At 67.3% G+C, this 57,671-nt stretch carries 49 protein-coding genes, 1 tRNA gene and 2 rRNA genes (2 of these 52 only partly in view); 31 read left to right on the plus strand and 21 right to left on the minus strand.

The features are described 5' to 3' along the window. The 6 genes from H6717_39670 to H6717_39695 form a co-directional block, all read left to right on the plus strand. Positions 1-983: ribosomal RNA gene (locus tag H6717_39670) — 23S ribosomal RNA — on the plus strand (it extends 2,030 nt beyond the left edge of the window). Between the two features lie 192 nt (positions 984-1,175). Then, positions 1,176-1,293 (plus strand): 5S ribosomal RNA (gene rrf, locus H6717_39675). Positions 1,294-1,394: 101 nt separating this feature from the next. Continuing rightward, the gene (locus H6717_39680; protein ID MCB9583222.1) at positions 1,395-2,783 is read left to right on the plus strand and encodes an acetyl-CoA carboxylase biotin carboxylase subunit; all 1,389 of its coding nucleotides are present in this window, start codon (positions 1,395-1,397) and stop codon (positions 2,781-2,783) included. 3 nt (positions 2,784-2,786) lie between these two features. Continuing rightward, positions 2,787-4,517 carry a propionyl-CoA carboxylase gene (locus H6717_39685; GenBank protein ID MCB9583223.1) on the plus strand — a complete coding sequence of 577 codons (1,731 nt, stop codon included), beginning with the start codon at positions 2,787-2,789 and terminating at the stop codon, positions 4,515-4,517. Further along, positions 4,517-5,143: a hypothetical protein gene (locus H6717_39690; protein ID MCB9583224.1), complete on the plus strand. Its 627-nt coding sequence runs from the start codon at positions 4,517-4,519 to the stop codon at positions 5,141-5,143. The genes H6717_39685 and H6717_39690 overlap by 1 nt, the downstream gene beginning before the upstream one ends. A gap of 86 nt (positions 5,144-5,229) precedes the next feature. After that, positions 5,230-7,605 (plus strand): transglycosylase domain-containing protein, encoded by a 2,376-nt coding sequence (locus H6717_39695; protein MCB9583225.1) that lies wholly within the window; start codon positions 5,230-5,232, stop codon positions 7,603-7,605. Positions 7,606-7,641: 36 nt separating this feature from the next. On the opposite strand, the gene H6717_39700 is transcribed toward H6717_39695, so the two are convergent. Together H6717_39700 and H6717_39705 are read right to left on the minus strand one after the other, a co-directional pair. Further along, a complete protein-coding gene (locus tag H6717_39700; protein ID MCB9583226.1) occupies positions 7,642-8,106 on the minus strand; it encodes a nucleoside deaminase in 465 nt (154 codons plus the stop codon). Between the two features lie 43 nt (positions 8,107-8,149). Then, a tRNA-Arg gene (locus tag H6717_39705) sits at positions 8,150-8,223 on the minus strand. 107 nt (positions 8,224-8,330) lie between these two features. Between H6717_39705 and H6717_39710 the strand changes: the two genes are divergently transcribed. Further along, entirely contained in the window at positions 8,331-9,134 is an 804-nt protein-coding gene (locus H6717_39710; GenBank protein MCB9583227.1) for a shikimate dehydrogenase, read from the plus strand. A gap of 447 nt (positions 9,135-9,581) precedes the next feature. On the opposite strand, the gene H6717_39715 is transcribed toward H6717_39710, so the two are convergent. Then, positions 9,582-10,112: a hypothetical protein gene (locus H6717_39715; GenBank protein MCB9583228.1), complete on the minus strand. Its 531-nt coding sequence runs from the start codon at positions 10,110-10,112 to the stop codon at positions 9,582-9,584. 26 nt (positions 10,113-10,138) lie between these two features. Between H6717_39715 and H6717_39720 the strand changes: the two genes are divergently transcribed. From H6717_39720 to H6717_39730, 3 genes are read left to right on the plus strand one after another with little or no spacing between them, the layout of a single operon-like run. Then, positions 10,139-11,026, plus strand: coding sequence for a redoxin domain-containing protein (locus H6717_39720; protein MCB9583229.1), 888 nt, complete (start codon positions 10,139-10,141; stop codon positions 11,024-11,026). Positions 11,027-11,041: 15 nt separating this feature from the next. Beyond that, entirely contained in the window at positions 11,042-13,414 is a 2,373-nt protein-coding gene (locus H6717_39725) for a S8 family serine peptidase (GenBank protein MCB9583230.1), read from the plus strand. Then, entirely contained in the window at positions 13,411-13,929 is a 519-nt protein-coding gene (locus tag H6717_39730; protein ID MCB9583231.1) for a hypothetical protein, read from the plus strand. The genes H6717_39725 and H6717_39730 overlap by 4 nt, the downstream gene beginning before the upstream one ends. On the opposite strand, the gene H6717_39735 is transcribed toward H6717_39730, so the two are convergent. Further along, positions 13,926-15,221: a hypothetical protein gene (locus tag H6717_39735; protein ID MCB9583232.1), complete on the minus strand. Its 1,296-nt coding sequence runs from the start codon at positions 15,219-15,221 to the stop codon at positions 13,926-13,928. The two genes, H6717_39730 and H6717_39735, sit on opposite strands and share 4 nt — an antisense overlap. Before the next feature lie 23 nt (positions 15,222-15,244). Here H6717_39735 and H6717_39740 point away from each other — a divergent pair, with 23 nt between their 5' ends. From H6717_39740 to H6717_39765, 6 genes are all read left to right on the plus strand, one after another. Further along, positions 15,245-15,775, plus strand: a complete 531-nt coding sequence (locus H6717_39740) for a hypothetical protein (GenBank protein ID MCB9583233.1) — start codon at positions 15,245-15,247, stop codon at positions 15,773-15,775. After that, on the plus strand, positions 15,772-16,533 hold the full coding sequence (locus H6717_39745) for a hypothetical protein (protein MCB9583234.1): 762 nt from the start codon (positions 15,772-15,774) through the stop codon (positions 16,531-16,533). The genes H6717_39740 and H6717_39745 overlap by 4 nt, the downstream gene beginning before the upstream one ends. A gap of 271 nt (positions 16,534-16,804) precedes the next feature. Then, positions 16,805-18,190 carry a maleylacetoacetate isomerase gene (gene maiA, locus H6717_39750; GenBank protein MCB9583235.1) on the plus strand — a complete coding sequence of 462 codons (1,386 nt, stop codon included), beginning with the start codon at positions 16,805-16,807 and terminating at the stop codon, positions 18,188-18,190. A gap of 10 nt (positions 18,191-18,200) precedes the next feature. Next, positions 18,201-19,355: a VOC family protein gene (locus tag H6717_39755; protein ID MCB9583236.1), complete on the plus strand. Its 1,155-nt coding sequence runs from the start codon at positions 18,201-18,203 to the stop codon at positions 19,353-19,355. After that, positions 19,355-20,512: a homogentisate 1,2-dioxygenase gene (locus H6717_39760; GenBank protein MCB9583237.1), complete on the plus strand. Its 1,158-nt coding sequence runs from the start codon at positions 19,355-19,357 to the stop codon at positions 20,510-20,512. Before H6717_39755 ends, H6717_39760 begins: the two co-directional genes overlap by 1 nt. A 30-nt stretch (positions 20,513-20,542) precedes the next feature. After that, complete coding sequence (locus H6717_39765; protein ID MCB9583238.1) at positions 20,543-21,322, plus strand: 1-acyl-sn-glycerol-3-phosphate acyltransferase; 780 nt, start codon at positions 20,543-20,545, stop codon at positions 21,320-21,322. Between the two features lie 73 nt (positions 21,323-21,395). On the opposite strand, the gene H6717_39770 is transcribed toward H6717_39765, so the two are convergent. Continuing rightward, the gene (locus H6717_39770; protein ID MCB9583239.1) at positions 21,396-22,682 is read right to left on the minus strand and encodes a hypothetical protein; all 1,287 of its coding nucleotides are present in this window, start codon (positions 22,680-22,682) and stop codon (positions 21,396-21,398) included. A 141-nt stretch (positions 22,683-22,823) separates the two neighbouring features. Between H6717_39770 and H6717_39775 the strand changes: the two genes are divergently transcribed. From H6717_39775 to H6717_39785, 3 genes are all read left to right on the plus strand, one after another. Continuing rightward, entirely contained in the window at positions 22,824-22,982 is a 159-nt protein-coding gene (locus H6717_39775; GenBank protein ID MCB9583240.1) for a hypothetical protein, read from the plus strand. A gap of 398 nt (positions 22,983-23,380) precedes the next feature. Beyond that, on the plus strand, positions 23,381-26,122 hold the full coding sequence (locus tag H6717_39780; GenBank protein MCB9583241.1) for an AAA family ATPase: 2,742 nt from the start codon (positions 23,381-23,383) through the stop codon (positions 26,120-26,122). Between the two features lie 100 nt (positions 26,123-26,222). Continuing rightward, positions 26,223-27,281, plus strand: coding sequence for an alkene reductase (locus H6717_39785; GenBank protein MCB9583242.1), 1,059 nt, complete (start codon positions 26,223-26,225; stop codon positions 27,279-27,281). 3 nt (positions 27,282-27,284) lie between these two features. Here H6717_39785 and miaA read toward each other — a convergent pair whose 3' ends face one another. The 3 genes from miaA to H6717_39800 form a co-directional block, all read right to left on the minus strand. After that, entirely contained in the window at positions 27,285-28,169 is an 885-nt protein-coding gene (gene miaA / locus H6717_39790; GenBank protein MCB9583243.1) for a tRNA (adenosine(37)-N6)-dimethylallyltransferase MiaA, read from the minus strand. 189 nt (positions 28,170-28,358) lie between these two features. Then, on the minus strand, positions 28,359-30,137 hold the full coding sequence (gene mutL / locus H6717_39795; GenBank protein MCB9583244.1) for a DNA mismatch repair endonuclease MutL: 1,779 nt from the start codon (positions 30,135-30,137) through the stop codon (positions 28,359-28,361). A 7-nt stretch (positions 30,138-30,144) separates the two neighbouring features. Beyond that, positions 30,145-30,747 carry a hypothetical protein gene (locus tag H6717_39800; GenBank protein MCB9583245.1) on the minus strand — a complete coding sequence of 201 codons (603 nt, stop codon included), beginning with the start codon at positions 30,745-30,747 and terminating at the stop codon, positions 30,145-30,147. Between the two features lie 116 nt (positions 30,748-30,863). Between H6717_39800 and H6717_39805 the strand changes: the two genes are divergently transcribed. After that, a complete protein-coding gene (locus H6717_39805; GenBank protein ID MCB9583246.1) occupies positions 30,864-32,453 on the plus strand; it encodes a polysaccharide-degrading enzyme in 1,590 nt (529 codons plus the stop codon). Here H6717_39805 and H6717_39810 read toward each other — a convergent pair. From H6717_39810 to rplU, 3 genes are read right to left on the minus strand one after another with little or no spacing between them, the layout of a single operon-like run. Beyond that, the gene (locus tag H6717_39810) at positions 32,445-33,329 is read right to left on the minus strand and encodes an HAD family hydrolase (GenBank protein MCB9583247.1); all 885 of its coding nucleotides are present in this window, start codon (positions 33,327-33,329) and stop codon (positions 32,445-32,447) included. The two genes, H6717_39805 and H6717_39810, sit on opposite strands and share 9 nt — an antisense overlap. Next, entirely contained in the window at positions 33,272-33,538 is a 267-nt protein-coding gene (gene rpmA / locus H6717_39815; GenBank protein ID MCB9583248.1) for a 50S ribosomal protein L27, read from the minus strand. The genes H6717_39810 and rpmA overlap by 58 nt, the downstream gene beginning before the upstream one ends. A gap of 4 nt (positions 33,539-33,542) precedes the next feature. Next, positions 33,543-33,854 (minus strand): 50S ribosomal protein L21, encoded by a 312-nt coding sequence (gene rplU, locus H6717_39820; GenBank protein MCB9583249.1) that lies wholly within the window; start codon positions 33,852-33,854, stop codon positions 33,543-33,545. Between the two features lie 168 nt (positions 33,855-34,022). Here rplU and H6717_39825 point away from each other — a divergent pair, with 168 nt between their 5' ends. Both H6717_39825 and H6717_39830 read left to right on the plus strand, forming a co-directional pair. After that, positions 34,023-35,228, plus strand: a complete 1,206-nt coding sequence (locus tag H6717_39825; GenBank protein MCB9583250.1) for an acyl-CoA dehydrogenase family protein — start codon at positions 34,023-34,025, stop codon at positions 35,226-35,228. 17 nt (positions 35,229-35,245) lie between these two features. Next, positions 35,246-36,466: an acyl-CoA dehydrogenase family protein gene (locus H6717_39830; protein ID MCB9583251.1), complete on the plus strand. Its 1,221-nt coding sequence runs from the start codon at positions 35,246-35,248 to the stop codon at positions 36,464-36,466. 226 nt (positions 36,467-36,692) lie between these two features. On the opposite strand, the gene H6717_39835 is transcribed toward H6717_39830, so the two are convergent. Further along, positions 36,693-38,033 carry a sulfatase gene (locus H6717_39835; GenBank protein MCB9583252.1) on the minus strand — a complete coding sequence of 447 codons (1,341 nt, stop codon included), beginning with the start codon at positions 38,031-38,033 and terminating at the stop codon, positions 36,693-36,695. A 46-nt stretch (positions 38,034-38,079) separates the two neighbouring features. Then, complete coding sequence (locus H6717_39840) at positions 38,080-39,894, minus strand: PAS domain-containing protein (GenBank protein MCB9583253.1); 1,815 nt, start codon at positions 39,892-39,894, stop codon at positions 38,080-38,082. Between the two features lie 111 nt (positions 39,895-40,005). Here H6717_39840 and H6717_39845 point away from each other — a divergent pair, with 111 nt between their 5' ends. From H6717_39845 to H6717_39860, 4 genes are all read left to right on the plus strand, one after another. Continuing rightward, on the plus strand, positions 40,006-40,437 hold the full coding sequence (locus H6717_39845; GenBank protein ID MCB9583254.1) for a hypothetical protein: 432 nt from the start codon (positions 40,006-40,008) through the stop codon (positions 40,435-40,437). A gap of 45 nt (positions 40,438-40,482) precedes the next feature. After that, positions 40,483-41,889: an AgmX/PglI C-terminal domain-containing protein gene (locus tag H6717_39850; GenBank protein ID MCB9583255.1), complete on the plus strand. Its 1,407-nt coding sequence runs from the start codon at positions 40,483-40,485 to the stop codon at positions 41,887-41,889. 62 nt (positions 41,890-41,951) lie between these two features. Then, a complete protein-coding gene (locus H6717_39855) occupies positions 41,952-42,875 on the plus strand; it encodes a hypothetical protein (protein MCB9583256.1) in 924 nt (307 codons plus the stop codon). A gap of 52 nt (positions 42,876-42,927) precedes the next feature. After that, the gene (locus H6717_39860) at positions 42,928-44,835 is read left to right on the plus strand and encodes a PAS domain S-box protein (protein ID MCB9583257.1); all 1,908 of its coding nucleotides are present in this window, start codon (positions 42,928-42,930) and stop codon (positions 44,833-44,835) included. On the opposite strand, the gene H6717_39865 is transcribed toward H6717_39860, so the two are convergent. Genes H6717_39865 through gshB form a run of 3 tightly spaced genes read right to left on the minus strand, consistent with a single transcriptional unit; the run spans position 44,832 to position 47,090 of the window. Next, the gene (locus H6717_39865) at positions 44,832-45,806 is read right to left on the minus strand and encodes a hypothetical protein (GenBank protein MCB9583258.1); all 975 of its coding nucleotides are present in this window, start codon (positions 45,804-45,806) and stop codon (positions 44,832-44,834) included. The genes H6717_39860 and H6717_39865 overlap by 4 nt on opposite strands. A gap of 18 nt (positions 45,807-45,824) precedes the next feature. After that, entirely contained in the window at positions 45,825-46,106 is a 282-nt protein-coding gene (locus H6717_39870) for a hypothetical protein (GenBank protein ID MCB9583259.1), read from the minus strand. Between the two features lie 45 nt (positions 46,107-46,151). Beyond that, on the minus strand, positions 46,152-47,090 hold the full coding sequence (gshB, locus tag H6717_39875; protein ID MCB9583260.1) for a glutathione synthase: 939 nt from the start codon (positions 47,088-47,090) through the stop codon (positions 46,152-46,154). A gap of 51 nt (positions 47,091-47,141) precedes the next feature. On the opposite strand from gshB, the gene ggt reads away from it, so the two are divergent. Continuing rightward, positions 47,142-48,794 (plus strand): gamma-glutamyltransferase, encoded by a 1,653-nt coding sequence (gene ggt, locus H6717_39880; protein ID MCB9583261.1) that lies wholly within the window; start codon positions 47,142-47,144, stop codon positions 48,792-48,794. On the opposite strand, the gene H6717_39885 is transcribed toward ggt, so the two are convergent. From H6717_39885 to H6717_39905, 5 genes are all read right to left on the minus strand, one after another. Further along, positions 48,783-49,646, minus strand: a complete 864-nt coding sequence (locus H6717_39885) for a zf-HC2 domain-containing protein (protein ID MCB9583262.1) — start codon at positions 49,644-49,646, stop codon at positions 48,783-48,785. The genes ggt and H6717_39885 overlap by 12 nt on opposite strands. Then, the gene (locus H6717_39890) at positions 49,643-50,293 is read right to left on the minus strand and encodes a sigma-70 family RNA polymerase sigma factor (GenBank protein ID MCB9583263.1); all 651 of its coding nucleotides are present in this window, start codon (positions 50,291-50,293) and stop codon (positions 49,643-49,645) included. Before H6717_39890 ends, H6717_39885 begins: the two co-directional genes overlap by 4 nt. 35 nt (positions 50,294-50,328) lie before the next feature. Next, on the minus strand, positions 50,329-50,919 hold the full coding sequence (locus H6717_39895) for a polyhydroxyalkanoate synthesis regulator DNA-binding domain-containing protein (protein MCB9583264.1): 591 nt from the start codon (positions 50,917-50,919) through the stop codon (positions 50,329-50,331). A 297-nt stretch (positions 50,920-51,216) separates the two neighbouring features. Further along, positions 51,217-51,768 (minus strand): SMI1/KNR4 family protein, encoded by a 552-nt coding sequence (locus H6717_39900; protein ID MCB9583265.1) that lies wholly within the window; start codon positions 51,766-51,768, stop codon positions 51,217-51,219. 52 nt (positions 51,769-51,820) lie between these two features. Beyond that, positions 51,821-52,321, minus strand: a complete 501-nt coding sequence (locus tag H6717_39905) for a hypothetical protein (GenBank protein ID MCB9583266.1) — start codon at positions 52,319-52,321, stop codon at positions 51,821-51,823. A 99-nt stretch (positions 52,322-52,420) separates the two neighbouring features. Between H6717_39905 and H6717_39910 the strand changes: the two genes are divergently transcribed. The 4 genes from H6717_39910 to H6717_39925 all read left to right on the plus strand — a co-directional run. Continuing rightward, the gene (locus H6717_39910) at positions 52,421-53,218 is read left to right on the plus strand and encodes an ABC transporter ATP-binding protein (GenBank protein ID MCB9583267.1); all 798 of its coding nucleotides are present in this window, start codon (positions 52,421-52,423) and stop codon (positions 53,216-53,218) included. Between the two features lie 61 nt (positions 53,219-53,279). Next, on the plus strand, positions 53,280-55,133 hold the full coding sequence (locus H6717_39915; protein MCB9583268.1) for an NADH-quinone oxidoreductase subunit H: 1,854 nt from the start codon (positions 53,280-53,282) through the stop codon (positions 55,131-55,133). A 57-nt stretch (positions 55,134-55,190) separates the two neighbouring features. Further along, positions 55,191-57,434, plus strand: coding sequence for a hypothetical protein (locus H6717_39920; GenBank protein MCB9583269.1), 2,244 nt, complete (start codon positions 55,191-55,193; stop codon positions 57,432-57,434). Further along, a protein-coding gene (locus H6717_39925) for a hypothetical protein (GenBank protein MCB9583270.1) crosses the window boundary here: on the plus strand, positions 57,434-57,671 show its 5' portion. It continues 1,718 nt past the right edge of the window; the window shows 238 of its 1,956 coding nt (coding positions 1-238); it begins with the start codon at positions 57,434-57,436; the stop codon falls past the right edge of the window. The genes H6717_39920 and H6717_39925 overlap by 1 nt, the downstream gene beginning before the upstream one ends.

The raw sequence follows: 57,671 nt of genomic DNA on the forward strand, positions 1-57,671 counted from the left end.
TAACGGTCCTAAGGTAGCGAAATTCCTTGTCGGGTAAGTTCCGACCTGCACGAATGGCATAACAACATCCGCACTGTCTCGACCAGGGACTCAGCGAAATTGCATAGGGGGTGAAGATGCCCTCTACCCGCGGAAAGACGGAAAGACCCCATGAACCTTTACTGCAATTTGGCAGTGATTTTCGGGTTGTTCTGCGTAGGATAGGTGGGAGGCTTTGAAGCCGGGCTTCTGGGTTCGGTGGAGCCAACGTTGAAATACCACCCTGGATAATCTGGGAATCTAACCTGCACCCGTGATCCGGGTGAGGGACACTGCCTGATGGGCAGTTTGACTGGGGCGGTCGCCTCCTAAAATGTAACGGAGGCGTGCGAAGGTTCCCTCAGGCTGATTGGAAACCAGCCGTAGAGTGCAAACGCATAAGGGAGCTTTACTGCGAGACCGACAGGTCGACCAGTTGCGAAAGCAGGTGTTAGTGATCCGGTGGTACCACATGGAAGGGCCATCGCTCATCGGATAAAAGGTACTCTGGGGATAACAGGCTGATCGCGCCTGAGAGTTCACATCGGCGGCGCGGTTTGGCACCTCGATGTCGGCTCATCGCATCCTGGGGCTGGAGCAGGTCCCAAGGGTTTGGCTGTTCGCCAATTAAAGCGGTACGCGAGCTGGGTTTAAAACGTCGTGAGACAGTTTGGTCCCTATCTTCCGTGGGCGCAGGATACTTGAGAGGAGCTACCCATAGTACGAGAGGACCTGGGTGGACGCGCCTCTGGTGTTCCGGTTGTCAGGCCACTGGCATAGCCGGGTAGCCATGCGCGGAACGGATAACCGCTGAAAGCATATAAGCGGGAAGCCGGCCTCAAGATTAGGTATCCCTGCCGCAAGGCACTAAAGGCCCCTTGTAGACGACGAGGTAATAGGCTGGGTGTGGAAGCGCTGCGAGGCGTGGAGCTAACCAGTACTAATAGGCCGTGCGGCTTGACCATCTCTCTAAGGCAAACATTTGAGCTAGCGCCCGGAGTCCGGGCCGACGAGCTCGAGCAACTGCTCGAGGGACCCTTTACGGGTCATGCAACAGCACTCGTCGTAAAACGACCGAAGTGCTCGCTGCGAGCGAGCATCACGCGCGCTGTGCGCGTGATTGTGCAGCACCAAAACGCTGTGGACGCCCGACAATTTCCGGTGGCGATATCGAAGAGGCCATACCCGATCCCATCTCGAACTCGGAAGTCAAGCTCTTCGGAGCCGATGGTACTGCACGGGCAATCCGTGTGGGAGAGTAGGACGCTGCCGGGTTAATACCCAAAGGCCCTGAGCCAGTAGGCTCAGGGCCTTTTTCTATTTTGTCCGCGAGCACGGCCGAATCCGCGGCGCGTTCTGCTAGCCTCGCGACCCCAATGGCCAGCGGAGACAAGGGCCACAGCGCGCCACCACACACCTTCCACCGGCTCTTCATCGCCAATCGCGGCGAGGTTGCCGTGCGCGTGATGCGAGCGTGCGATCTCCTTGGCATCGTGCCGGTGTTGGCCGTGAGCGAGGCGGACCGCGGCGCGGCCTACACTCAAGGACGCGAGGCCGTGTGCGTCGGTCCAGGGCGCTCGAGCGAGAGCTACTTGGCCATGGAGCGCTTGGTCCAGGCGGCGAAGCAAAGCGGCTGTACGGCGCTGCATCCGGGTTGGGGCTTCCTGGCGGAGAACCCAGTATTCGCCAGCTTGTGCGAGAGCCACGGCGTCACGTTCATTGGGCCCCCGGCTCACGTCATGCACTTGATGGGGAAGAAGACGCCCGCCAAGCGAGCGATGGCGCGCGCGGGCTTGGACGTCATTCCTGGCAGCGACGGCGTGCTCGCGGGGCTTTCAGAGGCGCGTGAGGTCGCTGCTGCAACGGGTTTCCCGGTTTTGATCAAGGCGGAGAGCGGCGGTGGTGGCCGCGGCATGCGAGTGGCGCGCAGCGCTGACGACCTCGACGACGCATTCACCAGTGCCCAGCGCGAGGCGCAGGGGGCTTTCGGCGATCCCCGCGTCTACATGGAGCGCCTCGTGGAAGGAGGACGCCACGTCGAGATCCAGGTCATCGCGGACCGTCACGGCAACGTGTGTCACATGGGCGAGCGCGACTGTACCGTGCAGCGCAAACATCAGAAGCTGATCGAGGAATCCCCGTCGCCTGCTCTCGGGGACGAGCTACGGGCCCGCACGCTGGAGCTGGCGGCAAGTGCCACGCGAAGCATCGGTTACGTGGGTGCAGGCACCATGGAGTTCCTGCTGGACGGTGACACGCTGCGCTTCATGGAGATGAACACGCGCCTCCAGGTGGAGCATCCGGTGAGCGAGATGCGGACGGGAATGGACTTGGTCCAAGAGCAGATCCGTGTCGCCGCAGGTCACCACTTGAGCTTTGCCCAAGCGGACGTGACCTTTTCGGGGCACGCCATCGAATGCCGCATCAACGCCGAAGATCCAGCCCAGGACTTTCGGCCAAGCCCTGGCACCATCACCGACTGGCAGCTGCCCCCCGACGCGCCGGATCTCCGAATCGAGACCCATGTTGCGCCCGGCTACGTGGTGCCGCCCTTCTACGACAGCCTGATCTGTAAAGTGATCGCCCACGGCAAGGACCGGGAGGCCGCCCGTAAGCGCATGATTTCGGCGCTGAAGGAGCTTCGCTGCATCGGGATTCACACAACCATCCCCATGCACCTCCAGATCTTGGAGTCCGAGGCCTTCCGCACCGGAGACTACGACACGCGTCACATTCCCGGCCTCGACGACGGAGGTAAGGCCTGAACCATGGCCCACGTGCCCCTCACACCCATTGGTCGGCCGCGCGATCAGGTGGTCGACGACTCGACGTTCCGCGAGCATCGCGAGGCCTTGCTGGCGTTGGAGCAGAAGCTCCAGGAACGCCGGGCGGACGTACATCAGGGGTGGGGACCGAAGTACCAGGACCGCGTTCACGCGAAAGGCAAGCTCACCGTAAGGGAGCGGATCCAGCTCTTGGCAGATCCCGGCAGCAGGATCTTCGAGGTCGGCACCTTCGTGAACTACGGCCTCGAGTTCCAGGGTGGGCTCAAGTCCCCCGGCGCCGGGGTGCTGACGGCGTTTGCCCGAGTCGAGGGGCGCTGGTGCATGGTGATCGGGAACGACAACACCGTGGCCAGCGGCTCCTGGTGGCCCAAGACACCGGAGAAGATCCAGCGCGCCCAGATGATGGCGCTGCGGCTTCGGATCCCCACCATCTACCTGGTGGACTGCAGCGGGCTGTTCCTCCCGGAGCAATCGAAGAGCTTTCCGGGAGGCATTGGTGCGGGCCACATCTTCAAGATGAACAGCCTGCTCTCCGCCAGCGGCGTGCCGCAAATTGCCGGGGTTTTTGGCGATTCCATCGCAGGCGGTGGCTACATGCCGATCATCAGCGATCGCGTGTACATGACCGAGCAGGCGTACATGGTGATCGCCGGCGCCGCCCTCATCAAGGGCGCCAAGAGCCAGAAGATCACGAGCCTCTCCATAGGTGGACCGGAGGTGCACGTGCACCAGAGTGGCTGCGCCGACGCACGGGTGCCCAACGACGAGATCCTGATCGAGTCGCTGCGGCGCGAAGTGCGCAAGCTGCCGACCTCGGGCGCCGATTTCTATCGTGGCGACACCGGGCCGCTCGATCCGGCGTACCCCAGCCATGAGCTCGCCGGGCTCCTGCCGGCGGACCACCGCGAAGCCTACGAGGTGAACGAGGTGCTGGCGCGGCTGTGCGACCAGAGCCTGTTCTGGGAAGTGATGCCGTCGGTGGGCGAGGAGATGGTCTGCGGCGTGGGGCGAGTGGGCGGCCTGTACACTGGCTTCATCGCCAACCGTCAGGGACTCGTGGGCGATCCGGATCAGCCCGGCCGTCAGCGCCCGAGCGCCATCTTGTACCGCCAGGGTATCACCAAGGTGAGCGCGTTCTCTCGCGCCTGCAACGCAGATGGCATCCCCATCGTGTGGCTGCAGGATATCTCCGGCTTCGACATCGGCGCGGAGGCGGAGCGGCAGGGCCTGCTCGCGTACGGCTCGAACCTCATCTACACGAACTCCACCAACGACGTGCCCATGTTCACGGTGCTGCTGCGCAAGGCATCCGGCGCTGGGTACTACGCCATGAGCGGGCTGCCCTACGATCCAGTGGTGCAGCTTTCGACAATGGTTTCGAGGCTTTCCGTGATGGAAGGGCGGACCTTGGCGATCGCGACCTACAACACGAAGCTGGACGACGACTTCGAGATCCTGACGCAGGATCCACAAGAGCGCCGCGCCGTGGAAGAGGGCATGAAGGCCGTCGAGAAGCGCATCGAAGCGGACATGGATCCCTTCGTGTCCGCTCGTCAGATGGACACCGACGAGATCGTCGAGCTTCGAGAGCTCCGTGACTACCTCGCGATGTTGGTCGAAGCGGCCTACCAGGCTCCGGGCACCCGTCGCATCAAGAACTCGCGCATCTGGAGCCTGCACGACCTCACGGATCTGGTGGAGGGGGTGCGCTGATGGCGACCGCGAAGCGCCGCTGGATCCGTCACGGTCGCAGCCACGCGCCCAGTGTGGTGGCCAAGACGACCTCGCGCGACGACGGCATCCTCGAGGTGCGAGCCCCCTTCCCGGGCTTCTTCCGGGGCGGGCCTGGGCCCGGCTCGTTGGTGGCGCCCAACACGTTGGTGGGGGAGCTCGAGCTCCTGGGCACCTTGTATGAGGTGTGTAGCGACGAACAAGCCCACGGCCTCGTGGTCGGCGAGATCCCCGCGGTGCGCTCGGCGCGACGCGCGGTGGAGCACGGGGAGGCCTTACTGCTGCTCGATCCCAGCGAGGCGGCCGTGCACGCTGCAGAGCTGGAGGCGGAACGCGAGCGCGATCAGCACACCGGATTGGTCTTCAGTGCCCCGTCCAGCGGACGGTTCTATTCGCGCTCCAGCCCCGACAAGCCGGCCTTCGTCACGGTGGGGGACGTGATCGAGGAGGGGGCGCCGGTGGCGCTCTTGGAAGTGATGAAGACCTTCCACCGAATCGCCTACGGCGGTGCAGGCCTGCCTCACCGCGCCCGGGTACTGGCCATTTTGGCCAATGATGGCGCGGACCTGGAGGTCGGCGACGCCATCCTCGAGGTCGAGCAGGCCTGACCCCAGCGGATTCCTTAACGGACGCAGGGCGTTGTTTCCGGGAGGTGGGCCAGCTCGGTCCGCTGGCGCTACCCTTTCCGCCCTCGATGCGCCGTTCGGTCAAGATCGCCCTGTTCGCGACTCCCGTCGCCCTCGCCACCCTGGCGGGGGGCTTCGCTCCAATGGTGCGCGCTAAAGCCGAGGCGAAAGCGGAGGCGCGAGGTGCGACCCTCACCGTGGGATCCGTTCGTCCCGGTGCTGGGCGGGTCTGGCTCCGGGACGTCGTGGTGCACTTCGCGGACATCCCCGCGCTCGAGACCCATCTCGACGCCATCGAGGTGAACGTCACCCCGAGCCTCGGGGTGCGGAGCGTGGCCGTTCATGGCGGCACTGTCGTGATTCGAGGCAGCGCCGCCGAGCTCCGGGAGCAGATCAGCGCTTGGCGCCAGAAGCGGGGCGCGAGCAGCAAGGGCGGAACGAGCAGCACCACCTACACTGCCGATGGCCTCCGATTGGTTTGGCACGACGCGGAAGCGGGCGGCCCGCCGCAGCGCGTCTGGGGCCTCGCTTACCGACGGTCCGACGCGGGCGAGCGGATCACGGCGGATCTCGCCCGGGTCGACGTCCGTGGCGTACGCGTGGAAGCGCTGAAGCCCGCGGTCGAGCTCGCACGCAAGGACGGACGCCGCGTCCTCGAGCGCCTCAGCGCGGAGTCCGTGCTCGCGACCCTCGATCTCGATGGCGCCGCCCACGACCTGATGCCCGCCGACGGGCCCACGGAGACGAGCCCCACGAAGCCCGCCCAGCAGCTCGAGCCCGCCAAGGGGGCGAAGGACAAGACGGCGCTCGGAGCCAAGAGCCGCCTGCGACGGCTGATCGCCTTGGCGCCGGAGCGCGGCCCCAAGATCCGTCGTGCCTTCGATCGCGTGGCGCAGCTCGCGGCGGTCGGGCTGCCAGCGTCGGGAGAGCTGGACCTGTCCGGCCTGCGGCTCAAGCTTCGGCGCAACGGAGAGACGCTCAACCTCGGCCCCGCGCGGCTACGGGTGAAACGTGACGAGCAGTCCGTTCACGCCAGCTTGGTGCCCGGAGAGCAAGCGAAGCAGCCGGTACGCGTCGACCTATCGCTTCCGCTGGGCGAGGGCGAGGTGGAGATCAAGGCCTCGGGGGGACCCATCGGCCTGTCGTTGCTGGGGATCCAGGAGGGGGATCTCGGCCTCACCAACGTCGAGGGTGCACAGCTCGAGATCCGCAGCACCGCGGTGCTTTCGGCGGACGGAAAGAAGCTCCGCGGTTTCGGCTCCGGCAAGCTCACGGGGCTCGGGATCGACAAGCGTTGGCTCGCTTCCAAGCCGGTGAGCGGCATCGACTTCGGTTGGCGGGGCCGCGGGGAGGTCCAGCTGGACGGCTCTCGCATGGACATCCAGGAGGGTGAGCTCGACGTCGGCAAGGTTCGAATGGACCTCAAGGGCTACGTGGAGCGCTTCCTGGAGAAGGACGAGGAGCAGGCCAAGATCGTTCTCGAAGGGGGCGTCCCCCTCGCATCGTGCCAATCGATGCTCGATTCCACTCCGGAAGGGCTCGCGCCGCTGCTGAACGGCATGCGAGCGAGCGGGACCTTCGCTTTCGATGGTCGGCTGGAGCTCGACACCCGCCGGCCCCAGGACGTGGTCACCCGCTTCAACGTGACCAACGAGTGTCGCATCACCGCCACCTCCGCGGATGTCGCCCCCCGCCGCTTCCGTTCCACCTGGACTCGCGACGTGAAGGACGCGAGCGGTAGGATGGTGCAGATCCAGAGCGGTCCGGGCTCTCTGGGCTGGACGCCTCGCGGGGCGATCTCCCGGCACATGGAGACGGCCGTGCTCATCTGCGAAGACGGAGCCTTCTTCCGCCATCACGGCTTCGATCACGAGGCCATCACCAACTCCATTCGCGAGAACCTCAAGGCCGGCCGCTTCGTGCGGGGGGCGAGCACCATCAGCATGCAGCTCGCCAAGAACCTGTACTTACCCAAGGAGAAGACAGTCTCGCGCAAGCTGCAGGAGGCCGTCCTGACTCAGCTCTTGGAGCAGGAGCTGACGAAGGACGAGATCATGGAGCTTTACCTGAACGTCATCGAGTTCGGTCCCGGGATCTACGGCATCGGTCCCGCGGCGGCGTATTACTTCAACGCCACGCCGAGCCAGCTCTCGCTAGGGCAAGCACTGTACTTGGCGAGCATATTGCCGAACCCGAAGCGGCAGTACTTTGGCGCGGATGGGCGAGTGACGCCTGGTTGGTCCGGCTACCTCCGCAAGCTGATGCACATTGCCGCGAAGATACATCGTGTCAGTGAGGACGAGCTGGCCGACGCCCTCAGCGAGCAGGTGACGTTCAAAGTGCCGTACTCGCCGCGACTACCGCGAGAAGACGAAGAAGGCGAGGTCGCGGGAGCGAGCGGCAGTGCCGAACCGGCGCAACCCGCTGATTCCGCGACGTACTGACCAAAAAGAAAAACGGAAGCTGCGACGGAGAGAGCGCTACTTCTCTCCTGCGGCGCGCAGCTTGGCGAAGAACGCCTGCAAGCGCGCGCGGGACTCTTCGAGCAAAACACCGGGAGTGACGTCGAAGCGGTGGTTGAGGCGAGCGTCGCGTCCGATGGAGAACAGTGTGTCTATGGCGCCCGCTTTGGGATCACTCGCGCCGTAGACCAACCGCTTGATGCGGGCGTTGACCAGCGCTCCCGCGCACATCGGGCAGGGTTCCAGCGTCACGTACAGGGTGGCGCCCTCGAGGCGCCAGTGCCCGATGCGGCGCGCGGCGGCTCGCAGCGCTACCAGCTCGGCGTGACCGGTGGGATCCCCATCCAGCTCTCGACGGTTCTCGCCCCGGGCCAGCTCCTGGCCTTCCGCGTTCACGATGACGCAGCCGATGGGCACGTCCCCGTGGCTCGCCGCGAGGTCCGCCTGCTCCAGGGCAAGCTGCATCCAGCTCGAGTCGGTCATGACCAAAGAAAAAGCCCGTGGCGGGTTTTGCCACGGGCCTTCGCGCGCCCGGAAGGATTCGAACCTCCGACCCTCGGTTCCGTAGACCGATGCTCTATCCAGCTGAGCTACGGGCGCTCAGGGCTCGCCGGTATAGCACGACCGGCCTCCGCCACAACCGAAGAAAATACCCGCAAAAACCGCGCACAACCGCCGGGTTTTCAGGCGCGGTAGGCTGGTTGGCCGTGACCCCTTCCGCTCCCATCACCCTGTGCGGCTCCCTGAGCCGCTACCCCGTGTCCCTGGGCGCCGCCATGCACTTGGCGGGATACCGCGCGTTGGGGCTTTCGTTCACCTATGTCCCCTTCGCGGTGGAGGACCTGGAAGGCGCGCTGGCTGGCATGCGGGCTCTGAGGATCCGGGGCTTCGGTGTCAGCATGCCGTACAAGCTGAACGTCATCCCGCTATTGGACCGCCTCGATCCTCTGGCCGCCCGCATCGGCGCCGTGAACACCATCGTGAACGACGACGGCACTCTGGTGGGACACAACACCGACGCTTGGGGCGCTGCGCGCGCGCTTTCGGAGGTGATGGAGCTCCAGGGGCGGCACGCCACGATCATCGGCGCGGGGGGCGCAGCGCGGGCAGTGGCGTACTCGCTGAAGCAGGAAGGGATGCGGCTGCACATCGTCAATCGCACGCCTGAAAAGGCCGAGCGCCTGGCGGACGGCTTGGGAGTGAGCGCGGGGGCCCTCGACTCGGTGAACCCGGAGGACGCAGTGATCAACTGCTCGAGCGCGGGGATGTCGGAGTATGGAGCGTCCAGCCCGCTCGCCAGCACGTGTCTGCGGCCAGGGCTGGTCGTGATGGACATCGTCTACAAGCCAGTCCGCACCCGGCTCTTGGCCGAGGCGGAGGCCGCGGGGGCGACCACGGTTTCCGGTGCCCGTATGCTGCTGCATCAGGCCTGTCGTCAGTTCGAGCTCTACACGGGCCAAGCGGCGCCCCTTACGGCCATGGATGACGCGCTGCGGCAGCAGCTCGAGTAGTCGCCTGTCCGATATGTGCCTACACCTCGCAAAGGTTGCACAGGCGTCCAAGGGGCATGACACGAACGCCAGGGCTTGCGCCCGGCGGGTTTCGTGTACAGCAGGCGTTCTGGGGAGATTCTGAGGAGATTCCCGGCAGTTACGTGCGGGCCACGGAATCGTGGCACGGAGACTGCTTAAGCACGGACAACTTGTGACGGCTTGGGCTACGGCCTGGGCTGGCTTTTCGAGAGGTCAGGTATCAGCTGCCGCTCGAACTAAGGCTTAGGGCCCCGGGGATGGGGTGCCAGTGATTGGGCTTCGCTTAGCGCTTACTCTCTTTCTTCGGCTCTTCTTGAATTAGCTTTAGCTCTTAAACAGCTTTTTTTCAGCGATGACCCGACGGGCTTTCCGCCGGGTCTTCGTGATTTTGTCTACGGGCTTCGAGGGTCTGACGTTTCAACCCAGCTATGGATTTGAACCGTCACCTGCCTTCGGGGATTCCCCGCGGGGCAAGCCAAACAGGTGGTCCGCCACCGCTTCGGCGTGACAGCGCGCACACAGGGCGACGGAGCCCTCTTGCACGCGCCCATCGGCACGCACTCTGCTGAAGCGCCAGTCGCCGCCCTTCTTCTCCATGACGTAGATGGGGCCCGGCTTTCCTCGCGTGGCGTCCTGGTGGAAGGCGGCGATGACGGCTCCCTCGGGCATCACTGCGCCGGGGCGAAGTGCCGCATAGGCCTCCCGCGCGTTCGGGCTCACGCGCACGGAGAGCGTCCAGCGACCGCCCGCATGGCCGCGGCTGGTGAAGGGCTCGTCATTGACGCTGGGCCAGGACTCGGCGTCGTCGAGGGCCGACCAGCGGACCACTGGCCGGGGTTTGGCCGCGCGGCGAGTCGGGGCGCCCTCGGCGACCACGGAAGCGCCGGGGTAGCCGTGCGTGGTGCTCGAAGCACAACCTGCCAGAGCGACGCCAACAATGAGGGATCGAGCGCGCACGGCGGCCGCATGGTACCACGTGCATCATGGCGCTCCGCGGTTTGCTGGCTCTCGCGCTGTTCGTCAGCGGTTGCACCGAGCCCTCGCCGCCGCCCGCGAAGTCGCCTTCGTTTGCCGCCCTCGAACAACGGATGGCGGTAAGTGTCGGAGCGCCGGAAGCCGTCGAACCGGAGCCGACGACACGCAGCGAGCGGGGGTGGCTTGGCGTGGAGCTCTCGGCGACCCCGTCGGACCGTCCCGGCGTGGCGGTGCGCTCGGTGATCCGCAATTCGCCGGCGGAGCACGCTGGGCTTCGCGATGGCGACGTGATCCTGCGCGTGGACGGCCAGGACGTGCACACGCCAGACGACGTGGTCCGCCTCGTGGGAGACAACCCTGCCGGCGCCCGCGTGGGAGTCTCCTTCGCCCGCGGCAGCGACCAGCGCATGCTCCAGGTGCGGCTGGGGCCCGCCCCCGACGACGACGGCGTGATGCGCATGCGGTACGTGGGCGCGCCGGCGCCCGCCCTGGTCCAGCTGCAGACGGTGCAAGGTAGCGTGACGCCGACCAAGAACGCGCTGCAAGGCAAGGTCGTGGTGCTGGAGTTCTGGGCGTCGTGGTGCGCCGTGTGTCGCTTTCTGGTGCCGAAGATGAACGAGTGGCACGACCGCTTCGGGATGCAGGGTGTGGAGGTATTGGGGGTCACCACCGAGCCCGTGGTTCCCGCGGCCCAGGCGGCGAGTCAGCTGGGGATGGGCTATCCCATCGCATCGGACAACAGCGGCAAGACCACCGAGGCCTATCGCGCCAACGCGCTACCCACGCTGTTCGTCCTCGATCGCAAAGGCATCGTCCGAGACGTCGTGGTCGGCTACTCGTCGGACCGTATTGCCCACATGGAGACGGTGATCGACAAGTTGGTCGCGGAACCCTGAGGTATGCTGCCCGCCGTGCGACGAGCAATCGCGACGCTGCTCGCGGGTCTGTGTTGGGCGTCGGGGGCCTCCGCGCAGGTGAACGCCGTCGAGCTGGCGCGGGCGTTGAAGCAGGCGCCAGGTCGGCTCCGGACCATCGTTCGTGGCACTGCTCCCGGCTTGGTGCAGGTGGCCCCCGGCATGGCGGCGTTCGAGGGAACGCCGGCGGAGCTCCTCGCCTTCAGCAGTGCGCATCCGAAGCTGTCCTTCGAGTGGGCCCCGCCCCGGCGGCCGCTGATCGACGCGGCCCGGGTGTGGGTCGGTGCGCCGAGCTTCCAGAACATGACGGGGCTGCGGGGCAAGGGCGTGGTGGTCGGCATCGTCGATACCGGATTCGACCCGAAGCACCCGGATCTGCAAAACCCTGACGGCAGCACGCGGGTCGCCTGGGCGCTGGACCTGTCGCGCGGGGCCACCGGCCGCCACCCGAGCCTGGAGACGGAGTTCGGCTGCGTCGATTCGGGCCAATGCGCCATCCTCGACGCGTCGGACATCGACGAGCTGATCGCCAATGGCGGAACCACGGCTCCGCGCGACGCGTTCGGCCATGGGACGCACGTCGCTTCCCTGGCCGCCGGCAATGGTCGCTCCACGGACCCTCCACGCTACGCAGGCATCGCCCCGGAAGCCACCTACGTCATGGTGCGGGTCACACGCGGGGACGACGGCGCCATCTACGACCCGGACGTCCTGCTCGCGACCAAATTCGTCTTCGATCGCGCGGAGGCTCTCGGCATGCCCGCCGTGGTGAACCTGAGTCTGGGCAGCGACTTCGGCGGCCATGACGGCAGCGCGGCGCTGGAGCAGGGCCTGGCGAGCTTCGTCGGGGCGGATCATCCCGGCCGGGCCATCGTGGTCGCGGCGGGCAACAGCGCGGGCGTCTACGGCAACATCACGACGGCGTACCCCGAGCCTTTCGGCATTCACACGGAGGTGCACGTCCCGCGTGCGTCCGTCGCCCGCGTTCCGATCCTGTCGCCCACCTTCGGCCCCGCTACGACGCACGCCACCATCTACATCTGGATTGCCTCGCGTCCTGGGGACGCCCTCGAGGTGGGTCTCGACGACGCCGACGGCAAGTGGATCGATCCACTGTCACCCGGCCAGGGCGGCAGCTACGAGCAGGGCAACCTCACCGCGACGATCATCAACCAGCAGCATCGCGACGGCAGCCCGATCCCCACTGGCAACACGGGCGCGGTGGTGGTGCTCGACGGCTCTTGGAAGAGCGGCTCCACCTTCGCCCTTCGCCTCCAAGGTCACGGTACGGCGTCTGTGTGGCTCCAGAGCGAAGGGGACCTCAGCCCCGGTGCCGGCAGCACGGGCGCGCTGTTTCCCAAGGCCACCAAGGAAGGCACCATCGGGATCCCGGCCTCCAGCTCCGAGCTCATCTCCGTCGGCGCCACCATCAACCGCGTGGGCTGGCCGACCCGTGACGGCAAGAACGTGAAGATCGAGAGCTTCGGCGCCATGAGCCCGCCCGTCGCGGAATCGACGGCGTACTTCAGCGGTGCCGGTCCCAATGCCCTCGGCCAGATCAAGCCGGACATCTCGGCGCCGGGAGCTTTCGTGGTGGGCGCCATGTCGAGCCTGGTGGATCCCGCCAAGAACGGCGGCAAGGGTCTGTTCACCGGGGCCAGCACCTGTGCGGAGCAGCCAGGGTGTCTGGTGGTGGACGATTTCCATGCCGTTACCAGCGGCACCAGCATGGCCGCGCCCATCGTCTCCGGAGCCATTGCGCTGCTGCTGTCCCGAAAGCCCACGCTCACCCAACCCGAGCTCCGGGCGGTGTTGCAGGCGGGGGCGCATTGGCCCGTGGGCAAGGTGCTCCTCGACCAACAGCTGGGCCCTGGCGTGTTGGATCTGGTCGGCGCGCTGCAAGTGCTGGACGCCGACGTCTCACCCCTCACGGAGATCCCGGACGCCGACCACAGCTGGCTCTCCCTGGCGAGCTCCTACGCGCACCCCGATCCCGAGTGGCCGTTGATCGGCTTCGTCGAGCTGCGCGGACCGAACGGCATCGCCGACGGCTTCGACGCGGAGCGGCTGTCGCTGTCCGCCACCCACGGGAGCATCAGTGAAGCCCTTACCCGCGTGGCGCCCGGGCTGTGGCGTTTTGCCGTGGCGGCCCCCGCGAACAGCGGCGGACAGCAGCTTTCCCTGGCGTTGAGCTTCGACGGCAAGCCGCTCTTGCAACGAAATGTCGCCATCGCCGTCGATCGTTGGGTGGCTGAGGAAGGCGTGAGCACGCAGGGGGGCTGCAGCGTGGGGCGAGGCCGCGGCAGGCTCTTCGCGTTCGCCCTCCTCGCGTTGGGGCTCGCCGCCCTGACCCGTCGGAGGTGGTCGTGAAGCTCCTCGGTCTCGCGCTGCTGTGCGTCGCGTGTCAGCCGCCAGCGATGACTCCCACGCTGGAGCCTGAACAACCCGCCCCGACGCGGCGGCCCGCCGCCCCGGCTCCGCCACCCCCCGCCCCCACCAAGCCGCCGCCTCCAAAGCAGGACACCGCGCCGCCACCGCTGTCGTCACCGAACCCCTTGGTGGATGGCGGCGCGCCCGTGGAAGACGCCGCTCCGCCACCCCCCGCCGGGCCGCCCAAGACAACCGAAGTCGCTCTGGCGCAAGCCGGTCGCGCGGTGCTCGGTTGCTTCGACGACCAGACCGAGAACACCGGCAAGCTCTTGGTCCGCGTCACCGTGGACACCTCGGGCAAGGTCACCCACATAGATATCGTCAAGGACAAGAGCACCGCCGCGCTGCTCGGCGGCGCTTTCGAGAGCTGCGTCCGCGGCGTGTTCGAACGCCAGCCGTTCCCGTCCCGTAGCACCGAGGCGGTGATCGACGTGCCGCTCGATTTCAAACCCTAAAGCTTCGTCAGATACACCGTGCACTCGTGCGGCTCGGCCGGTGTCACGTCGGGATCGAAAGGGTGCGCGAGATCTACGCCGCCGAGGTTCATGCCGACCACGATCACGCCCACGGCGCCCTCGAGATTGACGAGCTGCTGTTCCACGTGGGTCGCTCGTTCCTTGAACGGCGCCGCGATTCGGCGCAGCTCGTTGCCCGCGGCGTCCACCACCACCAACGTCCAATAGAAGGTGACCGGCGCTTCCCATTCCGCCTGGAACGCCAGTGTTTCTCCCTGCATCGGTTGATCCAGCCCCAGCCATACGTACATCGATCCGGTGGGGTAGATGGCCCGCTGCGATGCCACGCGTCGAGGCAAGCTGGACAGCGGCAGGCTCCAATCGAAACGCACCCGACTGTCCATGAAGGCGCGGGTCACGGCCAGGTCCCCCATCACCTCCGCCATCTTTCGAGGGGTGTCCCCCAGGGTGTGGCGCAGCACGTCGAAGACGTCGGGCTCGTTGTCCCACTGCCACGCGTTGGGCGCCGTCTTGCTCGCGGCCGCGCCGAGCAAGGCGGTGCCCAACGCCGCGAGGTGTCCTTGGCCCCGCCGCTCGTCGAGCAGATCGAAGAGCAGCGCTCCTCGAAGCAACCCGAGCTCGGGGTGCAGCTGTGCGTCGTCCAGCTCTTCGTCGTCCAGGGCCGTGGGCGAGCCCACGATGTGCCACAGGTGGGCGGCGTATCCGCGCCGCACCGCGGGAGTGGTGCCGGCATCCAGCCGCCAGGCGATGGCCTCTCCCACGCACACCGTGGCTTGCCGCTCGAGCAGCGCCGGTCCGTCCAGCACGCAGAAGGCGGAGGCGCTGTCGAAGCGAGTGACCTCCGGAGCGTCGTGCTCGGAACGCAGCGCTCCCGAGCCCTCCGCGTTCAGGTACAGGTCCAGGGCGTTGCTCCCGCCGAGGCCTCCATCCGTCAGCGGCGCCGGCAGCTGGAGCACGTCCACCAGCTTGCGATAGGCGTTCTCCAAGGCGGCGAGGGCCTTGCGCGCCACTGCCGGCGAGACCCCCGGAGCGGGGTGAACGCACACTCGACCATCGAAGCTACAAGCTGGATTTGCCGGCGGCCGAGGGATCTCAGCCGCCATCGGGGCCCCCGTGGGCAGCCAGGGGTCGGTTTCCACCGGCGCCTTCGGCTCTGCCGCGCCACCTCCCATCAGCATGCCCCGGTCCTGGACGTGCTGCCCTCGCGCTGGCGACCCCCAAGCGAGGCCCGCCAGAAGCAGAAGCACCGGAGATTTGACACCCTGTCGCACGGCCGCCCTATACTGGCATACCCATGGGTTCCCCGCGTTTCGACCCCTCGCGAGCCGTGAAGTTCGATCTCGCTTCCGGGCAGATCGACGCCGATGGCTCGCGTGTCGTGATCCCCGCCGATGCTGTGATGCAGCTTTGGCGTGCCGCGGGTGAGGACGCCCAGCGGGATTTCGGCCGACGTATCGGCACCGAGATTGGCCGGCAAATCGCCGAGCAGCTCGAAACTCCCGCCGAAGCCAGCATCGAGTCGGTGCTGGAGCACCTCGGTGGACACCTCGCCCTGCTCGGTTTCGGCTCCTTGAGCCTCGAGCGCTGGGGGCAGGCGTTGGTGCTGGTGGTCGAAGGGTCGCCTCTGGACGACGCGCTGATTGCCGCCGTGCTGGAAGGAGCCATCCAGCGTGGCCTGGGCCGCGACGTGCATGCGGTGCCGTTGGTGCCCTCGCGGTTCTTGATGACCGGCGCAACCGGCGCGGGTCGCGCACGCGGTTGGTTGGAAGAGGGCGTGCGTTGGTCCGAGGTGATCGCGCGGCTCCACGAGCGAGGTGACGCGTGAGCACGGAGCAGATCGGCCGACTGGAAGCATTGCTCGCGCGCATTCAGCAGAACGCGGCGAAGCCACGGCCGCCCCGAGCGGTGGTGGCCCCCCCGGCGGTCGAGGTCGAAGAAGAAGAAGTCGCCATGTCCGCCCCGGAGATCGAGGCGCACGAAGAGGACTTCGGCATCCCTCCCATGGAGGAGCCGCCGCCGGCCATCGAAGCGGAGCCCATCGAGGACCTCGAGCTGCTCGACGAAGAAGAGTTCGTGGACCTCACGGAGGCGGAGGTCGAGGAAGAAGAGCCGCCGGCGTCCTCGCGCCGTCCCAAAGCCGCCAGCAGCATGGACGAAGCGCTGGCTGGCGCAGCGGAACAGCTCGACATGGAGGAAGGCCGGGAAATCCCGCTCAAGACGCCGCCTCCAGAGTCCGGACCGCAGGAAGCACCGCCGCCTCAAGGCTTCGCGCAGCCGCCGTTGCCAGACGACTTGCTGGAAGCCGACATCAGTGGTCCGCGCCCGGAGCAGCTGGGCCAGACCGTGGAGCTCGAAGAGGGCGAGCCTGCAGAGCTCGAGCTGAGTGAAGCGCCGCCCGCCATTGCCGAGCCCGCGGTGGAGGAAGAGCCGCCCATCAGCGCGGAGTCCGTGGCGATCCAGCCGGAAGTGTTCACTCGCCCCGCCGCGGAGGGCGTGCCCGCGCAGTTTGCCAGCGCGGTGAAGACGTTCCGCCCCTCCACCTTCCTCGAGCTGCTCGACGCCTCGCTGTCTCTCGGCGAGTAACGCTTGCTGAGCCCGACGAGGCTCGCTACGACGGTCGCATGAAGCTCGCGACCCTACGCAATGGCACTCGGGATGGCGCCCTGATCGTGGTGCACCCGGGCGGCACCTCCTACGCCGACGCCAAGGACATCGCGCCCACGCTGCAGGCGGCCCTCGACGACTGGGAGCGCGCCCAGCCCGCGCTGCGAAAGCTCGCTGACTCGCTGGCCCAGGGCGGCGGCACGCCCCTCGACTTCGACAAGCTCGATGCGCCGCTGCCACGCGCCTACGAATGGGTCGACGGCTCCGCGTACATCAATCACATCGTCTTGGTGCGCAAGGCACGCAACGCCGAGCCGCCGGAGACGCTGCGTACGGATCCGCTGGTGTACCAGGGCGGTTCCGGCAAGCTCCTCGGTCCCCGGGACGCCATCGAGCTGCCGAACCCCGAGTGGGGACTGGACTTCGAAGCGGAGGTCGCCGTGGTCCTCGGCGACACGCCCCGGGGCGTGAAAGCTGCCGACGCGAGCCAGTACATCCGCCTGTTCCTGCTGGCCAACGACGTCACCTTCCGAAACCTCATCCCGCCGGAGCTGGCCAAGGGGTTCGGGTTCTTCACCAGCAAACCGGCCACGGCCTTTTCCCCCTTCGCCATCACCCCGGACGAGCTCGGGAGCGCCTTCCAGGACGGCCGAGTCCACCTCCGCCTCCGCTCCACCTACAACGGCAAGCTGGTCGGCGACCCGGAAGCCGGCCCGGAGATGCACTTCTCGTTCTTCCAGCTCATCGAGCACATCACCAAGACCCGCGCCTACACCGCCGGCACCATCTTGGGCAGCGGCACCGTGTCCAACGAGGATCGCGCCCGCGGCATCTCGTGCTTGGCGGAGCGCCGCATGATCGAGACCATCGAAAACGGCAAGCCCACCACGCCGTTCATGAAAGCTGGGGACACCATCGAGATCGAGATGGCCGACGCAAGCGGCAAGGATCTGTTCGGCAAGATCTCCCAGCGCGTGGTGTCGGCGTGAAGCTGTACAGCTACTGGCGGTCGAGCAGCGCCTGGCGCGTGCGCATCGTGCTCGAGCTGAAGGGCGTCTCCTACGAGTACGTTCCCGTGCACCTGCTGCGAAACGGCGGCGAGCAGCTGGCGGACGCCTTCCGCGCCAAGAACCCGCAACAACAGGTCCCGGTCTTGGAGATCGAGGAGAACGGCGAGACGATCCGCCTCGCCCAGTCCGTGGCCATCGTGGAGTACCTGGAGGAGACGCTTCCGGATCCCAAGCTTTTGGTTGGCTCGGCGCGGGACCACGCGCACGTCCGGCGTCTCGTGGAAATGGTCAATTCCGGCATCCAACCGCTGCAGAACTTGCAGGTGCTGAAGCGCATCAAGGCGCTGGGCGCCGATCCGCAGGAGTGGGGTCGGCGCGTCATCAGCGACGGGTTCGCGGCTCTGGAGGCCGCCATGGCCGCCCGCGCGGGTCGCTACGCGTTCGGTGACACCGTGACCCTGGCGGACGTGTACCTCGTGCCCCAGATGTACAATGCGCGGCGCTTCGACGTTCCGCTCGAAGCGTATCCAACTCTCACTCGGGTGGAGCAGGCCTTGACGGAGCTCGAGGCCTTCCGCCGTGCACACCCCGACGTCCAGCCGGACGCCGAGGTCGCCAGCAACTGAAGGAGAACGCATGCCCCAGGTCGAGTCCCTCGGTCTCCAGCGCGTGGAGGCCATCCACTACTACGTCCGCGATCTCGAGCGCAGCCGGCGCTTCTACGTCGATCGCATGGACTTTGCGGAGATCGGGGAGAGCAGCGAGGCCCTGGCGGAGGGTGGCAAGCAGCGCTCCGCCGCGTTCTCCGCGGGAGATTGCGTGATCCTGTGCTCCGAGCCTGTGGGCAAGGGCGGCCGCGCGGCGCGCTTCCTCAACAAGCACCCGGACGGCGTGGGCACCATCATCTTCCAGGTGGAGGACATTCGCCGGACCTTCGAGCTGCTCGATGGCCGCGGCGGAACGCCCATCGACGAGATCCAGCATTTCGAGGACGACGGCGGCAAGCTCGCCACCTTCAGCATCACCACGCCCTTCGGCGACACCACCTTTCGCTTCGTTCAGCGTGATGGCTACCGAGCGTTGCTCCCCGGCTTCGTGCACCACGCCGCGCCCAAGGGCGGCAAGAACGCGTTCGGCTTCGACGCCTTCGATCACATCACGTCGAACTTCCAGACCATGAGCCCAGCGCTCTTGTGGATGGAGCACGTGATGGGCTTCGAGCGCTACTGGGGCGTGGAGTTCCACACCGACGACGTGTCCCAGCGCGAGACGGGCATTGGCACCGGCCTCCGCTCCATCGTGATGTGGGATCCGAAGTCCGGAGTGAAGTTCGCCAACAACGAGCCGTACCGCCCGCACTTTCGCGCCTCTCAGATCAACCTCTTCAACGAAGACCACCGCGGCGATGGCGTGCAGCACGTGGCCATCACGGTGAAGGAGATCCTCGGCGCCGTGCGCGGCCTGCGGGCGCGCGGGGTGGAGTTCATGCCCACCCCCGGCAGCTATTACGACATGCTTCCGGATCGTCTCGAGCGCATCGGCGTGAAGAAGATCGACGAGGACGTGGCGGTGCTCCGGGACCTCGAGATCTTGGTGGATGGCGGCGAAAACCACTCCTACCTGTTGCAGATCTTCCTGAAGGACTCGGCGGGCTTGTACGAGCAGCCGGAGGCGGGGCCGTTCTTCTACGAGATCATCCAGCGCAAGGGGGACTCCGGCTTCGGTGCCGGCAACTTCCGCGCGCTGTTCGAGAGCATCGAGCGAGAGCAGCAGAGCGGGGGTCGCGTCTGATGCTGGAGCGAATCGCCGTTGGCGACGTTCCCAGGAAGCATCACATCGCGCTGCGTTCCCCCACGGGCAACCTCCGCTTCGAAGAGTGCGTCACTCGTGACGGCTTCGACGGGCCGTACACCATCCTCTACCACGAGCGTCGTCCCCACGCGCAGCACGTGTCGGCGCCCAAGCATGGCTTCCGCACTCCCGAGGCCGCCCTCAAGCGCAAGCTGGCCAAGCGCCACTACAAGAGCTTCGAGCTGCCCCGCACCGGGGGCGCGCCGGTGGACGTGCGCGTGCCGCTTTTGTTCAACGCCGACGTGGTCGCCGGCGTGTTGCACCCGGACGCCGACGATCCGGTGTATTTCAACAACGGCGACGCCGACGACCTGTACTACGTATTCGAGGGCGGCGGCACGCTGCGCTCCGTGTTCGGGGATCTGCGCTTCGAGCAGAACGACTACGTGTACGTTCCCCGGGGCACCATCCACCGCTTCATCCTGGACGTGGACAAGCCGCAGTACTGGCTGTCGCTGGAGTGCTTGGGCGGAATGGGGCTCCTTTCCCAGTGGCGAAACTCCGTGGGCCAGTTGCGCATGGACGCGCCCTACTGCCATCGCGACTTTCGGCTGCCGGTCCATCACGGGCCGCTGGACGAAGGCCTCCGAGAGCTGGTGGTCAAGAAGAACGGCGCCTTCCATGCCTTCAGCTACGACGCCTCGCCGCTGGACGTGGTGGGGTGGGACGGCGCCGTCTATCCCTGGGTGTTCCCCATCCTGAACTTTCAGCCGAGGGCTGGGTTGGTGCACCTGCCGCCGACCTGGCACGGCACCTTTGCCGCCCGCGGCGCGCTCGTCTGCAGCTTCGTGCCCCGCAAGGTCGACTTCCATCCCCAGGCCATCCCCTGCCCCTATCCCCACTCCTCGGTGGACGTCGACGAGATCATCTTCTACTGCCGCGGCAACTTCACCTCCCGCAAGGGAGTCGCGCCCGGCAGCATCTCGCATCATCCGGCGGGCATTGCCCACGGGCCGCACCCGGGCGCCTACGAGGCCAGCATCGGCAGCCAGGAGACCAGCGAGCTGGCGGTCATGCTCGACTGCTACCTGCCGCTGGAGGCCACACCCGAGGCGTTGGCCGTGGAAGACGCGACCTACCACGAGAGCTTCGTCTAACAGGCCCGAGCTCGTATATCATCCAGCAGGATGCAGTCGACGGAGGCGGGCGCAGGCGTCGTGCACGGGCGGAGCTCCACGTTCACCACGCTCTACAGCTTGGTGTTCTGGCCCTACCTGCTCGCTACGTGCGTGGTGCTCTTTGCCGTCTCGCTGTTGGTGTTCCTGATCACGGCGCCCTTCGATCGGCGGCGGCGGATCCTGCATCGCTACACGTGCTGGTGGGCGGCGCACTACCTTGCCTGGGCGCCCTTCGCCAGCGTGAAGGTGGAAGGCAAGGAGCACGTGCGCGGCATCGGCGCCTGCGTGTACGTCTCCAACCACCAGAGCATGGTGGACATCCTCGCGGTGTTCGCCAGCTATTTGGATTTTCTCTGGATCAGCAAGCGCGAGAACTTCTACGCGCCGTTCCTCGGTTGGAACATGGTCCTGAACGGCTACATCCCGCTCAAGCGCGGCTACCTGCCCAGCATTCGGCGCATGGTGCGCGCTTGCCGCGAGAAGCTCGCCGCGGGCCACAGCCTGTTCATCTTTCCGGAGGGCACGCGCTCCCCCGACGGCACCATCCAGAGCTTCTTTCGCGGCGCTTTCTATCTCGCCAACAAGAACCGCGTGCCCGTGGTTCCCATCGTGCTCGAGGGCACGAACCGCGTGCTTCCCAAGCGCAGCGCACGCGTCAATCCCGGTCCGGTGTTGGTGCGCGTGCTCGCGCCGGTGTATCCGTCCGAGGTGGGCTACGACGAGCAGGAGCTGATGCGCGTCGTGCGGGAACGTATGCTGGCCGAACAACGCCGCCTCCGCTCGCAGTGATGTTTCCGCGGCGGACCAACAACATTCTTCTTGGGAATGATGTCGGGGAACCGCGGAACCTCGCGTCGCTTTGCTAAGGAATGATCTCGTTGACGAAGTCGCCGTTGCCCGCGGCGTCGACGGGCAGCGAGGTGATGAACGCAGAAACGGTCGGGTTGCCGATGGGAACTCGGGCGATCACGAGTCGACCCTGAATCACGGCCATCGCGGTGCTGTCGACCAACGAGCTCAGCGCGGGAAGCGTGAACTCCCCGGTCTTTTGCTCGGTGGCGAGGTCGAATCGCTCCAGCTTCGATTTGCCAGCCGCCCAGGCGGTCGTCGCGTCGACAGCCAGGTAGCTCGCGTCCTTGTCGACGCTGATATTCGCAGTATTCGAGCCATCGAGCTTGGTGCTGGTGAGGTGACGGCTGAAACTCGTTTCCAGTGAGTACACCGTATCGCCGTAGGCGACGACCGCGTAGAGGAACTTCGCCAACGGACCGCATGTGATGGCGAGCTTTGCCCCGGCTTTCGAGAACTTCGCCCAGCTGCAGTCAGGCACGTTGACGCCGTCGGCAGTGTCCCACCGTAGCGCGAAGCCATTGGTGGTTGCGACCGAGAAGGGGCCATAGTCGACCCCCATGTTCGAGCCGAGGCTGTCGTAGCTGGCGAGGGTCGCGCCGGTTGACGAGATGAACAGCAACCGCGGCTCGTCACCATAAGCGTCGTGGTATTTTCGGGCGACCATGCCGACGCCCTGGTTCCAAGCCATGGTCGTCTTCTTGACATCGATGCTGTCCGTGACCTTGGTGGTCAGGGCTTTGACGCTGACGACCGTGCTGACATGGACGAGTCGCGTGAACAGCGTCGAGCTCGCGTAGGATTCGTGCAGCGCGTAGAAGTCGTCGCCGTCAGCCGCAACGTAGCCATCGGTCGTTAGGATCGTTCCCCCCGAGGCGGGCGCCAGCGCCATCGCGGTGGCAGGTTTGCCAGCGGTGTCGACGATCGCGCCATAAAGGCTCGCCTGCCTATGCCAGGTGACCAAGCAGCGCGTCGTCCCGCAAGCCAAGGCCACGTTCTTCGACTCACCCGCACCGCCCGAACCGCCGCTGCCACCCGTCGCGCCCGCACCGCCCGAACCGCCGCTGCCACCCGTCGCGACCGCACCGCCAGAGCCGCCGCCTGTGCCGGCTCCGCCATCGCTCGCGCCGGCCGCCCCCGCGCTGCCTGAGACTCCGCCTGCTCCACCGAGCGCCGCTCCGGCGCCGCCGCCGCTGCCGCCGAACGAGAAACCACCCGAACCGGCGACTCCACCCGAGCCAGCGTCACCCGCGTCGAGTGCGGAGCTGCCACCACTACCGCCACCGCAGGCGACGAACATCAGCGATGCTGCAAGCAGCGGAGCAGCGCCGTTACGAAGGCAAGACATCTCCCCAGGATGACCCATGGGCGAAGGTTCTGCTCATTACATGATCTTACATGATCTTACATGATGCAGCGGACCTGACACGGAGTCGCTCGAATGGGACCGGGCTCGTACGGAGTGGCGTACCACGGTCGACCGGCCGCCACCTTCACCGACGGTCTCGAGGAGGGGGTCGCGCTCGACGATAGCTATGCGTACTTCTTCTCGAGCAAGCTCGAGGGAAACGCATTGATGCGGATTCCCAAGGCGAAATGAAATCGGGCCAAGTCACGAAAGTGCGAACCTCGGGCGAATACGTCTATTGGCTCTACGAGCCCTGCATCCCAAAGCCTCCCCAGCTGATGCGAAGACGCGCGGATGGAACGGACGACGTGCTCGTGCTCGCAGAAGGAAGCACAAATACCTTCGCGGTTGGCTCGAGCCATGTGTACGTCAAGGCCCCTGTAGGCTACGGCATGGCCCGCGTCGCCAAGTGAGCGCCGTCCGCAAAGGTTCCGCGGCGGACCAACACATTCTTCTTCTGAATGATGTCGGGGAACCGGACAACCTCGCGTCGCCCTGGGCTCGGCTTGCTGGCTCCATGGCCAAACGCCACGGTGATGGGCACTCCCGGGCGCCTGGCGAAGGCGGTAACCTCTGGCTTCGTCCGCAGAATGCCCACGAAGCCGTCTCTCGTTTTGGTTCCCGCGACCCGCGCCAAGTCCGGCGCAGAGGCGGAGTCGCGTGCAGCGCTCGCAGCGCCCCCGCACCTTGCGCCGGAACGTGACGAGTTCGTCGGACGCGAAGCGGAGCTGGCAGAGCTGTTCGATGCTTGGCACTCTGGCCCGGGGCTGCGCTCGATCGTCGGCCCGGGAGGCAGCGGCAAGACGCGTCTCGCACAACGCTTTGCGCGGTTGCTGCAAGACACGCCCGAGGGTGCCGACGCGGTCGTGTTCTGCGATCTCTCGACGGCACGCACGGCCCTCGATTGCCTGAACGCCGTAGCGTGGGCGTGCGACGCGACCTTGCCGCGGCGGGGTGACACGGATGGGCTCATCGCGCATCTGGGACGAGTGCTGGCGCGTCGTGGTCGGTTGTTACTCGTGCTCGACAACGCGGAGCAGGTGCTCGACGTCTCCCGAGCGATGCTGGGTACCTGGCTCGATGCCGCACCGGAGCTGAGCTTGCTGGTCACGACTCGCGAGCGCCTGCGTGTACGCGGTGAGCGCTCTGTGACCTTGGGCCCACTTGCCCTGCCCAGCGCCGACGCGGATGCCGAGGCTATCTTGGCGACGGATGCGGTGCAGCTGTTTCTGGCGCGCGCGCAGGCGGTGCACCACGCCTTTCCGTCGGGTCCAGATGTGGCGCCGATCTTGGGGCAGCTGGTGCAAAAGCTCGAAGGCCTGCCGCTGGCGATCGAGCTGTGCGCCGCACGGGCGAGCGTGCTCGGCCCTGCGGAGCTGCTGGCGCGGATCGAGCGACGACTCGAGACCTTGGTCAGCCGCGTCGCGTCCGTTCCACGTCACGCGACTCTGAGGGCGGCGCTGGATTGGTCGTGGCAACTATTGGATCCGCTGCAACAGCGGGCCATCGGACAGTGCGCGGTGTTCCGCGGTGGCTTCGATCTGGCGGCGGCAGAAAGCGTGCTGGACCTGAAGGCGCCCACCCTGGACGTGCTCGAGGCGCTGATCGACAAATCTCTGATCAAGGTGCAAGACGGCGCGTACGGTCAGCGGCGCTTCGCGCTGCTCGAAAGCGTGTGCGAGCTGTGTGACGAACGCGCGGACCCCGTGGAACGCGCCGCCGTGGAGGAGCGCCACGCGCGCTACTACCTGGACGTAGCCGCGCCCTGGGCCGAGCGTGCTTCACGTAGCGGCGACAGCAAGAGTCGAGAGCTCCTGGAAGCGGAGTCGCACAATCTGCTGGCGGTGCACGCACGCGGTGTGCGCCGCCTGGCACGCGAACAAGCCCTTGCGGCCGCGTTGTGCCTCGAACCGCTCTATGCGCGGCGAGGACCCTTGGGTCGATTCGTCGATCTGATCGACGAGGCCATGCCACCCGCGGAGCTCATTGACACACTTCGAGGAGACGCCCCAGACCTGACGGACGCGCTCCTGCGCAGAGCGTGGCTGGCGCGAGGCATCGCCAAGCGCGCGGCCGGGGACATCGCCGGCGCCGTGCTGGACCTGCAGCGCGCCCGGGATGGCGCCGCCGACACGACGGCCGTGTGGGCGGCCGCTCAGCTGGGCGTCGCCCACTTGGTGTTGCGCAAGCAAGACGAAGCGGAGTCGCTGCTACAAGTGGCGCTCGAGCAGGCCGAAGCGCTCGGAGATCCTTTCGCCAGCGGGCAAGTGCACGCGGCCTACGCCATCCTTCGTGGCGCTCAGGAGCGCCTGGACCAGGCTTTCGATCACGACAAGGCTGCAGCGGGCTGCTTTCGCAAGGTGGGCGCGACGAGCGAGGAAGCGATCATGCAGTTCTTCCGCGGCTACCTCCACCTTTCCCAAGGCTCCTTCGCCGAGGCGGAGCACTACCTCACCGTAGGGTTGGAGGCCTTGCGCGAGATCGGCGAGCGGCGACTGGAAGCGCACGCCCTCGCGGACCTGGGTATGCTGCGCATCGATCAGCGCCGCCCTGCGGATGCTCAGACGTTTCTGAGCGACGCCATCAAGATCGCCGCCGATGTAGGTGACGACCACTGCCGGGGGTTGGCCCACGGCTACGCAGGACAAAACGAGCTGGAGCGCGGGGCACTGGAACGGGCGCGAGAGCATTTCCTGGAAGCGGTCCAGATCCTCAGTGCAGTGGGAGATCGGCGCTGGGTGGCCCAGTTCCGCGCGCCGCTTGCTTGCGTCGAGACGTTGTTGGGTCGGCGGGTACTCGGCTCGGAGCTCTTCGAGGAAGCGGAGCGCGAGACGAGGGAAGCGGGCGAAGGACACGATGCCCTCGTCGTCGCCGGATGGCGAGCGATCGTCGCGCGACACGACGGTGATTCCGAACCAGCTCGTGCGGCCCTCGAGTCAGCGCCGGAAAGCCCGCCGTACCACTTGCGTGCAGTGCTTCGCCTCTTGGCTTCCGATGCGCGCCGACCCGCGGGGCCGGTGCTCAGCGTCGGTCCGGATGCCTCGTGGTTCGAAATCGACGGAGAGCGAGTGTCCCTCGTGAGACGCGGCAATCTCCGCCGCATTCTGCAAGCGCTACTGAAGGCCAAGGATGCGGAACCGCCCGAGGCGTGCGACGTTTCTGCGCTTTTCGAGGCAGGTTGGCCCGACGAACGGCTGAACGTGTCTTCGTCTCACCGAGTGCACGTGGCCATGGCCACGTTGCGCAAGTTGGGACTCGCCAAGGTGCTCGTCACCCAGAGCGAAGGCTATCGGCTGGGCGACGAGGTCAAGGTCGATCGCGTGGACGCCTAGCGTTGGACTTGATGGGTTTGTCGGGGCGCCGGACAACCTCGCGTCGCCCTGAAGCACTCCTTGACGCGCAGCCCGACGCCGCAATATGCCCGCCCTCGAAATGTCCTCGCTCTTCGAACCGCTGGTCGTCGGCGACCTCACCCTGCCCAATCGCGTCGTCATGGCTCCGCTCACGCGCTGCCGCGCGAGCGATGGGCGCATGCCCAATGCGCTGATGACGGAGTACTACGGCCAGCGCGTGGGGGCGGGGCTGATCATCAGTGAAGCGACGTCCGTCTCGCCCATGGGCGTCGGCTATCCCGACACCCCCGGCATCTGGTCGGAGCCCCAGGTGGAGGGCTGGAAGCGCATCACCGGCACCGTGCACGAAAAGGGCGGACGCATCTTCTTGCAGCTGTGGCACGTCGGGCGCGTGTCGCATCCGTCGTACCTGAATGGTGAGCTCCCAGTGGCACCCAGCGCCATCGCCCCGCGCGGGCACGTGAGCCTGGTTCGCCCCAAGACACCGTTCGTCACCCCGCGGGCGCTGGACCGCTCCGAGCTTTCCGGCATCGTCGAGGCCTACGGCAAAGGCGCGGAGAACGCGAAGCGCGCGGGCTTCGACGGCGTGGAGATCCATGGCGCCAACGGGTACCTGCTCGATCAGTTCCTGCAAGACGGCAGCAATCAGCGCACCGACGACTACGGCGGCCCAGTCGAGAATCGCGCGCGGCTGATGCTGGAGGTGACGGACGCCGTCGCCTCCGTCTGGGGGCCGCGTCGAGTGGCCATGCACCTCGCGCCCCGGGGGGATGCCCACAGCATGGGCGATTCCGATCCGCTGCGGACGTTCACCTACGTGGCCCGGGAGCTCGGGCAGCGGAAGATCGCGTTCATCTGCGCTCGGGAGCACACCGGGGAAGATCGCATCGGCCCCGAGCTGAAGCAGGCCTTCGGCGGCGTCTACATTGCCAACGAAGGCTTCACGCGGGAGACCGCCCAGCAGGTGATCGACGCCGGAGAAGCGGACGCGGTGGCGTTCGGAAAGCTGTTCATCGCCAATCCGGACCTGCCCGAGCGCTTTCGCACGGGGGCCGCGCTCAACACGCCCCAGTCCGAGACCTTCTACACCCACGACGCTCACGGCTACACGGACTATCCGGCGCTGCCCGCGGCGTGAGCCTCAAACGGTGGGGTGCGCTCCGGGCGCCAGCCACTCCACGGGCTCGTCCCGGAGCCAAGTGCGCTGTCGCCGCACGAACACCCGCGTCGCGCGGTAGATGCGATCGCCGAGCTCGTCGTCGTTCGTCGGGCCTTCGCTGGCGAGGGCTTCGGCGATCTGCCGGTAGCCCACCGAGCGCATGGCGCGCGCGTCGCCGTAGCCGGCGGCGATCAAGCGCTTCACTTCCTCGAGCCAGCCGGCGGCGAGCATGGCGCGGGTGCGCGTCAAGATGCGCGCGTCGAGCTGTGGCCGCGGCCAGTCGATACCGACGAGGCGCGCCGCGTGGCGCGGCTCCTTGAAGCCGTGGTCGGCGTGCCAGCGGCTCAGCGGCACGCCGGTCAGCTCGAAGACCTCCAGGGCGCGGCTCACGCGGACGAAGTCGTTGGGATTGAGGCGCGCGGCACTTTCGGCGTCCACCTGGGCGAGGCGTCGGTGCACGGCTCCGCGCCCTTCGGCGTCCGCCAGGGCACGGTGCTCCGCGCGCAGCGTTTCGTCCGCCGGCGGCGCTTCCGCCAGGCCGAACACCAGCGCGCGCACCCACAGGAACGTCCCGCCGCACACGATCGGCACGCGACCGCGGCCGCGAATGTCGCTGATGGCGGCTTCCGCCATTTGCGCCCAGCGCGCGGCGTCCATGGGCTCCAGGGGATCCACTGCGTCTACCAGGTGGTGGGGCGCCCGCGCGCGCTCCTCAGCGTTCGGCTTGCCGCTGCCCACGTCGAAGTGGCGCACCACCTGTACGCTGTCCGCGCTGATGACCTCGCCGCCGATCTTCTCGGCGACGTTCACGGCCAGGGCCGTCTTCCCGGACGCCGTGGGTCCGACGATCACGAGCAGCGGCTTCACTCGACGCCTCGCCACACCAGCGAAGCCCAAGAGACCAACCGCCACGTCGCCAAGAGCGCCAAGTTGGACTGGCTTCGCGCGTATGGACTCGTGGCGACGCTTGCCTCGTCCACATGAAACCGTTTGTCTCTCACGAAACCATGCCTCGGCCTGGCGCCTGCTCGATGACTCGGGGCTCTCTTCGCCTGCCTAACGACGACCCACCTTGCGATCCAGCTCGTTCCAGCTCGTGAACGTCACCACCGGACGGCCGTGGGGGCAGTGCCCGGCGAAGTCCGCGTGATCCAACGCTTGCAGGAGTGCCGTCGCTTCCTCCGGCGACAGCGGGTCCCCCGCCCGGATGGAGCCGTGACACGCCATCGTGGCCAGGGCGAGGTCCACCGCGTTGGAGAAGCCGCGTCCGCCGGTGCGCATCATCTCCGACAACAGATCCCGCACCAATCGCTCCGGGCTGGCGCGCTGGAGCAACCGTGGCACGGCGTGGATGCTGACGCTCTCCGGGCCGCGCACCCGTAGATCCAAGCCGGCGCCGGCCATCGCTTCACCATGTTGCTCGACGAACTCCGCCTCGGCGGCCGTCACCTCGATGGTGAGCGGGAACAGCAGCGCCTGACTCGCCACGTTCTTCTGCCCGTAGGCCTTGCGCAGCCGGTCGAAATTCACGCGCTCCGCGGCGGCGTGTTGATCCAAGACGTAGAGGCCGTCTTCGGCCTCGCACACCAGGAACGTCTGCCGCACCTGAGCGACGAAGCGGAGGGACGCCCACTGCTTTTCCGGACGCGGCTGGATGGGTGCAGCCGCGGAATCGCGGACTGCCAGCACCGGCTCCGGCGCTGCTTCTTCCGGCTGCGCCGCAGGGGTCGCTGCGGGAGTTGCCGCGCCGGACAAACCCCAAGGATCCGGTCCATCATCCCGCTTCTTGGGGAAGCCGGGGACGGGCGCCTGAGGGCGATGGCCCCAGGGCGAACGCGACGGCGCGGGCAGCGAGAAGGCGCTGGCCAGCGCCTTGGACAGCACGGAGTAGAGCGCGTCGCTCGTGGCGCGGGGATCGGCGAAGCGCACCTCGGCCTTTTGCGGATGCACGTTCACGTCCACGAGCTCCGCCGGCAGATCCACGAACACCACGCCGCGGGGATAGCGCCCGCGCTCGAGCACACTGCCGTACGCCTGCGCCACGGACAGCGCGAGCGCGCGATCCTTCACCGGGCGGCCGTTCACGAGCAGACGCAGTCCGCCGGCTCCCGCCCGCGCCCGCTCGGGGCGGGACAGGAACGCCTCCACCCGAAGCGGCCCCCGCTCGCCGCGGCACGCCGCCAGATCCTCGTCCGGGTTCAGCTGTGCCACGCGCTCTTCTCGGCTGCTCGCGCGCAGCCACTCGCGCACTTGGCGACCGTCGCGCTCGAGGGTGAACGTCACTTCCGGGCGCGCCAGCGCGGCCGCCTCGAGCACGTCCGACACGTGGCCGGACTCCGTGCCCGTCGAGCGCAGGAACTTACGGCGCGCCGGCACGTTGAAGAACAGATCTTCCACCATCACGGTGGTGCCCACGGCCATGCCCGTCGGAGTCACACTGGGAGTCGCGCCCCCTTCGATGCGGATCTCCACTCCGGCGTCACCCTCGCGCGCGCGGCTCCGCAGCGTGAAGCGGCTCACGCTCGCGATGCTGGGCAGCGCCTCCCCCCGGAAGCCGAAGCTCGCCACGTGGGACAGCTGCTCGAGGCTCTGGAGCTTGCTGGTGGCGTGACGCTCGACGGCGAGCGCCGCGTCTTCCGAGGTCATGCCGCTGCCGTCGTCGCTCACGGACAGGAGCGCGACACCACCGGCGGCGATGGCCACGTCGCAACGCGTGGCGCCGGCGTCCAGCGCATTCTCCACCAGCTCCTTGACGGCGCTCGCGGGACGCTCGACCACCTCGCCCGCGGCGATCTGGTTCGCCAGCTCCGGCGATAGCACCCGGATGCGGCCCATGGCGTCGTCAGCTTTCTTCGCCGGTGCGCGACTCCGCCGGAGCCAGAAGCTCCCGGGCCGAGCGGCGCGTGACCGCCAGCGCGCTGAGCCCCAGCACCACCAGCTGGATGCCGAACCCCAGGCGGAACGACCACCACCATTTGGCGCGCACGGCATCGTCGGACATGCCCGCCGCGCGCTCTTCCATGCCGCTCGCCACGACGGCTTCCACCACCCGCTCTCGGAGCGGTTGGCGCAACGAGTAGCCGACGATCAGCACGGCGACGTTGGCCAGGATCACCTGCAGCGCGAAGGACGGGGACGCGCGCCGGCCGAACAGCGCCTTGGCCGCCACGCCCACCAGCAGACCACCGACCAGGAGCTCGGCGATGCCCAGCGGCAAGGCGCTCTTGGCGGAGCTCGAGAGCGCGTGGACGAAAGCCGTGCGCACCACCGTTTCCAAGTCCGGGGTGCCGACCGTGGAGGGCACGACGTCCAATGGGTTTCGCACCACCTGGATCGCGACCCAACCTTCCGCGGCGGCGTTCATGCCCACCAGCCACATGGCCACCAGGGCGATCACCAAGAAGATGGGGCGCCGGGTGTTGCTGGTTTCCTCGTGCTCAGACACCAACACGGCCTCTAGCACGACGGGTCTCCCGGAGCGACACCAGGACGGCTGCTATCCTGTCCTCCATGACGGCTCGGGTGTTGGTGCTCATCGCGCTTCTCACCGCGCTCCCGCGCATGGCGCAGGCGGCGGACTACGAGGTTGGTCCAGGGCAGGCCTACGCTGCCATTGGCGACGTGCCGTGGGAGTCCCTCGCGCCGGGAGACCACGTGCTCATCCACTGGCGCGACACACCGTACAAGGAAAAGTGGGTCATCGGCGTGAGCGGCACCGAAGCAGCCCCCATCGTGATCTCCGGTGTGCCCGCGGCGGACGGCAAGCTGCCGGTGATCGACGGCAACGGCGCCACCACCCGCACCGAGCTCGACTACACCAACGAGGTGCGCGGGGTCATCAAGATCGGGACTTCCAGCGTGCCGCCGGAGACCACGCCAGCGTGGATCGTGATCGAGAACCTGGACGTGCGCTCGGGCAGGCCGCCCTTCACCTTCACGGATCACTCCGGGGGCACTCAGAGCTACGTCGACAACGCCGCCTCCATCTACGTGGAGAAGGCGCAGCACCTGGTGATCCGGAATTGCATCATTCGCGACTCCGGCAACGGCCTGTTCATCGGCGTGTTCAACGGCGAGACCCAGGACGTCTTGGTGGAAGGCAACTACGTCTACGACAACGGCATCGAGGGCAGCTTCTACCAGCACAACAGCTACACCGCGGCGCTGGGCATCACGTTTCAGTACAACCACTACGGCCCGCTGCGCACCGGTTGTGGCGGCAACAACCTCAAGGACCGCTCTGCCGGCACCGTGATTCGCTACAACTGGCTCGAGGGCGGCAACCGCCAGCTGGACCTGGTAGACGGAGAGGATCACCCCAGCGTCCCGAACAGCCCCAGCTATCACGAGACCTTCGTGTACGGGAACGTGCTGTTCGAGCCCAACGACGACGGCAACAGCCAGATCGTCCACTACGGTGGCGACAGCGGCGACGAGTCCATCTACCGCAAGGGAACGCTCTATTTCTACAACAACACCGTGGTCTCGCACCGCAGCGGCAACACCACGCTGCTGCGCCTGTCCACCAACGAGGAGCACGCGGACGTCCGCAACAACGTCATCTCCGTGAGCGGAGCCGGCTCCTCCCTGGCAATGCTGGGGGAGAGCGGCGTGCTGAACCTGCAGAACAACTGGATCACCAGCGGCTGGGTCGACAGCCACGACAACTTCGGCGGCACCCTGACGGACGGCGGCAACCTCGACGGCGAGAGCGCGCCGGGCTTCGTGAGCGACGCCGACTTCCATCTCGCCGCCGGCTCTTCCTGTATCGACGCGGGCATGGCGCAGGCCCCCGCCGTGCTGCCCGCCAACGACGTCTTGAACCAGTACGTCGTGCACCAGGCCGGGCAGGCGCGCCCGCAGGTGGGCAGCCTCGATCTCGGCGCCTTCGAGCTCTGCGACAGCGACTGCCCGACCCCCGACGGCGGCGTGATCACGCCGGACGCGGGCACCGGCGGCAGCGGCAACACCGGTGGCAGCGGCAACACCGGAGGCGGCAAGAACAACACCGGCGGTAGCAACGCTGCCAGCGGCTCCGGTGACGACTCCGGCTGCGGCTGTCGTGCGGCCCCCGCGCCCGTCAGCGCCTTCGCGGGGCTGTCCTTCGGCGCCTTGGCGCTGCTCTTGCTCCGCCGGCGGCGACTACAGTAGCCCCGCGCGCTCCGCGGCCTCCGCGATGCCGCCGCCGCTCCAGGCGTCGGCATCGAGCACGTGCTTTGCCGCGCTCTTCACCGACTCTGGCGCTTGCGCCATGGCGTAGCTTCGCCCCACGGCGCGCAGCATGGGCACGTCGTTCAACCAATCTCCGACGGCCACCACGTCTTCCAGGCTCACGCCGTGGTAGCGCGCGATCCACTCCACCGCCGTGGCCTTCGACACGCCGGCGGCCCGCGCCACCATGCCCCAAGTGCCGCGAAACCCTTCGCGCCCTACGGGGAAGGTGATCGACGAAAGCCCCGACTCCGCCGACAGCTCCTTGGCGGTGCGCTCTATCTGCGCTTGATCGCCAACACTGACCACCGCCGCCACTCCCTGGATGCTGTGCCAGGTTTGTTTGTCGGTCAGGCGCGGAAGCCGTCGCGCGCGCGCCGACCACTGCCGCACGTAGGGCAGGAAGGGCTCGCCGCGATCGTCGTGGATGATCTCGTCGCCGGCGAACAGAAACGACACCGGCGCATGACGTTCGAGGGCACTCAAGAGCACGTCGCGGGCGAAGTCCGAAAGCGGATGTCGCGCCAGGTGCTCGTCGGTTGCGGCATCCACGATGTGGCTGCCATCGAGGCAGCCTATGGGGCCGGACAGGGAAAGGCTCTGGGCGATGTGCCGCGTGCCGGAGTACATCCGTCCGGTGCACACGCTCACGACCACGCCGCGCTCGAGCAGCGCCGCGATGGCTCGACGGTCTTGTTCGTGAACCTCGCCGTCGGACGTCAGCAGCGTCCCGTCGAGATCCGTGACGAGCAGCTCAGTCAGTTGGCAGCGCTGGCGGGGTAGACCGAGACCTTCTTCTTGTCCTTGGTCTGCCACTCGTAGGCAACGGTGCCGTCGACCAACGCGAACAAGGTGTAGTCACGCCCTACGCCCACGTTGCGTCCGGGAGCGATGGTCTGACCGACCTGGCGCACCAAGATGCCACCCGCACGCACGGACTCACCGCTGTAGACCTTCACGCCACGATGCTGCGCGTTCGAGCCGCGACCGTTGCGTGTGGAGCCGCCACCTTTTTTGTGTGCCATGTCTTCAGCCCTGAATCCCGGTGATCTTGACCTGAGTCAGCGCCTGACGATGACCGGCCTTGCGGCGGTACTTCTTGCGGCGCTTGAACTTGAACACGATGAGCTTGTCGCCACGAGTCTGAGCGACGATCTCGCCGCTCACCTTGGCGCCACTCACCGTGGGCTTGCCGATCTTCGGCGTGTCTCCGCCAACGAGCAGCACCTCGTCGAACGAAATTTTGGCTCCCGGTTCACCTTCGAGCTTCTCCACCTTGATGGTGTCGCCCTCGGAAACCCGGTACTGCTTGCCGCCTGTGCGAATGACTGCCGTAGACATCGGAAGGGCGGGGACCCTAGATCGAGCGCCCCTGCTGCGCAAGCTCAGACGGCGGAAAATAAGCACTGAACGCCGATCTAGGTCTCCGGATTGGCCCATTGGCCGAATGGCCTTGACCGGGCTATGTAGCGCAACTACGTAGCTGGGAACCCCAGCCGGAGGCCTGCGATGATTTCGTTCGAGCCGACGGAAGACCAGCTCCTGATCCAGGGCACGGTCTCCGACTTTGCCAAGAGCACCCTCGCGCCGCGCGCCCGCGAGCTCGAGAAGGCTCGGGCCGTGCCCGAAGACCTTCGTCGCGCGGTCCAAGAGATGGGGCTCAGCATGGCGAGCGTGCCGGAAGAGCTTGGCGGGCAAGGCCTCGGCCTGCTGACGGCGGTGCTCATCAACGAGGAGCTCGCGCGAGGGGACGCCGCCGCGCCCTTCGGATTGCCCGGCTTCGGTGCCTACATCGCCGCGGTGCTCGAGCTCGGCAGCCCAACGCAGCAGAAGGAGCTCCTCGCGCCCTTCGCGGATCCGAGCGCGACGGACGCGTTCGGCGCCGTGGCCTGGAGCGAGCTTTCGCCGAATCGCGAGCGTCCGGGATTCTCCACGGTGGCCAAGGCCGCCGGCGGCGCCTTCGAGCTCACGGGCAAGAAGTGCTTCGTGGGCAACGCCGAGCTGGCGCGGAGCTTCGTGGTGTTCGCGCAGGTCGACGAGACTCGGGGCTGGCGCGGCATCGAAGCGTTCGTCGTTCCCAAAGCTGCCCCTGGCCTCAGCGTCACCGCGCGGCATCAGACGTTGGGGCTCGATTGCGCGAGCTTCGGTGAGGTCTCCCTCGAAGGAGTGAAGGCCGAGCGCCTCGGCGAAGGCACCGAGGTGCCCCGGGCGGCGCTGCGTTTCTTCGCCAAGTATGCCCTGGTGGTCGCCGCGCGGCAGGTCGGGTTGGCCCGCGCGGCCTTCGAGATCGCGCGGGAGTACTGCGACATCCGCACCGCCTTCGGCAAACCCATCGGTCATTTCCAGGCCATCGCCTTCACCCTGGCGGATCGCCACATGGACGCCGAGAGCGCCGCCGAGCTGTGCCGTCGCGCCGCGTGGATGTGGGACAGCGCAAAGGACGAGCCCAGCTGTCTGCTCGCGACCGCGCACGCCGTTTCCCACGCCCACGAGGCCGCCATGCGCGCGGGGGACGATGCCGTTCAGCTGCACGGTGGCGCCGGATTCATGCGTGACGTGATCGTCGAGAAGATGATGCGCGACGCGAAGCAGATGGCGCTCTCCGGCGCCACGGCGGAGCACATGGATCAGCTTGCGGCCGCCGTGGCCGTGGGCGCCGAGCTGGATCCCGCGCTGGTGTTGCCCACCCCCGAAACCCAAGCCGTGTTCACCTGAGCATCGAGGAGCCGACGATGATTGAGCTCACGCTGACCTCGACCCAACGCATGCTCCAAGAGGCGCTGCACGACATGGGCAAGAACGTCATTCGACCCCAGAGCCTCGCATGGGATCGCGACAAGGCCATCGACCTCGACTTCTTGCGCAACTTCTACAACATGAGCCAGGCCCTGCGCGGGGAGAACAACCCCATGGAGGACTTCCAAGAAGGTCCCAAACAGCGCGACGACAAGAAGCCGAGCCAGACGAATCGCACCGCCGCCATTGGCGCCGAAGAGCTGGCCTGGGCGGACGCCTCCATCATGCTCAGCTTGCCGGGCCCCGGTCTCGGCGGGCCGCCGCTCCGGAGCTCGGGAACGCCCGAGCAGAAGGAGCGCTTCTTCAGCATCTTCCGCGACATGACCAAAGAGCTTCGCTGGGGCGCGTATGGCCTCACGGAGCCGGGGGCCGGCAGTGACGTGGCCGGCATTCGCACCAGCTGTCGCAAGGACGGCGACGGCTACGTGCTCAACGGTCGCAAGTGCTACATCACCAACGGCGGCCGCGCGGCGTGGGTGGTGATCTTCGCCACCGTGGATCCGACCCTGGGCCGCGCCGGTCACCGCGCGTTCGTGGTGGAGAAGGGCACGCCCGGCTTCTTCGTCGGAAAGATCGAAGACAAGATGGGTCTCCGCGCCAACGAGACCGCGGAGCTCGTGCTCGAGGACTGCTTCGTTCCGGTCGACAATCTTCTCGGCGGCGAGGAGCGCTACCAGACGAAGGAAGGCTTCATGACGGCCATGAAGACCTTCGACAACACGCGCCCCCTCGTCGCCGCCATGGCCATCGGCATCGGTCGCGCCGCCTACGAGTACGCCGCGGACTTCGTGAAAGACAACTACATGCTGTCACGGCCGATCCCGCGCTACGCCGCCATCGCCGAGCGCCTCGCGCGCGTCGGTCGCAACCTGGAAGCCGCCCGCATGCTCACTTGGAAGGCCGTGTGGATGGCCGACCACCACTTGCCCAACGCCAAGGAAGCCAGCATGAGCAAGGCGCTCGCCGGCAAGGCCGCCATTGGCGCCTGCATCGACGCCATCGAGATCTGTGGCGCCCACGGCTCCCTCGCCGACGACCATGCGCTGCTCGAAAAGTGGTTCCGCGACATCAAGGTGTACGACATCTTCGAGGGCACCGGGCACATCCAGCGCGTCGTGATCAGCAAGCGCATTCTATCGGGCCTCAAGGCCTTCTGACTCCGTTTGCATTTTCATGTCGGAGCGGCGCGACGCCCGTCCCGTGACGGAAGTCGCGCCGCGGCCAGCCGTCGTCCCATGACGGGCGTCGCGCCGCGGCCAGCCGTCGTCCCGTGACGGGCGTCGCGCCGCGGCCAGCCGTCGTCCGGTGACGGAAGTCGCGCCGCGGCCAGCCGTCGTCCCGTGACGGAAGTCGCGCCGCACCAACAAGATCTGAAAACGAAGCTCAGTAACGTTGCGAGGGCGACACGCCCATCAGCGGAACTCCGCCCACCACCGGCTCTTTCGGGATGTCCGCGGAGAGTTTCTCGTAGAGCGCCTTCATCTCTTTGAGCTTCTCCGGCTCCTTTGCGGCGAGGTCGTTCTCTTCCTTGAAGTCCTTGACGACGTCGAAGAGCATGAAGTTGTTGTCGTCGCCGAAAGCGATCAGGGCGTAGTCCCCGTCGATCAGCGCGCGACGGCGATCCATGAGGTCGCAGCGCGGCAGGTCGGAGATGACCGGTCGCGGCTCCGCCTTGGCGCCGTACACCTCGGGGACCAGGCTCTTGCCGCGGAACGGCGGATCGTTCGGCAAGCCCATGAGGTCCGCCATGGTGGGCGCCAGATCGATGGCGCTGCGAGACACCTCGATGCGACGCGGCTCGGCGCCGGGAACGCGAATGAAGAGCGGCACGCGAATCAGGCTCTCCCACAGCTGGTACGCGTGGCGATACTGCCCGCGCTCGCCAAAGCCCTCACCGTGATCCGCGGTGATGATCACGACGGTGTTCTTGCCGAAGGGCTGCTTGTCGACCCAATCCACCAGGTCCCCCACCCAGCGATCAGTGAAGTGGACCTCGTTGTCGTACAGGTCCCGTCGCTTGTCGCCGTAGTCCGGGTCCTCTTCGTGCTTGATGTAGGTGAAGTGCGGATCCAAGAAATGGAAGTAGGCGAAGAAGCGCTTCTTGCCCGTCTGGTCCACGTTCTTGGGATCCGAGAGCATCTCCTTGGCCAGCTTGTTCAGCCGATCGCTGGTGATGTCATGCACGCCGGTGGTGTCGAGGAAGGTTCCGGGCAGCAGGCGGTAGTCGTCGAAGCCCTGGTTGGTGCCCATGTTCGGCAAGAAGTAGCCGTGGCCGTGTCCCGCCAGGGTGCGAAGGCCGGCCTTCTGTGCGCGCTCGCTGATGAACAGGTTGTCGTCGAACCAGCGCGTGAAGAAGTAGCCGTCGCGGCGCATCTCGCTCGGGTACTTGCCCACCAGCGTGGGCACCACGCTCTTGGCGGTGTAGCTGGAGAGCGAGTAGCTGCGCGGATAGAAGGTGGATCGCTTGCCGAACTCCGTGAGCCATGGCGCGATCTGTCGCGGGTAGCCGGTCCACGGCATGTCTGCGCGCAAGCTGTCCACCATGATGAACAAGACGTTGTAGGGCCGCTGGGGCTCGGGCTTCTTTGGCTCAACGGCGCTGGCAGAGGGGGCCACCTTGGGACTGGGGGCTGCGCTCTTGGCGGCCGCGGAGGCGCTGGGCTCGGCTTTCGAGCAGCCGAGGGCGACGAAGCCGAGCAGGGCGAGGGCGAGGATCTTTCGCATGCGCCGGGAGCTTCTACCCTCGACCCGCGGCTCGCGCAAAGATCGATCAGTCCGCGTCGAGGTGTGTGTGCAGCACTTCCTGCACCTTGGCGGCCAGCGTGGCTGGGGTGAACGGCTTCTGCAAAAACGGCATGTTCACCGGTAGTGAGCTGCGTTCGGCGAGTACGTCTCCCGTGTAGCCGGACATGAACAGGATCTTGAGATCCGGGTGGTCCGCGCGCACGCGCTCGGCCAGCTCGCGCCCGTTCATACGAGGTAGCACCACGTCCGTGAGCAACAGGTCGACGTGTTTGTCGGTGCTCGAGAGCAAGCTCAGGGCCGAGCGCGCGTCGCTCGCCTCAAGCACCGAAAATCCAAGCCGGCGCAGCACCCGGCGGGCCGAGCGGAGCACCGTGGGCTCGTCCTCCACCAGCAATATCGTCTGCTGAGCGGTCTCGCCAGGACTCGGAGCATGGACCGAATGCACGCGCCGAGGGCGCTCTTCGGTGCGCGGGAAGTAGATGTCGAAGCGCGTGCCTCGTCCCGGCGTGCTCTCGGCGATCACGCCGCCACCGCTCTGGGTCACGATGCCGTAGACGGTGGAGAGACCAAGCCCCGTGCCCTGTCCGCGGGGCTTGGTGGTGAAGAAGGGTTCGAACACCCGCGACAGCACCTCCGGCGGCATGCCCGTGCCGTCGTCCACCATGGACAGCCGAACGAAGCGACCCGGGCCCGTGCCCAAGCGCTGCCCCACTTCGGCATCGATGTCCACGCTGCACGTTTCGACCCCAAGGGTGCCGCCTTCCGGCATGGCATCCCGAGCGTTCACCGCGAGATTGACCAGCACTTGCTCGATCTGGCCACGGTCCACCTTGATGAAGTCGACGCCGTCGGCAAGGGACAGCGTGAGCTCCACGTCGGCGCCCAACAGGCGCAGGATCGTTCTTCGAGCGTCACGGATGACCTCGTTCAAATCCAATACGACGGGCTCCAGCACCTGCTGGCGGCTGAAGGCCAAGAGCTGCCGGGTGAGGCTGGCGGCGCGCTTCGCGGCGCGCAGCGTGTCTTCCAGATCTTCCACTACCTCGTGATCGCTGCCGATGTCCGATAGGGCCAGGGTGACGTTCGCCTGGATGGCCGTCAGCAGGTTGTTGAAGTCGTGGGCCACGCCGCCGGCGAGCTGGCCCACGGATTCCAAGCGATGCACCTGTTGCAGGCGCTCTTCCAGGCGCCGTCGCTCGTCCACCAGGCGACCGGTGGCGATGAAATGGGTGACGGTGCCCCCCTCGTCCTTGAGCGGAGTCAGGATCTTCTCCTCGTGAAAGAGCGTTCCGTCCTTGGCTCGATTCACGAACTCCGCCGTGAACGGGTGGCCGGCGCTGATCGTCTGCCACATGTGAGCGTAGAACTCGTCGTCGTGCTGCCCGGACTGAACCATCCCAGGGGAACGCCCTATGGCCTCTGCGGCGCTGTACCCGGTGGCCGCCTCCCACGCAGGGTTCACGTACACGATGCGGCCGTCGCGATTGGTGATCAGGACCAGGTCTGCCGTTTGCTCCAGGGCCCGGGAGAGCATGCGAACTCGTTCGTCCACCGACTCTTTGGCGATCAACAGGTGAGTCCCCGGAGCGACGTTCGGGATGCATCTGAGGGAGATCTGAACCGTGTCACCCTTCGAGCGCCGAAAGCCGATCGTAAACGACGTTTCTTCGGTGAGCGACGACAGCTTGGGCAGAGTTTCGGGAAGCGGCGCCGCCCCCAACAGCCGCGCGGCGCGATTCGATTGCAAGATGCGGCCGTCGTCGTCCACGACGAACATCGCTTCGGTGGCAACCTCGAATGCCGTCTGCTGCCAAGGCCGCTGCGGGCCGTTCTCTGCCATCGTCGTCCGGCTCCCCCCGGCATGGTGAATGTACACTTTTCTAGGGCGGCAGCCCCACAAAGCCAGGGGCTGCGTGACACCTCCGCGCGCTTCTCGTATCCTGATCGTCCGATGCGACGGACGCCCCTCGCTGCGCTTCTCTCCGCCGTGCTGCTCGGAGGGTTGGTGTTCACAGGCTCCGCCCTCACGGGCGAGAGCGCCGCTGCGGCTCCCAAGAAGGCGAAACCCGCCAAGAAAAAGCCCGGCAAGAAGGGCGAAGAAGAGCCCAAGGAAGAAGCCACCGAAGAGTCGAAATCCAAGACCAGCTCCGACGCTGGAGCATCGAGTGGAGGCGGGCCCAAGGTGGTGGAGACCAAGACGACGGGAGATGGTGGGGTAAAGACCTACAAGTTCGGCCCCGTCGAGGTGGAAGGCCGTCTCAAGTCTCCGCAGGTGGTCTATTTTCTACGCCGTGTGCGTGCGGAATTCGCTGCCGGTGCCCTCGGGCATCGTTCTTTCATGCGTGAGCTCAGCGACACGCGTCGCAACCCGGCGATCCACTGAGGCCTTGATGACCGAGCGCCTCCTCCCGCAAAATCGAGCGCTCTGATGGCAAACGCCCCCGCCCCCGCCCCCGTCGTTCTTCGCGCCGCCGCCGTGTGGGGGACCACGGTGCTTTCGGTCCGTCACCTGGCGGGCGGTCAATCGTTCCAGATCGGCGAGATGGAAAACGCCGTCGTGCCCAAGCCCGACGGCAACCCCATGACCGACTCGCCCATTCGCGCCGTCGGGGCCGGCTGGGAGCTCGATGCGCGTGGCGCCACCGGGGGCGTGCTGTTCCTCCGCGGGCGGCGAGAGGATCCGGCAGAGCTGGCGAAGACCGGCGCGCCCATTCCCATCGTCGCGGGGGACCACGGGCTGGTGCAGTACGGCCCGACCTTCAGCGTCTTCTTCCAGTTCGCCCACAACCCGCCGGCGATCAAGGACCGGATCAAGATCGAGTGGTCGCTGCTGCTCGCGTTCCTGTTCTCGATGGTCGCGGTGATCGGCGGCCTGGCGCTGATCTGGGCCATCACCACGCCGCGGGGCATTCCCAAGCCGCTGGAGCTCACCAGTCAGACCGAGCTCGCCCTGCAGTTCAACCTCAAGGAAGAGCCAGAAGAGCCCGAGCCACAGAAGGGGGACGAGGACTCGGATAAGGGCAAGGGCATCAAGGACCCCGGCGCCAAGGACAAGAAGGACATGGGCGGGGGCAAGAAGATCAAGGGCGCCGAAGGGCAGCTCGGTCGTCGTGGCCCCGCGGACAAGACGGAGCTCAAGGGCGAGATCAAGCACAACCTCGGCGGCATGGCGGAGGCGCTCTCGAGCGACGTTGGCGAAGAGGTGAAGAAGACCCTCGGCACCATCAGCTCCGTCGCGGACGCTCTCGGTGGACTGCGCTCCGACAAGATCGTGCTCGGTCAAGGTACCGGCACGGGCCTCAAGGGCGGTGGTCCCGGCGGCGGCGGCACCGGCGAAGGTGTTCCCTTCGGTTCTGGAACGCTGGATACCGGCTGGGGCCCCGGCAAGGGCGGAGGGTACGGCTCGGGTAGCGGTGGTCCTGGTGGCAAGGGCAGCGGCGGTTTCGGCAAGGGCGGCAAAGGCGGCGGCGAAGGTGCTGGTGAAGGCAGTGGCACCGGTGAGCGAAAAGTTGCGGGCAAGGACGCGCCGAAGCCCGGACAAGGACTCTCGCCGTCTCAGATTTCTCGCGTCGTGATGTCCCGCTATGGAGCGTTCCGCGCCTGCTACGAAGCCGCGGCCGCGCGCGATCCGGGGATGCAGGGCAACGTCAGCGTGAGCTGGAGCATCACCCCTGGTGGCTCCGTGGCGGGGGCCAACATCGGCGGCTCGTCCCTCGGCAATCCGCGGGTAGAGGGCTGCATCAAGCGCCAGTTCATGCGCCTCAAGTTCCCATCAGCGGACAAGTCCACCAACGCCAGCTGGACGTTCTCGTTCCGGCCCAGCAAGAAGAAGTAGCCGGCTCGGCTGGCACGCCCGTGGCATAGTCGGAAGGCTCGGGACTTTTGCGAGGTTGAATCATGCGACTTCTGCCGCGAATTGGACGTCAGGCTGTGGGGGCACAGGCCCCCGGCGCGGGGGCTCTGAGCCCCAGTCTGTTGCTTGTCGGTGTGCTCTTGGCTGCGCCCCTCAGCGGGTGTGGCAGCAAAGACGAGACGCGCACGCTGGAGCCAGTACAGCTCGGGATGTCGAGCGACATGGCGCCCATCTACGACGACGACCAGATGCAGCTGTACGAAGTCAAGCTGCCCGTCGGCTTCCCCATCAAGGCGCCCACCGCAGCGGAGCAGGCCAACCTGGATAGCCAGCCCGTCGCCCCCTATCCCTCGAAGCCGTGGGTGGAGGCTGACGACTACGACATCCAGATCACTTGGACGCTGTCCAACTTGGACGCGGAAGACCACAACGTCGAGCTGTTGGTGGATCCCTGGAACGAGTTCGGTCGCTATTGGCCGGGCATGGAAGTCACGGACGCCCAGCGCGGGGAGCTGCAGCCGAATCTGTCGGGGATCGACGTCTTGTTCGAGCTACCGGGCACCAAGGGCGGTCGCGAGTCACGGCGTCACGGCACCCTCACGGTCCAAGACATGAAGGAGCTCGCCATCGATTTCGGAACGGTGATGAACATCATCGCCAACGCTCCTCCGCCGGATCCGAACGCTCCCGACGAGGACCCGACCGTCACGCTGGTCAACCATGCCTTCGCCGTGGGCAATCGCTCCTACAACGACCCGCTCTCCAAGCCCTACATACCAGGGGTGATCGCAGGACTCACGGGCGTGGACATCGGTATGCGCACGCGCGAGCCGGCCAATGTGGCCCTGGAAATCGTGATCGAGGTCGTGGACAAGGGCGACTCCAAGGTCATCTCCCGCGACAGCAAGGATGCTCCCATCCCCGAGCCCGCGGACTACGTCACCGTGGCGTACGGCGGAGCCATGTAGGCTTGACTCGCGAGGCCGACACGCTTTCCCTGGTGGTTGGCCCTCGAGTCCGATGCGCGCGACTTTCGGCACCCCAGATCAACCTCTATTCGACGCCGTCGCCGAGGCGATCGTCCAAGCTGCGTCGGACGCCAAGATCGGCGTCGTCGTCACCACGGCCGGAACGCGCGACCCACGCATCGTTTACGTCAGCGCGGAGTACGCGCGACTGGCGGGGATGCCCGCCCGCGACCTGATCGGAAAAGACGCCTTGGCGCTGACCGCGCCCGACGAGCTGCCACGGATTCGCGCCATGGTGGAGCAGGGGGCGCGGGGAGAAGCCACGCCGCTGCACTTCGAAACGGCGATGCTGACCGCCGACGGCCGGCGCATCGCCGTGGAGGTCGCGGTGTCCTTGGTAAAGCACGGGCAGGAGCGGCTCGCCGTCGCCTTCTTCATCGACGTCACTCGGCGCAAGGAAGCGATCGCGGCCATCGAAGAGTCCGAGGCCCGCTTCCGCCGAGTAATCGAGGCGGCACCGGAGGCGGTGTGGATCCTGGACGACTACCGCGTGCTCTACGTCAACCCTGCGACCGTCGCGCTGTTCGGCTACGACGACGCCAGCGAGTTGGTCGACGCGGACCCTCGCCGCTTCCTGCATCCCGACGACGTACCGATCATCGAACAGCGGCGGCAGGCCACGGTTCTCGAGCGGCGTCGGTTGCCACCGCAGGAGTACCGAGTCCGACGCCGGGACGGCAGCATCGTCGTGGTGGAGGTGAGCTCCATTCCGATCGAATACGAGGGGCGTCACGCCGTGCTGTCCTTCGCCCGGGACGTCTCCGAGCGAAAGCGCATCGAGCTCAGGTTGCTACAGGCGGACCGGCTCGCCGCGCTCGGGCTGCTCGCGGGAGGAATGGCCCACGCCATCAACAATCCGCTGACCTACGTGCTGTTGGACTTGGACCACGTGGCGCGTCGGCTGCCTGCTCTCACTACGGACCCCGCGGAAGTGGAGGACGTCGTCGCGCGTTTGCGGGAGGCCTACCAAGGCGCCGAGCGCATCGCCGGAGTGGTGCGTCGAATGCGGGCCTTTTCGCGGGTGGATGAGCGGACTCGCAGCGCCGTGGACGTGCGGCGAGTGCTCGACGCCGCCGTGGAGATGGTGGGGCACGAGATCCGTCACCGTGGGCGTCTGGTGACGGCGTACGAAGAAGTGCCCCCGGTGGACGTGAGCGAGGCCCATCTGGAGCAGGTGTTCTTGCACCTCCTCGTGCACGCTGCTCAATCCTTGCCGGAGGAGGAGCGCAGCGAGGTCCGACTCGAGGTGAAGCGGTCGTACGACGCTCGCGTCATGGTGTCCTTGACCGTCACCGGGCGTGCGATGGACTCCGCCACGCTGGCGCGGGTGTTCGATCCCTTCTACGTGCGCGACGACGAACGCTCCGCCGTGGGCTTGCCTTTTTGCCGCGCGGTGGTCACCTCCCTCGGTGGAGAGATCGTCGCCGAGAGCGACGCTCATGCGGGCACCACCTTCCGCGTGCTGCTGCCGGTGGGCGAGGTCCTGCCAAGCGCACCGGTATCGGCGCGCGCTCCCGCGGCGGCACAGGCGGAGGCGCGGGCCCGAGTGCTGGTGGTGGACGACGACCCGGGCATCGGCAGCGCGCTCCGGATCGCGCTGGAAGACGTGCACTCCGTCACCTGCTCCACCAGCGCCATCGACGCGCGGGATCGACTCCTCGCGGGGGAAGAGTTCGACGTGGTGTTCTGCGACGTCATGATGCCGGATCTCGACGGAACCAAGCTGTATCAAGCGATCGCTCAGGCGCGTCCGGAGCAGGCCGCGCGCTTCGTGTTCATGAGCGCCGGGGCGGCGCGCCGAGACGTCGCGCGATTCTTGGCGAGCTCGGGGCGGCCTCGGCTGGACAAGCCCTTCGACACCACGACGGTGCGCCGGGTGGTCCGCGAAGTCGCGCGTTAGCGCTGCATCAGTCGCAGCAAGATGGCGGCGGCACGAGTCGGCGCGAGCTCCATTTCCACGCGCACCACGCGCCCGGCGACGCTGATCTTGGCGGCTGCGAAGGGGTCGTCCCCGAGCTCGCGGCGAATCAACGGGGCCAGGTCCTTGCGCAGCGAATCGAGCACGCCGGCGAGGTCCGCGCACGCGGCTTCGGAGCTGCAGCCGAGCACCGCGAGCGCGCTCACCTTGGGGGCCACGTTCACCCGCAGCGCCGCCGCGCGCAGGGACGACAGCGGCGAGAGGCGCACCAGGTTGCTGTCGGTGACGCGCTCGAGCCACCCTGGCGGCACCACCCAACTGGCGACCAGTGCGCCATCGCCTACGGAAGCGCGCAGGCTTTCGTGAGTCTTGTCCCGGGACACGTTGTCGAGGCGCCCCTCGGCGGTGTCGATCATGTCGCGCAGGTAGTGACCGTCGCCCAGCATCACCGGACCGCCGTCACGCACGGCGATCTCCCCGGCGCTGCCGTTCAGGTCTCGCACGGTGACGAACGAGCCGACCTGCGTGAGGCCGGGCTTGCCATGACGTTTGGCCACGATGGCGCTGGCGCACTCCGCCATTTGCTTGGCGGCAAAGTGCCCGGTGCCCACCAGGCCAAAATCCGTCGAATCGCGCTTGGGAATGGCGAAGGCCAGCTCGTCGAGCTCCGACGTGGGATCGAAGCCGCACACGTCCGACAGACGCCCGACCCCCGGCAACACTCGACCACTCTCCGTCAGGGTGGCGCCCAGCGGACTCTGACGAACCCGGGCCAGATCCACCGTCGCCAGGAACGTCGGCCCGTTGGGGATCGCGCCCAGCGGCGTCAGGCGAGGCTGCGCCGGCAAAGTCGCGGGCGTCGGCTCGCGGCTGCGAAGCACCAACACGGCCACGAGCAACGCTGCGCTGCCCAGGAAGATGGCGATGTCTATGGTGCGGACGCTACGGGCCATGAAGCCCGAACACTCTACTCAAGAAGCGTCGTCGTGCCGCCGGCCTTCGCTGCGCCGTCGCCCTTCGGGCCGTGGCGGGAAGATCCGACGGTCCAAGGGGGAGCGACGGCCGAGCAGCGAGCGGCGCCCATCGGGCTCCGGAAACAACTCACGCAGCTCCTCCAGGTTGCCTGGATCGGCATTCCGCACGCTCTCGGCGTGCTCGTCGCACAGAGACACGATGCGCTCCCCCACGAGCAGGCGCCGAGTCTTGCGCTGGTCTTGGGACAGCGATGCGCACACTTCACAGGGTCGGGACATGCGCACACGCTCGCCCTATGGGTGCGATCGGGACAAGTTTCGCGCTTACTGAAGTGCGCGCTTCTCCACCCAGGCGATGACGTCCTCTTCCGGATGCTTGCGCTGGAAGCGACCGAGCTCCTGAATGCCGGTCGGGCTCGTCACGTTCACCTCGATCAGCCGACCACCGATGAGGTCGAGGCCCACGAACCACAGGCCGTACTCCCGAAGCTTTTTGCCCACGTCCTTCACCAAAGCGCTTTCCTCGGCGCTCAGCTCCGTGGCCACCACGGTGCCGCCCACGTGGATGTTCGCGCGGATGTCGTCTTCTCGAGGCACGCGCAGAATGGCGCCGAGGGGCTCGCCATCCAGCATCAGCACGCGCTTGTCCCCGGTGCGCACGTCCGGGACGTATTGTTGCACCAGCGCCAGCTCGCGCCCTTCTTTGGTCAGCAGATCGATGAGCGCGCGGGTGTTCTTGTCGTCCGTTGCCAGAGCCACCACGCCGCTGCCGCCGGCGCCGTCCAGCGGCTTGAGCACCGCCTTGCCGCCCACCTCGCTGACGAAATCCAGAATGCGGGCGGGCTCCGCCGTGACCAGGGACTTCGGCATGTGCTCGCTGAAATGAAACGCAAAGAGCTTCTCGTTCGCGTCCCGCAGGCCTCGCGGGTCGTTCAGCACCAGAGTGCGATCCTTCACCAGATCGAGCTGCTGCGTGAGGTGCGCGTAGGCCGGATCGAAGGGCGGATCCTTGCGGATGAAGACCGCGTCGATCTCGGACAGGTCCAGCGTCTCCCAATCGCCGAGGGTGACGTGGGGCGCCGCCTCCGAAACGCGAATGGGCCGCGCCCTGGCGAACACCTCGCGCCCGCGGTTGAACACGTGCACGTGCTCGGCGTGGAACGCGACGTGTCCGCGGCTCTCCGACCCCCGGATGAGCGCAAAGCTCGTGTCCTTGTCCGGGAGCATCTTTTCGGCTGGATCCATCACGAACAGGAAGCGCACGGCGGTCGTCCCCTTTTCAAGTGAGGGAGCGGATCGTATCAGGGAAGAGCCATGGGACCGAACACCAGAACGTCAATGGGCATGTTGTTCGTGGTGGCGGTGCTGCTTTTCGCCGTGCCGCGGGCTCAGGCACAGCAGGCCGGTCAGCGCGCAGCGGCCACGGAAAACACGCTCGCCACTCGCGCGGCGATTTCCGTCATGCAGGCGGGGGGCAACGCCGTGGACGCCGCCATCGCTGCCGTGCTGGTCGGCGGCGTCGCCAGTCCGACCTCCAGCGGCATCGGTGGTGGCGGCTTCGCCATGGTGTGGCTCGCGGGGAAGAAGCGCGCGACCGTGATCGACTTTCGCGAGGTGGCCCCCGCCGCGGTGGACGTGTCCGCCTTCGAGCACCGCCCCTTTTCCGACGCGGAACGTGGCAAGTACGTGGGCGTGCCCGGCGAGGTGGCGGGGCTCTGGATGCTTCACGAGCGCTTCGGCAAGGCGCCCTGGAAAGACTTGGTCGCTCCGGCCATTCGTCACGCCACCCAAGGGTTTCCCGTCGGGCGCTTTCTCGGCGGCTCGCTGATCGCGAACAAGAAGCGGCTCGTCATCGATCCCGGTATCGCTTCCGTGTTCTATCCCGGAGGCAAACCCGCGGCGGTGGGCCAGCTGGTGCGCCGCCCGGCGCTTGGCGCCACTCTTCAGCGCATCGCGGCGGAAGGCCCCAAAGCGCTGTACCAGGGCAGTATCGCCGCCGAGCTCGCCCAAACGGCCAAGTCCGCGGGCGGCGCGCTCACCACTCGAGATCTCGCGGCCTACAAGCCGGTGGAGCGCACGCCCATCCACGTGGAGTGGGAAGGCTACGACGTCTACACCATGCCGCCGCCGTCGGCGGGCGGTCTGATGCTCGCCGAGACGCTACGGCTGTTCTCCAAGGCGGAGCTGGTTCGCCTCGGGCGCCAGAGCGGCGCGTACCAACACGTGCTGGCCGAGGCCATGCGCGGCGCGATCTCCGATCGCATGCGGTTCCTCGGGGACCCCGCGAAGCAGCCGGCGGACGTCGGCGCGTTGATCTCCCCCGCGCGGATGGCGAAGCGCAAGGCGCGCATCGCCGTCGATCGCACCCACACGCTGCCCCGCTTCGATCTGGACGAGCACGGCACGCACCACCTGGTCACTGCAGACGGCGCGGGCAATGTCGTGTCGCTCACCACCACCGTGAACCGCACCTTCGGCGCGAAGCTGTCGGCGAAGTCCGTGGGCGTGGTCCTGAACGACCAGCTCGACGACTTCACCGCTCAGGCCGACGTGGCACCCTTTGGCCTTGCCCAGAGCCCGAATCGGCCGCGTCCCGGCGCCAAGCCCGTGAGCAGCATGACGCCCACGGTCGTGGTGCGCGACGGAAAGGCCGTCCTCGCTCTGGGCGGCTCCGGCGGAACCACCATCGCCACCAACGTGACGCAGCTGGTGCTCACCAGCTTGGCGTTCGGGCTCACGCCGGCGCAGGCGGTGGCCGCTCCGCGCTTCTACGTTCCGAACAGCCGCGCCACGCTGCTGCTCGAGAAGGGCGCATCCGAGGCCCTCGAGAAGGATCTGCGCTGGCGCGGCGAGATCGTCGCGCCCATGCCGTTCACCTCGAGCGCGGTTCAGATCGTGTCGCTCGACGGCGCTCGGAGAGCGGCCGCCGCGGATCCGCGCAAGCTGGGCGAAGCCTCAGTGAAGTGAGGCGACGACCAGCTCGCCGCTCTCGCTCTCGTTCAGGTCCGTGGCCACGGCGTAACCCACGCCACGCTTTTCCACGGCCGCGATGGAGTAGCCGCGGCGGGTGCCCACGTACACCGGCATGTTGCGCACGACGCGAGGCTCCAGCGTGACGCGCAGCGGGAAGCGCTGCGAGTTGTACACGTACAGCGTGACGCGGTGGCCATCCACCTCGTAGCGTAGAGACGCAGCGCGCTGGTGCGTGGAGGTGACGGGAACCACGCTGGCGCCCTCCCACCGGGCACCGTACTGCGACAAGCTCGGCAGCCGTACGGGCACGCCGACTTCCGGCTCCAGCTTTTGCACCAACGAAGGCTCCGTGACCTCCGGGCGGTTCGACATCGCGTGGTGGCTGACGAACTCGTCGATCAGTTGATCCACACTGGCGGTGACGGCGCCGGCGCTGTTGACCGTGGCGGCATTGCTGCCGAAGTTCGGCCGCTGCCCCACGGAATCCTTGGTGCGGGAGGCCGCGAAGAACAGCGCGAAGCCTGCAGCTGCTGCCAGCGGCATGATCGCGCGCCAGGACAGCGGGCGAGAGCTCCACCCGGCGGCGTCTTCGTCTTCCGCCGTGTTCTCTTTGCCGCGCTCCGCCGCCAGCGCGCGCGCGACACGTGCCTCGAAGCCGGCGCTGGGCGCCGCGGCATCCGTGACCACCCGGCGAACGCTGGTGCGAATCGCGTGGTCCAACCGGATCCGCTCGCAGCACGCCTCACACTCGGTGAGGTGCTGCTCCACCTCCACGGCCTTGTCCGCCGACAGCTCGCCATCACCAAAGGCTTCGAGCAGCGGCATGATGCGACGACAGGCGCTCATCCCGTCCTCGCCTTCTTGGCGCGGTAGCTCGCCAGATCCACCGGCTCCTCGCTACCGACCAGCGGCTCCGGACCGACGATGCCCATTGCTCGCGCGTGCTCGTACAGTCGCGACTTGAGCAGACGCCGCCCGCGGTGCAGGCGGGACATGACGGTGCCGATGGGGCAACCCATCACGTCGGCGATCTCTCGGTAGGAAAGCTCTTCAACGTCCGCCAACACTACCGCGAGTCGGAACTCTTCCGGCAGCTCGTCGAGGGCCGTTTGGATTTCTTTCTCCAGCATGGGCCGGAGAGCCATGGACTCCGGGTCCCGCAGGGCCGACATGGTGGACGTGCTGATCCAGCCGTCCGCCAAGGGGTCCGCGTCCGGGCCGTCGAACACCGAGCGCTCGAGACCGCCACGCCGATAGCGATTGATGAACGTGTTGGTCAGGATGCGCAGCAGCCAGGCACGCATGTTGGTGCCGGCTTCGAACTGGTTCTTGGCGCGCAGGGCTTTGACCAGCGTGTCTTGGACCAGATCCTCCGCCTCGGCGCCGTTGCGCGTGAGGCGTGTCGCCACCGCGAGCAGGGAGCTCAGGTGACCAAGGGCCTCGCGCTCGAACTCCGAGGGCGGGGGCGTTGTCTTCTTTTGAGAGCGGGCCATCCGGTTTCGCAGGGGCAACCCGGCAAATATGGAATCTATTCCTTGGTTTGTCCCTGCTGTTCCAGGCGCTTTTCCAGCTCGCCGACGCGCTCCGAGAGGCGCTTGACCTCGGCCTGCAAATCGCGAAACACGGAAAAGTTGGGCAATACCGTGCGGATACGCTCGTCAATCGTGTGCTGCCACTGCTCCAACGTGGCACGAAGGCCCTTCTGCGGCGCGTCTTTGCCTTGAGTCAACTCTTCCTCCAGCGGTGGCGGAATGACGATTTCTTCGTCCTCTCCCTCGCCCTCTGCCTCCCTCGGCATCAGCCGTCCGATGGGGCCTTCGCGGAGCGAGCTCAAGAGCTTCTCTCCACGATGTCGGATCAGCGCCTTGAGCGTGCTCAACGGTATGCCGCGGGGCCGCGCCTTCAGCTCCTCCGAGATGATCAACGCGAGGGTGACGTCGGTCTTGTCCTCTTTCGTCGCGTTGTCGATGATCTGTACGTCTTCCCCTGCGCGCACCATGTCGGCGATCTGCAGCAGCGTGACGTAGCGACTGTCTTTGGTGTCGTAGAGCTTCCGATTCGAGTAGCGCTTGATGACGCGCCGCTCCACCGTCGTCCCGGTTTCGTCGGACTCTTCCATGTTGGCCATGCGAGCCTCTTCTCGCGGGTCCGAACAGCCCGCGCTTGGTGACCGTCACCGGAGCGCTGAGCCTGACTACGCCAATGAAACCAAGGATGCTGCACAGCGTCAAGTGCGCTCACGCCAAGCGCGTCGCTTCCGCTTCACTTTAGTTCGAGGGTCCGCTCTCGTTTTTGTCGGGGCGGCGCGGAACCCCGCGCACGCCCTGAACGTCCGGCTCACGTCGATCCGCGGATGAACGGCGCTTTTCGGCTCACGAACGTCAAAGTGCGAAAACCCCTGCGCAGCAGAGCGGCGTCACTGGGGCAGGCGCATTGGGCCATGGGCGTGGACGTCGAGCTCCGCCTCGCACAGCTCGGAGATCATCGCCAGGAAGCTCGCGAAGGAGCTTCGCCGCACGCCGATCTCGTTGATCCACGCGATCACTTCGTACTCACCGTCGCCGTCCGTCACCGCGGGGTTGAAGACGAACAGCGTGGTGCCCTGAAGATCGATGCCGAAGGGAATCAACACGCGCGGCTTGAAGCGCGACGGCGGCCCGAGATCCGGCTCCGGAGTTTCGGCGGCTTCGAAGGTGGCGCGCGCGATGTCCTCGTACATGCGACGCCCGAGGTTCGCGGTGCCGAGCAGCGTGGCGCCATCGTAGAAACGCGGCCAGCCGTCGTGCCGGCGAAGGAATGCTCGGTAGCTCGGCGGCAGGGGCCGCGCCAGGCGCTGCTCGGCCAGAGCGATGGCGTGCGCGGAAGCGGCGGGATTCCCTTTCAGGCCGAAGTCTCGATAGGGCTCGCCGTGGGATATCTGCGTCTGCTGCTCGACAATCGTGCTCAGAAGCTCGCTCAGGGTCGCCATGCCGCCGACCCTATGCTCGTCATCCACCGCCGGCCCAAAAACCGGCGACGCGTCACAGGCTGCCGATGCCCACGACCTTCGGATCTCGGACGCTCGGATGCTGCTCCGGCACCAGGATGGCGATCGGTGCCGGCATGCCCGCCTGACCCTCGGCCTTGGCCACCCAGATCTTGTAGCGGGTGCCGTGCAGCGCGCTGGGGCCGTAGCCCGTCGTCACGTCCCGGGTCACGTCCACCCGCGTGATCCGCGGCGGGAGCGCGTAGAAGCGAACGTTCTGAAAGTCCTTCTTCAGAGAGAACTGAGGCACCGTCGCGCGCAGGCTGCGGCCGTCCTCGTTCACCAGCGTGCCGCCCGCGATGGACGCGAAGCGAGTGGAGCACTCCTCGATGGAACGGCTGTGAGCGAGCAGGTTCAGGTACTGGTCGAGGACCTGCCATACGGGCTCCGGCAGCTGTCCGTGGTCGACCTGGGTTTCTGCATCGCTCGCTGGTGGGGCACTAGCGGCGCAGGCGACGAGGAGCGTGGCGCAGACGGCGGCGATGAGCAGGCGCATCATTCGCCAGGATAGCCGGCCTTTCGCCGGCGTCGGGAGATTGCGGACCCGGGGATGATTTCGGACAGGGGCGGCCTCGCGCTACGCTCCGCGCGTTCGATGATCACGGCGGAGCATGTGACGGCAGGATACGGGGAGCGCGCCGTGGTGCACGACGTGAGCGTGCGAGCGCGAGCCGGGCAGATTGTGGCCGTATTGGGCGGTAATGGTGCGGGCAAATCGACGTTGCTCAAGGTCCTCGCCGGGACGCTCGGCGCCATGGGGGGCGACGTGCGGATCGGTGACCACCCGCTCGCGAGCCTGAGCCGCGGGGAGATCGCGCGGCGCGTCGCCGTCGTGCCGCAGGACAGTGACGTTGCCTTCGGCTTCACGGTCCGTGATGTCGTGATGATGGGGCGCGCGCCGCATCAGGGCACCCTCTTGGTTCCGCGCCGCAGCGACAAAGAAATCGTGGAAAGGGTGCTCCGGGAGTGCGAGCTGACGGACCTCGGGGGACGTTCGGTGGCGGAGCTGTCGGGGGGCGAGCGGCGGCGCGTGACCATCGCCCGGGCGCTGTGCCAGGAGCCGGAAGTGCTGCTGCTGGACGAGCCGGCGGCGCATCTGGACGTGCGCCACGCGGTCTCCGTGTACGAAATCGTGCGGGAGCAGGTGGACGAGCGGGGCGTGGCCTGTGTGGCCGTGATGCACGACCTGGGGGCGGCGGCGCGCTGGGCGGACCATGCCCTTTTGCTGCGGGACGGAAAGACGCGGGCGTCGGGGCCCACGGCGGAGGTGCTGGTTCCGGAGCTCTTGGCCGACGTGTTCGGCATCGGGCTCACGGTGGGGACGGACCCGACCACGGGGCAGCGCTATTTCCTGCCCGCGGCGTCGACGAATCGTGTCCCAGCGGACTCGTGAGTACAGCTCGGATTCCGTCACTTTTTCGCCCGTTTCGGGGGCGCACGGTATAGCCAGGGCGATGCGCCAACTGGCGTGGATCACGCTCTTCGCCCTGCTGCTGGTGCTCTCGGGTTGTCGAACCCAGGAGTCGCCGCCGGGGCTGCTCAACGTCCTCGACTTCGCGCCGAGGCAGGCGGAGGTCGGGGACCGCATCGAGATCATCGGGACCGGGTTCCCGGAGGGGCGCAAGGCGACGCTCACGTTCCGCGGCGAGCTGCACCGCCCCGGGCGTGAGCCGATTCGGAACGTGGAGATCGTGGCGCGCGCGACCAGCACGTCGCAGACGCGCATCGGCTTCGTGCTCACGGAAGAGATCGCGGACCAGCTGTGTGGCAAGGGCGACGACGCGGATCACACGACGTTCCACGGTGACGTGATCGCGGCCTTCGCTCCTCGCACCAGCGGCGCGCCGCCGGTGACCGGTGCGGTGCGGGACGTGGAGCTCGACTTGCCGGGTCCACCCATGCCACCGGCGGTGGTTGCGGCGCGCACGGAAGAGGGCAAGCGAGCGGCGGAGTTCTTCGGCGTGGTGCTGGAGGACGACGAGGCCCGCGGTGGCATTCCCGTGAAGGCGCTCACGCCGGGCGGCCGCGGGGAGCGCGCTGGCCTCGAGGCGGGTGACGTGCTCGAAGAGGTGGACGGCGTGCGCGTGCGCACGGTCGCGGATCTTTCGGTGGCGGGCGTGGGGCGCTTCGCCAAGATCGCCGTACGCCGCGGCAAGCTGACGGAACCGGTGGAGCTCAGCATCGACGTGCAGGGCTTTCGCCGTGCGGCGCCCAAGGACCTGGCGATGGCGGGAGCCATCGTGGGCCTGGCGGCCCTGTTGCTGTTGTCGTTCCTGTTTCCGGCTGCGCGTTTCGTCACCTTCCTGGAGCAACGCATCGCGCGGCGCTTGCGCCAGCGGCAGAAGCTCGCCGAGGTCCGCGCGCGCATGCGCCGCGGGCTGCGCGACGAAGGGACTTCTTCGAGCGGCGGGTTCGTCGCGCGGGTGGTGCCCTACCTCGCCTTCGTGGGTGTGAGCGCGGGCGGGACCATCGCCGTCTTTGGTCGCTCCTTGGTGCACCCGGATCTGGATCTGGGGATCATCGTCGTGGTGCTGCTCACGGCGCAGACGGCGTCCACGCTGGTGTGGAGCGGCTGGAAGGGCAAGCGACGTTGGTCGTTGTGGGGCGGCATCAAGGGAGCGCTCACGGCGGTGTCGCTCCGCATTCCCGCGCTGGTCGCCATCGCCACCGTGGTGCTCGCGGTAGGCAGCGCACGGGTGACGGACATCGTGGGCGCGCAAGGCGCGTTGCCCTGGGACTGGTTCGCGTTTCGGAGTCCGGTGTTCTTGGCGGCCTTCGTCCTCGTGATCGCGGCGTTGATCCCCTCGCGGGTGCGCAGCACGGGACCGCTCGAGGCTGCGGAGCTGGAGGGCGCGGGCCCGTCGTCGGCACCGAGTCACGCTTTGGCTTGGGTGGAGCTCTTGACCATGAGCCAGCTCGCCGCCCTGCTGTTTGCGGGCGGCTTTCGCGTTCCGTTCTTGGACGTTGCGATGAGCTGGAAGGGCTATGCCCTGGGCGCACTGCTGCTGCAGCTGAAGGCGTGGGGTATCGTGGCGATGGTGCTCGGGCTGCGCTGGGTGTTGCCGTTGCTCACGTTGGAACGGGCGCTGGGTATCTGGTGGCGCTGGATTCTGCCGGCGTCCCTGCTGGTGTTGGTGCTGAGCCTGGGCTGGGTGATCGGCTCGCGGTTTCCGTTGTTTCGGAACGTGGAGCCGCTGTTCGGGTACGTGCTTTTTGCAGCCACCCTGCTGGTCACGATCGTCGGGATCCGTCGCATTCGCCGCGAGCTTCGCGTGGCGCCGGCCGCCCACGTGAACCCCTGGCTCTGACCCGGCTTGAACTGCCCGGGGCCGCCACGCTAGGTTTCCGCGCCTCGCGGACGAACCATGCCCGACCTTTCCGGCACGCTTCAATCGGTGGAGCTCGACGCCACGCTGTGGTTGGTGCCGGTGCTGCCGCTGCTCGCGTCCTTGGTGCTCGCGCTGTGGGGACGTGCCCTCACCCGTGACAAGACCTTGGGCGCCGCGCCAAGCGAACGTGTCGTTGGATATTTGGGTTGGGGCGGCGCGGCTGCCGCCGTGGTGGTGCTGTCCTACGCCGGCGCGCGCCTCGCGGCATCGTCGGCCTCGCAGCGGATGCTGCTGTCGTCGCCCCTTTCACTCCTGCGCATCGGCTCGCTGGACGTCACGGCATCCTTCGTGCTGTCGCCGGCCATCGCCCTGGTCGCGCTGGCGGTGGCGCTGGTGGGCACGGCGCTCGCGTGGCGCGTGAGCCAAGACGCCGACGCGAAGGCGCCGGAGCTGGCCACCCGGCTCGCTTGGATCGAGCTCGGCGTGGGCGGCTCGCTCTTGGCCGTGATGGCGGACGACGTGGTGCTCGTGCTCATGGGCTGGGGCGCGATCGCGGTGGTGGTCGCCCTGGGCTCTCGGGCCGCAATGGTCCGCGCGCGCTTCGCGGCCCTCGCCGCGCTGTTCGGTGTGGGTCTTCTGTTCTGGTCGTTGGGCGGCGAGTGGATCGGCTCCGGCGACTACGTGCCGGACTTCCGCGCGCGTCTCGTCGCGGTACATCCGCCCGACGCCACCCCCCGCGCCCACGGTGACGAGACCGAGCCCACGGGATTCCTCACGCTCAGCGCCCTCACCGGCTCCCGCGTACGCGTGGGCGGCGTGTACCTGTGCGCCGTGGGTGACGACGGAAAGCCGGGCGGCGTCAGCCTGGCGGGACACGCCTGCAGGGTGTACGCCCGCTCGCCCTTCGTCCGTATTCCGGTGGCCGCGGCGATTCAGGACATCACGGTGGAGACGGGCCCCGGGAGCTACGATCTCACGGTGGAGAAGGTGCGCCTCGTGCGCGGCGTGGAGACGACCCTCGCCCTCACGGGGCCCACGCTCTCGCCGCGGCTGGCTCGCGATCAGCTCTCGCTGCGGGACGAGACCGGCGCCTACGTGGTCCAGGGCGAGCTTTCCAAGCGCAAGCTGTGGGGGCTTCCGGTGCTGGCGCTGGTGGGCGCGCTGCTGCTCCTTGCTGCGATCGCCAAGAGCGTCCGAACGGCAAAGGACGAGCTCTCGCCCCTCGGCGTTTCCGCGCTGGGCGTGGTGGCGGCGGCGGTATTGGCCGAGCGGCTGTCGTTCCTGGCCGGGCTGTCGACGGCCGCGAGCGTCGTGCTGGCGCTGGGCGGTGGGGTGTTCGCCCTGTGGATGGCGGCCCGCGCCGCGCATGCCGAGAAGCTGAACGCCGCGCTGTTCCAGATCGCGGCGGCCCAGCTCGGGGTCGTGTTGATCGGGCTGTCGGCGGAGTCCGACAGCCTCGCGCTGCTACACGTGGCGGTGACGTCCCTCTCCCTCGGCGCCATCGCGTTGCTCGCGCACGGTGTGCCAGGCGAGCTCGAAGCCGCAGCCGGCAAGGGCGCGCGGAGCAGAGCGCGGGCAGCGCAGGTGGCCGCCGCGGTGGCGACCGGCGCTCCGCTGCCGTTGGTCGGCATCGTGTGGGCCCGGGACGCCATGGGCCGCGCGGTGTTCGCGACGGAAGGCGGCCCAGTGCCGACCTGGGTGCCGTACGTGCTCATGATGCTCACGGCGACCGTGGCGGCTTTTGCGACGTGGCGCGTGGTGCTGATCGTGTGGCCCGCGCCGGACCAACAAAAGAAGACGGACAAGGGCGATGCCGTGGCCAGCATTGGGATGGCCCTTGCGGGCGTGGCGGGCGCGATGGGCCTGCTCGGGATTTCGGGGCCCATCGTGGCCGGCAAGGCTTCGGTGATCGCGACCACCCCGCTCATGGCGGAAGCCTCGCCCATGGTCCACAGCGTGGGGATGGCCCTCACGGCGATCGCCCTCGGGTGCTCGTTGGTCGGCTGGATCCTGGCGCGGCAGCGCTATCGCGGAGAGTGGCAGAAGCGCGAAGCGCGACGTCCGGGCCACGGGCTTCTGAGTCGTGAATCGTTCGGGCCCGTACCGTTGGCGGCGGTTGCAGAGGCGGCGGGCGCTGCGGTCGTCCAGCTCACGCGTGCTCTTGGCGGCATGGACGCCGCAGAGCGCGAGCGCGAGCCCGAGCCGCCATCGGACACCGATGCGACGCCGGAGCGTTCGGTCAAGCGCCCGCGCGAGGAAAAGAAGCGAGGCAAGAAGTGATGCGGCGCTTCATCGCGTTCTTCGTCGTGCTCTCGGTGCTGTTGACGACGGCGGTCTGCTTCGCCGGAGCGCCGGTGAAGGTCCATCCCCTGCGCGGGCCGGCGCCCGCACGCATGGTCGCGGAAGACGGCGACTGGGTGACCCACTTCGTGGTCGAGAACGTCAGCGGCGGGCCGGTGCAGATCCAAGAGCTTCGGCTGCTCGGCGGCGACGAGCACGATCCGCTGCTCCCGCGGG

The sequence above is a fragment of the Polyangiaceae bacterium genome (assembly GCA_020633235.1).
Lineage (GTDB): Bacteria > Myxococcota_A > Polyangia > Polyangiales > Polyangiaceae > JACKEA01.

Coding starts and splice junctions, on each gene's coding strand:
- ggt (MCB9583261.1), top strand. CDS start 47,142: ATGGGACCGAACACCAGAACGTCAATGGGCATGTTGTTCGTGGTGGCG.
- H6717_39910 (MCB9583267.1), top strand. CDS start 52,421: ATGATCACGGCGGAGCATGTGACGGCAGGATACGGGGAGCGCGCCGTG.
- H6717_39865 (MCB9583258.1), bottom strand. CDS start 45,806: ATGGCCCGTAGCGTCCGCACCATAGACATCGCCATCTTCCTGGGCAGC.
- H6717_39835 (MCB9583252.1), bottom strand. CDS start 38,033: ATGCGAAAGATCCTCGCCCTCGCCCTGCTCGGCTTCGTCGCCCTCGGC.
- H6717_39695 (MCB9583225.1), top strand. CDS start 5,230: ATGCGCCGTTCGGTCAAGATCGCCCTGTTCGCGACTCCCGTCGCCCTC.
- H6717_39690 (MCB9583224.1), top strand. CDS start 4,517: ATGGCGACCGCGAAGCGCCGCTGGATCCGTCACGGTCGCAGCCACGCG.
- H6717_39720 (MCB9583229.1), top strand. CDS start 10,139: ATGGCGCTCCGCGGTTTGCTGGCTCTCGCGCTGTTCGTCAGCGGTTGC.
- H6717_39870 (MCB9583259.1), bottom strand. CDS start 46,106: ATGTCCCGACCCTGTGAAGTGTGCGCATCGCTGTCCCAAGACCAGCGC.
- H6717_39680 (MCB9583222.1), top strand. CDS start 1,395: ATGGCCAGCGGAGACAAGGGCCACAGCGCGCCACCACACACCTTCCAC.
- H6717_39755 (MCB9583236.1), top strand. CDS start 18,201: ATGCCCCAGGTCGAGTCCCTCGGTCTCCAGCGCGTGGAGGCCATCCAC.
- H6717_39780 (MCB9583241.1), top strand. CDS start 23,381: ATGCCCACGAAGCCGTCTCTCGTTTTGGTTCCCGCGACCCGCGCCAAG.
- mutL (MCB9583244.1), bottom strand. CDS start 30,137: ATGGGCCGCATCCGGGTGCTATCGCCGGAGCTGGCGAACCAGATCGCC.
- H6717_39770 (MCB9583239.1), bottom strand. CDS start 22,682: ATGTTCGTCGCCTGCGGTGGCGGTAGTGGTGGCAGCTCCGCACTCGAC.
- H6717_39700 (MCB9583226.1), bottom strand. CDS start 8,106: ATGACCGACTCGAGCTGGATGCAGCTTGCCCTGGAGCAGGCGGACCTC.
- H6717_39825 (MCB9583250.1), top strand. CDS start 34,023: ATGATTTCGTTCGAGCCGACGGAAGACCAGCTCCTGATCCAGGGCACG.
- H6717_39775 (MCB9583240.1), top strand. CDS start 22,824: ATGGGACCGGGCTCGTACGGAGTGGCGTACCACGGTCGACCGGCCGCC.
- H6717_39900 (MCB9583265.1), bottom strand. CDS start 51,768: ATGGCGACCCTGAGCGAGCTTCTGAGCACGATTGTCGAGCAGCAGACG.
- maiA (MCB9583235.1), top strand. CDS start 16,805: ATGGGTCGACGGCTCCGCGTACATCAATCACATCGTCTTGGTGCGCAA.
- H6717_39845 (MCB9583254.1), top strand. CDS start 40,006: ATGCGACGGACGCCCCTCGCTGCGCTTCTCTCCGCCGTGCTGCTCGGA.
- H6717_39895 (MCB9583264.1), bottom strand. CDS start 50,919: ATGGAAGAGTCCGACGAAACCGGGACGACGGTGGAGCGGCGCGTCATC.
- H6717_39855 (MCB9583256.1), top strand. CDS start 41,952: ATGCGACTTCTGCCGCGAATTGGACGTCAGGCTGTGGGGGCACAGGCC.
- H6717_39920 (MCB9583269.1), top strand. CDS start 55,191: ATGCCCGACCTTTCCGGCACGCTTCAATCGGTGGAGCTCGACGCCACG.
- H6717_39905 (MCB9583266.1), bottom strand. CDS start 52,321: ATGCGCCTGCTCATCGCCGCCGTCTGCGCCACGCTCCTCGTCGCCTGC.
- H6717_39785 (MCB9583242.1), top strand. CDS start 26,223: ATGTCCTCGCTCTTCGAACCGCTGGTCGTCGGCGACCTCACCCTGCCC.
- H6717_39830 (MCB9583251.1), top strand. CDS start 35,246: ATGATTGAGCTCACGCTGACCTCGACCCAACGCATGCTCCAAGAGGCG.
- H6717_39685 (MCB9583223.1), top strand. CDS start 2,787: ATGGCCCACGTGCCCCTCACACCCATTGGTCGGCCGCGCGATCAGGTG.
- H6717_39890 (MCB9583263.1), bottom strand. CDS start 50,293: ATGGCCCGCTCTCAAAAGAAGACAACGCCCCCGCCCTCGGAGTTCGAG.
- H6717_39850 (MCB9583255.1), top strand. CDS start 40,483: ATGGCAAACGCCCCCGCCCCCGCCCCCGTCGTTCTTCGCGCCGCCGCC.
- H6717_39765 (MCB9583238.1), top strand. CDS start 20,543: ATGCAGTCGACGGAGGCGGGCGCAGGCGTCGTGCACGGGCGGAGCTCC.
- H6717_39805 (MCB9583246.1), top strand. CDS start 30,864: ATGGCGCAGGCGGCGGACTACGAGGTTGGTCCAGGGCAGGCCTACGCT.
- H6717_39915 (MCB9583268.1), top strand. CDS start 53,280: ATGCGCCAACTGGCGTGGATCACGCTCTTCGCCCTGCTGCTGGTGCTC.
- H6717_39885 (MCB9583262.1), bottom strand. CDS start 49,646: ATGAGCGCCTGTCGTCGCATCATGCCGCTGCTCGAAGCCTTTGGTGAT.
- rplU (MCB9583249.1), bottom strand. CDS start 33,854: ATGTCTACGGCAGTCATTCGCACAGGCGGCAAGCAGTACCGGGTTTCC.
- H6717_39860 (MCB9583257.1), top strand. CDS start 42,928: ATGCGCGCGACTTTCGGCACCCCAGATCAACCTCTATTCGACGCCGTC.
- H6717_39740 (MCB9583233.1), top strand. CDS start 15,245: ATGGGTTCCCCGCGTTTCGACCCCTCGCGAGCCGTGAAGTTCGATCTC.
- rpmA (MCB9583248.1), bottom strand. CDS start 33,538: ATGGCACACAAAAAAGGTGGCGGCTCCACACGCAACGGTCGCGGCTCG.
- H6717_39760 (MCB9583237.1), top strand. CDS start 19,355: ATGCTGGAGCGAATCGCCGTTGGCGACGTTCCCAGGAAGCATCACATC.
- H6717_39840 (MCB9583253.1), bottom strand. CDS start 39,894: ATGGCAGAGAACGGCCCGCAGCGGCCTTGGCAGCAGACGGCATTCGAG.